This is a genomic window from Agrococcus sp. UYP33, assembly GCF_054060915.1.
Map to the genome: position 1 here is coordinate 781,118 of NZ_JBSSDR010000001.1, position 55,430 is coordinate 836,547.

Genomic DNA, 55,430 nt, shown 5'->3' on the forward strand with positions numbered 1-55,430 from the left:
GCTCGACCCACGCGTTCGGCGCATCCGCGAGCGTGCGGCGCGCCTCGGCGAGCGCCGGCACCGACGCGTCGACGCCGAGTGCCCCGTCGCAGCGGGCGGCGAGATCGGCGGTGAGCGTCGCCGTGCCGCAGCCGACCTCGACGGCGAGCCGGTAGCGCTCGTCGGGCAGCGACGCGAGCACGAGGCTGCGCTTGCGCCGCTCGTACCAGGACGAGCGCGTCGACCACGGGTCGCCCACCGACGCGTAGCGGTCGTCGAACGCGGTGCGCTCGGCGGACGGAGCGAGCACCAGCCACTCGTCGCCCGCGAAGCGCTCGAGCATCGCCGAGGTGAGCACGACGCGGTCGGCCGGGTGCGACGAGAGCGGCGCCACCTGCGATCGATGCGCGGCGATCGCGCGCACCTTCGCGTCGCGCGCGTCGACATCCAGCGGCACGCGGCGCACCGGCATCCCGTCGAACAGCCCCGGCTCGCCCCAGAGCCAAGCCCAGATCGGCGACCACGCGCACGCGCGCCCCGCCTCGCGAGCGACGGCAGCCACGGCGTCGCCCACCGCCTCGTGATCGGGGTGACCGTCGCGCGACCAGGGCGCGAGCACGAGCGCGTCGTCCGGCAGCGCCGCGACGATCGGCGCGACCGCGGCCACGAGCTCGCGTCGGTGGGCCTGCAGGGCTCCATCGGGGAGCCCCAGCCGGATCAGCCGCGCCCCCACGCCGGCGAGCGCCTCCTCCTGCTCGGCCCGACGACGCTCGGCGAGCGCCGCCGGCTCGAGCGTCGGAGAGCCGGGGTGCGAGCCCTCGCCGTCGGTCGCGACGACCACCGTGACGGGGATGCCTCGGCGAGCGGCAGCGTGCATCGAGCCGAAGGCGCCGAGCACCTCGTCGTCGGGATGCGCGGCCACGACGAGCAGCGCGCTCGGCGACCGCTCGAGCGTGGGCGCATCGCGCAGCGCGGCGCTGCGCAGCCACTCGTCGTGCGGCGTGCCGGCATCGTCGCCCTCGAAGCGCGGAGGACCGCTCGTCACCACGCGCTCCGTCCTCCGGCGGCCATCGCAGCGACCGCCTCGCCGAGCGAGGCCTGGTCGCGCTCCGCGTGGTGCTGGCGCACGTAGAGCTGCAGGTCGGCGACGCGGCGGGCGTGCTCCGCCTCCAGCGCGAGCGGGGCAGGGCCGAGTGCCCGGCCGACGCGCGCGAGCACCTCGTCCACCGCGCGGGCGACGATCCCGCGCGTGCGCAGCGCGAGCGTTCCGGGGTCGACCGACGCGTCACCTGCGTCGATGCGCCGGGCGGCGTCGGCGAGCGCCAGCCGCGACGCCGTGAGCGCCTCGTCGACCGCACCGAGGTGCGCGAGCCGCAGGGGCGCATCCGCCGTCGCACCGAGGAGGCGCCGCGCGATCGCGACCGCGCCGCCGTGCCAGCAGGCCGCGACGCCGATGCCGCCCCAGGCGAAGCCGGGCCGCCGCAGGTACCAGCCGGGCTCCCCGACGGGCTCCGCCGCGGCGCCGTCGAAGCGGACCGGACCGGACGGGATGCCGACCAGTCCTCGCGCGTGCCACGCCCCCGGCACGACCCGGACGCCGTCCTGCCGCAGGTCGACGTCGACGAGCACGCGCTCCTCGCCCTGCCACGCCGAGACGAGCGCGCGATCGAGGCGGTCGGCGAGCGAGCACCACGGCTTCTCGCCCGCGAGCCGCCCCTCGCGCAGCTCGAGCCGACTGCCGGGGCCTTCCGCCGCGAAGACACCGTACGCGCCGGGCCGAGGGGCGACACCGGCCTCGGACAGGATCGCGACCGCGTCGAGATGCGGCTCGATCGCGCGCGCGACCTCGAGGTCATGGGCGCCGAGCGTGGCGAGCACCTCGAGCCGCTCCGCGGTCCGGCCGCTCGCGGGCAGCGGCACCGCGGCGGCGATCGCCGGCGCCATCGTGAGCGCATCGGCGACAGTGGCGGGCAGCGCACCGATGCTGCGATGCAGCGCTCGGGCACCCTCGCCGCGGTCGATGTCGACGTCGAGCGAGGGGGCAGCGGGCACCGCTCCATTGTTCACGCTCGTCCCCCACGTGGCCTGTGCTGACCGAAGGCGCCGGGCGAGGACGGCCGTTGACCCGCTTGCTCGGCAGTGCCACGGTGGACGCACGTCATGAGGCAGCGCGGTGAGCGCACATCGAAGGGGATGATCACCGTGATCAGGTTCCGATCCTTGGCAGTCGTCGCGGTCGCCGGGTGCGCGGTCCTCGGCACGGCGGCACCGGCCTCCGCCGCGGTCGTGCGGAGCACGATCGTGATCCCGCTCGCGGGCGGCATCATCGACGAGGGCTGCACGGAGCCGCTCATGTACACCGGCGGCGAGGTGCGCTTCACCGAGCAGGAGGTGACGAGCGCCTCGGGCGGTGTCGTCACGCAGCTCCGCATCCGCACCGTGCACGCCACTGCCGTGGGGCTCGAGACGGGCGTCGAGTACGTCGACCGGACGATCATCCATCAGGGCGTGCACGGCAACGGGACGTTCTTCGAGACCCAGTACGCCGACGGGTCCCATGGCGTCAACATCACGGCCCGCATCCGGCTGGCATCCCCGGGCACCGACGCGCCCGAGCTCGTGATCCGCGACGACTTCCACCTCCGACGGGTCGAGGGGCTCGACGTGGAGCCGCGCATGGTCGTCGAGCGGTCGTTCACCAGCTGCGAGTGAGCTCGCACAGCGCGCCCGGCCCTCAGGCCGTCCCCCAAGGCCGCTGTGCTGTACTGAGCGGGTGAGCGATGCGCTCGAGCAGTTCTCCCCCGCGACCCGCGCGTGGTTCTCCGGCGCGTTCTCCGCCCCGACGGCCGCGCAGTCGCAGGCGTGGGCGGCGATCGCTCGCGGCGAACACACCCTCGTCGTCGCCCCGACCGGGTCGGGCAAGACCCTCGCGGCGTTCCTCTGGGCGCTCGACCGGCTGCAGCGCGAGGATGCCACACCCCACGAGGAGCGCGAGCCGGGCGTTCGGGTGCTCTACGTGTCGCCGCTCAAGGCGCTCGCCGTCGACGTCGACCGCAACCTGCGCGCACCGCTCGCCGGCATCGCGGCGCGCGGGCGCGCGGACGGCGCCGAGCCGCCGCAGATCCGCATCGGCCTCCGCACCGGCGACACGCCGCAGGAGGAGCGCCGGGCGCAGGCGAAGCATCCGCCCGACATCCTCATCACGACGCCCGAGTCGCTCTTCCTGCTGCTCACGAGCCGGGCGCGCGAGACGCTCCGCACCGTCGAGACCGTCATCGTCGACGAGGTGCACGCCGTCGTGCCGACGAAGCGCGGCTCGCACCTGGCGCTGAGCCTCGAGCGGCTCGACGCGCAGCTGCAGCGACCCGCGCAGCGCATCGGCCTCTCCGCGACCGTGAAGCCGGCGGAGGAGGTCGCCGCGTTCCTCGGCGGCCCGGCGCCCGTCACGGTCGTGGCGCCGCCGAGCGAGAAGCGCATCGAGCTGACGATCACCGTCCCGGTCGACGACATGACCGACCTGCGCGGCCCGCAGCGCGAGGAGGCGGCGCCGACGGGCAGCGCATTCGGCGCGACGAAGCCCGACCAGCCGTCGATCTGGCCGCACATCGAGCGCGAGGTGCTCGAGCTCGTCGACCGGCACCGCTCCACGATCGTCTTCGTGAACGCCCGGCGCGCGGCCGAGCGGCTCACCGCGCGACTCAACGAGCTCGACGCCGAGCGGCTCGACGAGGCAGAGGCGGCGCCGCCGGCGGATGCGGCGGCAGGCCGAGCGGGCAGCGGCGTCATCCTGCGCGACGTGAGCGAGCACATCCGGCTGCGGCTCGCTGAGCGCGCCGCAGCGCGCGACGCGGCCGGCCCCGACGCCGAGGCGCCGCCGCTCGCGCGCGCCCACCACGGCTCGGTGTCGAAGGAGCAGCGCAGCGAGATCGAGGATCAGCTGAAGTCCGGCCGGCTCCGCTGCGTGGTCGCGACCTCGAGCCTCGAGCTCGGCATCGACATGGGCGAGGTCGACCTCGTCGTGCAGGTCGAGGCCCCGCCGAGCACCGCGAGCGGCCTCCAGCGCGTCGGCCGCGCCGGGCACAACGTCGGCGACGCCTCGCGCGGCGTCATCATCCCCAAGCACCGCGCCGACCTCCTGCACGCCACGGTCGTCGCCGACCGGATGGCGCGCGGCGAGCTCGAGCCGATCCGCATGCCGCGGCATCCGCTCGACGTGCTCGCGCAGCAGACCGTCGCCGCCGCGGCGATGGACGAGCTCGTGGTCGACGACTGGTTCCAGACCGTGCGGCGGGCGGCGCCCTTCGCGCAGCTCTCGCGCGGCGCCTTCGACGCGACCCTCGACCTCGTCGCGGGCGTCTACCCGAGCGACGAGTTCGCCGAGCTGCGGCCGCGCGTCGTGTGGGACCGCGAGGCAGGCACGATCACGGGTCGCCCGAGCGCGCAGCGCATCGCCGTCTCGAGCGGCGGCACGATCCCCGACCGCGGCCTGTTCGGCGTGTTCCTCTCGGGCCAGGAGGGGAAGCCCGGCGCGCGCGTCGGCGAGCTCGACGAGGAGATGGTCTACGAGACGCGGACCGGCGACGTCTTCGCGCTCGGCGCGACGAGCTGGCGCGTGGTCGACATCACGCACGACCGCGTGCTCGTCGTGCCGGCCTTCGGCGAGGTCGGCAAGCTGCCCTTCTGGCACGGCGACAACGAGGGCAGGCCCGCCGATCTCGGCGCCTCGATCGGCCGCGCGACCGCCGCCCTCGCGGCCGGCACCGGCTTCGAGCTGACGCACTCCGACGAGCGCGCCCGCCGCAACCTCGAGGCGTATGTGCGCGACCAGCTGGCCGCGACCGGAGCGGTGCCGACCGATCGGCAGATCGTCGTCGAGCGCTCGCGTGACGAGCTCGGCGACTGGCGGCTCATCGTCCACTCCCCCTACGGCCGCCGCGTGCACGCGCCCTGGGCGCTCGCGATCGACCGGCGGCTGCGCGAGGACCGCGACCTTGGTGCAGCGGCGATGGCGTCCGACGACGGCATCGTCATCCGCATCCCCGACTCCGATGCGGAGCCGCCCGGCTTCGACCTGCTGCGCTTCGAGCCGGACGAGCTCGAGCGCATCGTCGAGACGGAGGCCGGCGGCACCGCGCTGTTCGCCAGCCGGTTCCGCGAGTGCGCGGCCCGTGCGCTGCTGCTGCCGAAGCGCGACCCCGCGCGCCGCGCCCCGCTCTGGCAGCAGCGGCAGCGCGCCGCGCAGCTGCTCGACGTCGCCAAGCGCTACCCGGACTTCCCGATCGTGCTCGAGGCGCTGCGCGAGGTGCTGCAGGACGCCTACGACCTGCCGGCGCTGCGCTCGATCGCGGAGCGGCTGCAGCACGGCGACATCCGCGTCGTCGAGGTCGAGACACCCAGCCCGTCGCCGTTCGCGCACCACCTGCTCTTCGGCTACGTCGGCGCGTTCCTCTACGAGGGCGACGCCCCGCTCGCCGAGCGCCGCGCGGCTGCGCTTACCCTCGACCCGACGCTGCTCGCCGAGGTGCTCGGCACGACGGCGCTGCGCGAGCTGCTCGACCCGCTGGTCGTGGAGCGCATCGAGCTCGAGCTGCAGCGGCTCGCGCCCGATCGGCGGGCGCGCGGCGTCGAGGGCGCGGCCGACCTGCTGCGGCTGCTCGGACCGCTCACCGTCGGCGAGCTCGCGGCGCGACTCGAGGGAGCCGGCGACGCGGCGCTCGACGAGGCCGGCGCCGCCGCCCTCGCCGCCGAGCTCGTGGATGCGCGGCGCGCGGTGCGCGTGCGGATCGGCGACGAGGAGCGCGTGGCGGCGATCGAGGACGTCGCGCGGCTCCGCGACGCGCTCGGCGTGCCGCCGCCGCCTGGCGTGCCGTCGGCGCTGCTCGAGACGGTGCTCGATCCGATCGGCGACGTCGTCGCCCGCCACGCGCGCACGCACGGACCGTTCACCGTCGAGGATGTCGGCGCCCGGCTCGGCCTCGCACCCGCCGTCGCGCGCTCGGCGCTGCGCGCGCTCGAGGCGCAGGGCCGCGTGCTGCCCGGCGCCTACCGACCGGGCGGCAGCGGCGAGGAGTGGATCGACGCGCAGGTGCTGTCGAAGCTCAAGCGCCGCAGCCTGCAGGCGCTGCGCAGCGACGTCGAGCCCGTCGACCACGCCGTCTTCGCCGACCACCTGCTCGCCCACCAGCACGTGACGCGGCCGCTCACCGGCAGCGACGGGCTGCTCGAGGCGCTCGACGGCCTCGACGGCCTGCCGCTGCCGCTGAGCGCGCTCGAGACGCTCATCCTGCCCTCGCGCGTGAAGGGCTACCGGCCCTCGATGCTCGACGAGCTGACCGCGAGCGGCCTCATCACCTGGGCCGGCGCGGGCGCGCTGACGGGCAAGGACGGCCGCGTCGTGCTGCGTGCGGCAGACGGGGTGGCGCAGCGCCGCGACGTGGGCCACGACGACCCGGAGGCCGCCGCGATCCTGGCGGCGCTCGCCGAGGGCGGTGCGCTCTTCGCCCGCCAGCTCGGCGACATGGTCGCGCTCGACCCCGCTCGGCTCGCGGAGGTGCTGTGGCCGCTCGTCTGGGCCGGCCGGGTCACGAACGACACGATCGCGCCGCTGCGCGCCCACCTGCTCGGTGCCCGCGCCCGCGCGGCGCCCGCCCCGAGCCGGCGCGCCTCGCCCGCGAGCCGCCGCCGCATCGGCCTCGCGCGCCCATCCCGGAGCGACGCGATGCCGCTGCTCGCGGGCCGCTGGCTGCTCGCGTCGAGCCCGGCAGGGGCGCCGACGGAGCTCGCGGCGCAGACCGCCGACGCGCTGCTCGCGCGCTACGGCGTCGTCACCCGCGGCAGCGTCGTCGCCGAAGACGTGCCGGGCGGCTTCCACGGCGTCTACCAGGTGCTGAAGGCGTTCGAGGAGGCCGGCCACACCCGCCGCGGCTACTTCGTCGACGGCCTCGGCGCCGCCCAGTTCGCGGATGCGCCGGTCGTCGACGCGCTCCGCGCCCGCCAGTCGAGCGGTCCGACCGACGCGATCGCGACGGTCTCGGCCGTCGACCCGGCGAATCCGTTCGGGGCAGCGCTCCCCTGGCCCGAGCCTCGCGGCGACCACCGGCCGACCCGCCGCGTCGGTGCCTTGACGACGATCGTCGGCGGCCGCCCGGTGCTGCACCTCGAGCGGGGCGGCAAGTCGCTGCTCACGTTCGTCGACGACGAGGACGTGCTCGTGCGGGCGCTCGAGAGCCTCGCCGATGCCGTCGCGCGGCTCGGCGGTCGCCGCCGGGTGCTCGAGCAGGTCGACGGCCGCTCGTCGCTCGACGCCGACCTCGCGCCGATGCTCGAGCGCGCGAACCTGCGCCGCACCCCCCGCGGCTACCGGATCGGCCCGTGACCCGCGTGATGCTCAACGTCGCCGGTGGTCGCACGAGGCGCTCTGGCCGACGCGCGACCACTGGCGACGTTGAGAAGAGGGGGCGCTGATGCCTGAGGGCGACACGATCTATCGCGCCGCGGTCAACCTCGGTGCCGCGATGGCGGGGCGGACGCTCGAGCGCAGCGACTTCCGGGTGCCGTCGCTCGCGACCGCGGACCTCTCGGGCGAGCGCATCGAGGAGGTCCGGAGCGTCGGCAAGCACCTGCTCATGCGGGGCGAGCACTGGACGATCCACTCGCACGCCGGCATGGACGGCCTCTGGCACGTGCTCGCGCCGGGCGGCCGCGCGCCGGTCGCGAGCCACACCATCCGCGTCGTGCTGTCGACCGCCGAGCACGACATCGTCGGGTCGAGCCTGCCGGTGCTCGAGCTGCTGCCGCGCGCGGGCGATCTCGCGACGCTCGACTACCTCGGCCCCGATCTGCTGGATCCCGCCTGGGACGACGCGATGGCGGCCGAGGCGGCGCGGCGGCTGCGCGCCACGGATGCGCCGGTCGGCGTCGCCTTGCTCGACCAGCACGCGGTCGCCGGGCTCGGCAACGTCTTCCGCGGCGAGCTGTGCTTCCTGCGGGGCGTGCATCCGGTCACGCCGATCGCGCAGGTGGACGTCGAGCCGCTCGTCGCGCTCGCGCGGCGGCTGATGGTCGCGAACCGCGATCGCACCGAGCGGACCTTCACCGGCGATGCGCGGCGCGGCAAGCGGACGTGGGTCTACGGCCGCGGCGGCCAGCCGTGCCTGCGCTGCGGCACGCGCATCCGCGATGCGCAGCTGGGCCTCGAGGACGGCATGCTGCGCCAGGTGCAGTGGTGCCCGCGGTGCCAGCCGGAGCCGTCCGCCGCCTGATCCATCGCCGAGCTTCCCGGAACTCGGGGATTCTGGCGGGAGAACCGGCTGTTCAGGGAAGTTCGGCGTGCACGAGCTGGCGGCGCTCGCGGGCGACCTCGTCGCGGGGGCGCGACGACGTCGTGACGATCGCCGCTGCCGCGCCGAGCGCGGCCGCGAGGCCGACGCTCCACCACGGCAGTCCGGGGATCGGCGGCATCTCGAGCAACGGGTCGTCCGCCGACGGGTTCGGGATGCGCTCTGCGGTCACGAGGATGCGGTGGCTGTTGATGCCGAGCGGCGTGCAGGTGATGAGCGTGAGCAGATCCTGCCCCGGCACGGGGAACAGCGAGTGGGTGTCGCTCGGCTCGACGACGCGCGTGGCCGACACCCGATAGGTCAGCAGCTCGCCCGCGACGTCGATCTGCACGAGGTCGCCGACGCCCACCTGATCGAGGTTCGTGAAGAGCGTCGACTCGGGCAGCCCTCGGTGGCCGGTGATGACTGCGTGCGTGTCGGCACCGCCGACCGGCAGCGCCGTGCCGAACAGGTGGCCGACGCCCCGGCGCAGCACCTCCTCGGAGGTGCCGTGGTAGATCGGCAGGTCGACGCCGATCGCCGGCACGCGCACGCGGGCCATGACCTCGTGCTCGTCGCCGGCGAGCTGGGCGCGGTAGTCCGCCGCCGCCTCACCGGTGGTGTCGGAGGCCCGCTCCAGGTCGGGCTCGACGATCGCGCCGCCCGTCAGCGTCTCGTTGTAGGCCTGCGCGGACGCCAGCGCAGCACGCTGGGCGGCGCCGTCGGTGTGCTCGACGACGGTCGCGTAGTCGCCGAGCAGCTGCGACTGCCGCAGCTCGGCGAACCACGCGGCCGTCGCCGGGTAGAGCATGATGCACGCGCCGGAGACGAGCAGCGCGACGACGCCGAGCGCGCCGCGCGTCGCGCGTCGAGTCCGTCGCATCCGCGGCACCGATCCCCTCCGGTCGTCGTGCATGAGCGCTGGGAGGCCGCGTCGCCGCGGCCTCCCAGCACCGGGTCAGTCCTGCTTGGCCGTGCGGCGTCGACCGACCTGCACGAGCAGCGCACCGAGCGCCACCGCGAGCAGCGCGCCGCCGCCGATCAGGAACGCGGTCTGGCCCGCGCCACCCGTGACGGGCAGCTCGAAGGCCGGAGCCTGCGCGTTGGCGATCTGCAGCTCGACCGCGGATGCGACCGGACCGGCGATGACGGCGAACGACCGCGGCGTGGCGTCGAGCACGTAGCCCGTCGGTGCCTCGATCTCGGTCAGCGTGTAGACCTCGCGAGCAGGCGTCGTCCGGAGGCCCGGGATCGTGTAGCTGCCGTCGACGGTGATCGTCTCGAGCACGGTGCCCGCGCTGTTGCGCAGCTCGAAGACCGCGCCGTCGAGCAGCGCCGCCTCGTCGCCGAGCGCGTGCTTGACGATCACGGCCGCACCCCAGTAGCTGATCTCGGTGTCGGACGGGAACGGCGCGGCGAAGGCCGTGTCGTTGACGTACAGGTTCGCCGAGTTCTCGATCGTGCCGTCGCCGAGGGCGGTGACCGTCGTGACGAGCGCGATCTCGAGCGTCTGGCCGCCGCTCGCGTTGAGCAGCGTCAGGCCGGCGGGCAGGAACGTGATCGTGACGAGCCCGTCGACCTCGGTGAGCGAGTAGTGCGTGCCGAGCACGAGCGTCGTGGTGCCGAGCCTGAGGGTCGTCGACTGCAGGTCGAGGCGGGTCGCGTCGAGCTGGTCGGTGACGATGAACGACGAGATGGTGTCGCCCTCGCTCTGGCGGGGCACGAGGACGTCGATCGTCCAGGTGATGTCATCGCCGAGCTCGTAGGCGTCCTCGTCGTCGAGCGACATGGTGATGTCGGTCAGCGACGCCTTGGGGTAGACGTGCACGTCGTAGAGCCACTCATCGCCCTCGATGGGCGTCGGCACCGAGACGAGGAACGGCTGCGTCGGCAGCGCGACCTCGTTGCCGCCGACCGCGGTCGGCTGCACGAGGTAGACGCCGATCTCGAGGCCCGTGAACGTCGCGACGCCGGCGCTGTCGGTGGTGTCGGGCGTGCCCGCGGCGAGCGGGTATGCGATCGAGTCGCCGATGACCTCGCTCGCGGTCAGGCCGCTCGCGGTCGTCCAGCCGGTGTTGGAGGAGAGGTCGATCGACGTGACGCGCTGCGCGTTGAACGTCACGCCGGCGAGCGGCGTCAGACCGCTCGTGCTGGGGAGCGGGCGGCCGTCGCTCGGCGTGCCGGTGGTGGCCGGCTGCTCGAACATGTGGACGGTGATCGAGCCCGTCTGGTCGGGGTCGATGTTGGGGGCGGCGGACGCCGGCGCGATGACGCCCATCGCCGCGAAGGCGCCGACGGCTGCAGCCGCGAAGCCCGCGACGAGGCGTGCGCCCCTCGGACGGGTGGTGGTGTGCATGGTTTCTCCTTGGGTGACGACCGGGCGGTCGATGTCGAGTGGATGAGAGGTAGCGGTCATGAGGTGCGTCGCCTGCGCAGCAGCAGGGCGGCGAGTCCTGCGAGCAGGCCGACGGCGAAGACGCCGGCTCCGACGAGCTGGACCTGGTCGAGGCCGACGCCGCCGGTGAACGGCAGCGCGAACGCCAACGGCTCGGCGGCGACGAAGCGATAGATCGCGGTCTGCCCGGCCGCGACCGTCACGGCGGACGGGTCGGCGGCGCGCCACAGGCTCGCGTTCGCGTGGTCGACGACCCCGCCCTCGCCGACGGTGCCGACGTAGCGCTCGAAGCGCAGCTGCAGGTGCGGCGCCTCCGAGGTCGACGCGAGGGCGTAGTTGTGGCCCGGCCGGACCTGCACGGTCGCGGCGGTCGTGGCCGTGTCGGAGCCGACGACGGTCGATGCCGACAGCCCCGGGCGCGCGGCGGGCGTCGCGGTCAGGGAGAACTGGGAGGGCACGACGGTCGCGGCGCCCTCGACGTGCTCGAGCAGCACGAGCCGGGCCGTCGCGTTCGTCACCGTGCAGGTGACCGCGTCGCCCTGGGTCGCGGTGACGTCACCGGCCGCCGAGACGGTGACGGTCGCCCCCGTCTGGTTCACGCACGCCCAGCCGCCGACCTGCACGTAGGTCGCGGGTCCGCCCGACTCGCTCAGGCGGTATGCCACGCCCGGCGTGATGCGGGCGCTCGCCGACGCGGCGCCGGAGGTGCCGGACGGGCCGGCGAGCGACCCGGTGGGCCCGGCCGCGGCGAGCGGCCACGAGCTGGGCGCCGCGTCGCCGAACGACACGGCCTTCACGAGCGTGAGCGTCGTGACGCGCACGCGGTTCACGATCGTGCAGTCGACGCTCGATCCGGGCTGCACGCCGGTCACGCTCGCGCCGCTCGCGCTCAGCAGCGCGACGGTGGAGACCGCCCCTGCCGGGGTCGTGACGGTGCACTGCCCGCTCACGAAGTCGAATCCGGCCTGCTGCGTCTCGCCGACGGCGATCGTCGCGAGCGCGGACGTGGCGCTGTGGCGCAGGCTCCAGCGCGCCGCCCCGTCAGCGAGCGTCTGCTGCGTGGTCGCGGTCGGCGTCGCGGTGACGGTGCCGGTCTGCGCGGTGGTGGCGGCGCGCACCGTCCAGCCCACGCCGGGCTGCGGATTCGCACCGTCGGCGTCCTGCACGACCTTGCGCACGACGACGCTCGTGACGAGCGGCGCGTTGGTGAACGTGCACACCACGCTCGCGCCCGGCACGGCCGGCGTCGTGAGGGCGATCGACGCGCCGGTGCCCGAGGTGTAGGCGGCGCCGTTGCTCGTGCAGGCCCACGTCGACTGGTAGTTGGTGAGGCTGCCGGATGCTGCGGTCTCGGCGATCGTCAGCGCGGCGGCGGTGGGCACGTTCACGCCGGTGACGCGAGCGGCCTGCTGGCCGATGCTCGTGCCGGTCGTCGTCGCGGTGCCCAGCACCGTGCTCGACGCGTTGCGCACCGCGAGCGTGAACTGGTCGGTGGCCGCGACGCGACCGGCGACGCTCTTGACGACCGTGATCGAGACGGGTGCTGCGCAGCTGGCGAGGTCGGTGCTGCTCGTCAGGGCGGTCGTGATGGGCGTGGTCCCGATCTGGGTCCACGTGGTCGGGTCGTAGCGCCGCACGGTCGTGGCGTTGCCGGCGTAGACGGAGCCGTCGGATTCGTAGGCGAAGCCGTTGATGTCGGCGCCGACGCTGCTCGCGACGGTCGTCGCGGTCGAGGCGAGCGTGCCGCCGGTCGCCGCCGCCAGGGTCGCCGCCGCGACGGTGTGCGTCGTGACGCCGCTCGTGCCGCTCAGGATGAGGATGAGGTTGCCGGCCGAGTCGAACAGCATGTCGCCGTTGGCGGCGATGGTCGAGCTCGTCGCGATCGTCCCGACCAGCGACCGCTGACCGGTCGCGGGATCGAACTGGTGGAGGCGGAAGCTGAAGGTCGAGCTGCCGGCCGCCTGGTGCGGGCCACCGAAGTAGTAGCGGCCGTTCGTGCGGCTCACCGCGCCGGCGACGAGCGACGAGGAGTTGCCGGTCGTGTAGGCGGAGCCCGCGACCGTCTCCCACCCGCTCGCCACCGTGTAGCGCAGCACCGAGAGCACGTCGGCCGCGGAGGTGGATCGCTCGATCGCGTACATCGTCGTGCCGCTGGAGCCGATGCCCAGCGCGTTGACGTTGGCGAGCGTGCCGGGGAACGTGCCGAAGTCGGTGATCGTGCCCGTGCCGCCGACGTTGTTCACGCGCCGGACGAGTCCGGCCGAGCTGACGGAGTAGAAGGCGCCCGTCGTGCAGGCGAGCGGGGCGCGCGCGGTAAGCGCGTAGGTGCCGAAGCTGTAGGCGCCCGCCGTCCATGTCGCGCCGGCCGGCATCTCGACGAAGGTCGACGCCGCCGTCGTGGGCGCGAGGTAGCCCGAGGGCGATGCGGTCTGCCGCAGGCGGTAGCGGTCGGTGGCCGTGATGCGGTGGGTGCCGATGTTCGTGACCTGCAGCTCGCCCGCGTCGGGGTCGAGGTCGGCGCCCGTGCACGGCGCGGCGGAGCAGTCGGCGACCGTGATGGCGGTGTTCCACGTCATGCCGGTCGCCGAGCGCGGTCCTTGCAGCTCGAACGTCGCGCCGCCGACGAGGGCACTTGTCGCCGAGTCGGTCGCTCGCCAGTGGAGGTACGGCGCGGCGACGGTCGGCTCGGGCCCCGTGACGGCGGAGGCCGAGGGCGCGGGGACGACTGGCCCCAGCAGCCCAGCGACGCCGCAGAGCAGCACCGTCGCGACCGCGACGATGCGCGCGCGCGCTCGGCGGCGGGGCAGGGCAGGGCGCATGCGGCAGCATCCTCGAGGTGACTGGGGGGAGAAGTCGTCGAGGGCTCTGACGGTGAGCTGCGCCTCGATCGGGCGTGATCAGGCTACGGTCAACTTGCGTGTACCGCAAGAGTCGCGCTCGTGCAAATACGCGTGAGAAGAACTCATGTTGTGGAGCGGCGATCACGCCGACGGATCAGCCCGCCGAGGCCCACTCCCGCACCCACTCGTGCATCACGATCGCGGCCGCAGCGGCCGCGTTGATCGACCGCGTGGAGCCGAACTGCCGGATCGCGACGTGGGCGTCCGCGGCGGCGATCGCGGCATCCGTGAGCCCTGGTCCCTCCTGCCCGAACAGCAGGATGCAGCGCTCCGGCAGCGGCGCCGCATCGACCGGCACAGAGCCCGGGGTGTTGTCGACCGCGACGATCGGCAGCGCCGCTCCCCTGGCCCAGGCGACGAGCGCCTCCACGGACTCGTGGTGCTCGATGCGCTGGTAGCGGTCGGTCACCATCGCACCACGGCGGTTCCAGCGGCGCTTGCCCACGATGTGCACTGCGGATGCGGTGAACGCGTTGGCGGTGCGCACGATCGAGCCGATGTTGAGGTCGTGCTGCCAGTTCTCGATCGCGACGTGGAACGGGTGGCGGCGGGTGTCGAGGTCGGCGACGATCGCCTCCATGCGCCAGTAGCGGTACCGGTCCACGACGTTGCGCCGGTCGCCCAGCGCGAGCAGCTCGGGGTCGAAGCGGTCGTCGTGCGGCCGCTCGCCCTGCCAGGGGCCGACGCCCACCTCGAGCTGCGGCTCGACGTCCCGCTCGGATCCGTCCGGCTCGCGCTCCCCCACCCCTCCAGGCTAGGGCGCGTCAGACGATGATCGAGGCTGGAGCCATGCTCGCCGGCTCGGCGTGCTGCCCCTCGCGCCCCACGCCGTGGCGACCCCGCACCGGCTGCAGCGGCACTCGAGGGCGGGACGTGCCGGTCACGACGATCGCGCCGAGCGCGAAGGCCCCAGCGAGGGCGACGGTCCACCACGGCTTGCCAGGGATCTCCGGCATGACGAGTGCCGGGTCGTCCGCGGGCGGGTTGTCCACGCGCTCCGCGGTGACGAAGATGCGCTGGCTGTTGATGCCGAGCGGCGTGCAGGTCACGAGGGTGACGAGGTCCCTGCCCACCACCGGCAGCAGCGGGTCGGTGTCGGCGGGATCGAAGACCTCGGAGCTGATGATCCGGTACGTCAGCGTCTCGCCCTCGACGTCGATCTGGACGAGGTCGTCGACGGCGACCTTGTCGAGGTCGGTGAAGAGCATCGACTCCGGCAGTCCCCGGTGCCCCGTGAGCACCGAGTGGGTGCCGACGCCGCCGACCGGGAGCGATGAGCCGAAGAGGTGGCCGATGCCGGCCCGCAACGTCTCCTCCATGGTGCCGTGGTAGACGGGGAGGTCGACGCCGATCGAGGGGATGCGGATGCGCGCCATGACGCCGTTCGCGTCGTTCGCGAGCAGCGAGCGGTACTGCTCGGCGATCTCCCCCGTGCCGTCGGCCGAGCTGGGGTCCTGGGGATCGCCGATCGCGCCGCCGGGAAGGGTGTCGTTGTAGGCGCGGGCGTGCACGAGCGCCTCGCGCTCGACCGCCGCGCCTTCGCTGCCGCGCTCGACCGAGTACTCCTGCGTGAGGTGCGACTGCTCGAGCTGCGAGAACCAGGAGGCCCCCGCGGGGTAGAGCATCGTCCCCGCCCCCAGGATCGTCAGCACCGCGACCGCGACCGCGCCGCGCACGGCGCGGCGGGTGGGGCGGATGGGGCGCATGGATGCTCCTGGGGCCGGGGACGGATGAGGCGGAGAGGTGAGGGGAGGTCGCGGCTGCTGCCGCGACCTCCCCTCGTGGTGGATCAGGCCTGCTGCTCGGCGCGGCGGCGGCCGGCGACGATCAGGAAGGCGCCAGCTGCGACGACGAGGAGCGAACCGCCGCCGATCATGAAGGCCATCTGGCCGTCGCCACCCGTGATGGGGAGCGCGAAGGCGGGGACCTGCGTGTTGGCGACCTTGACCTGCACGGCGTTGGCGGTGGTGCCTGCCGTGACGGTGAAGGCGATCGGGGTCGAGTTGACCTGGTAGCCGGTCGGCGCCGTGATCTCGACGAGCTCGTAGCTGCCCGCGATGAGGCCCGGGATGACGACCTCGCCGTTCTCGCCGGTCGTGAACTGCGTCTGGCGGGGCGTGCCGGTGCCGACCGGGATGGCCGTCGCCGAGCCGGGGAGGCGGACCTCGAAGACCGCGCCCTGGAGGCGGAGGTTCTCGTTGGTCGACGGGTACTTGATGATGCGGGCGGCGCCCCAGCTCGAGACGACCTGGGTCGCCTGGACCGTCGTCGTGCTGTTGATGTTCACGGTCGCGTTGTTCTCGATGCTGCCGTCGCCGAGGGCGGTGACGGTCGCGTTGACCTCGAGGATGACCTGCGAGCCGTTCGGAGCGGCGTTGACCTTCGCGAGGCCGGCCGGCGTGAGCGTGACCGTGACGAGGCCGGTGGCGGCGTCGGTCGTGAGCGTGTAGTCGGGCGTCGCGGTGCCCGGGGCGTTGAGCACCGTGGCGCCGAGGCGGACGACCGAGCTCGCGTAGGTGACCTGCGTCACGTCGAGCGTGTCCGTGATGACGTACGACGTGATCGGGTTGCCGGTCTGCTTGTTCGGGACGTTCGTGGTGACCGTGTACTTGACGGTGTCACCGAGCGCGCGCGCGGCGGTGGTGTCCTGCGCGAGCGTGATGCCCGTGAGCGCGTTCTTGGGGTAGACGTGCACGTCGTAGACCCAGGCCCCGTTCTCGGGCAGCGGGATCGAGACGAGGAACGGCTGGGCGCGGAGCGCGACGGGCTGGGCGCCGACCGCGGTCTCCTCGACGAGGTAGACGCCGACGGGGAGCGAGCCGAAGGTGGCCGTGCCGTCGGCCGCGGTGACCTGCGTGGCCGCGGTGCCGAGCGAGTAGCCGCTGCCTGCGGCGGTGACCTGCGCCGGCGTGAGGGTCGACAGCGTCTGCCACGTCGACGACTTCGTGAGGTCGAGGGCCGTGGCGTGGGTGACGCGGCGCACCGAGAAGGTGACGCCCGAGACGGGGGTCAGCGTCGAGGTCTGCGCGCTCGGCAGCGCCGAGCCGGTCGAGCGAGCGCCCTGCGTCGTCGGCTGCTGGAACTTGTGCACGACGACCGAGCCGGTCGCCGCGGGATTGATGTTCGACGAGTCCGGGGCGGCCATGGCCGGGCTGGCCACGCCGAGCGCTGCGGCCACGCCGATGCCCGCGGCGACGAGGCCAGCGACGAGGCGGCTGCCCTTCCTGCGAGTGGTGGTGTTCATGTGATTCTCCTTGATGGTGCCGATCGCGGTGATCGGGTTCGGCGTGGCGCCGGGTCTGTGGGTGAGGGGTCAGGCCGCGTGGCGCCTGCGATGGAGCAGGAGCCCGAGGCCGGTCAGGAGGGCGAGGGCCGCGAAGCCTCCGCCGAGCAGCTGGATCTGGGCCGTGCCGACGCCGCCCGTGGTGGGCAGCACGAACGGGTTGGGCGCGGTGGCGACGAACCGGTAGATCCCGGTCTGTCCCGCTGCGACCGAGACGGTCGCGGGATCGGCCGCCACCCAGAGGGCGGCGTTGGTGTGGTCGACCGAGCCGTTCGCGCCCACCGTGCCGGTGTAGCGCTCGAACCGGAGGCCGATGGAGGCCGCCGTCGAGGTCGAGGTGAGCGCGTAGCCGTGACCGGGGCGCACCTGGATGGTGCTCCCGCTCGCGACCGACTCGGAGCCCGTCACCGTCGTCGCCTCGAGGCCCGCGAGGGCCGTCGGCGTCGAGGTGAGGGAGAACTGGCTCGCCGTCAGCGAGGCCGTGCCCTCGATGCGCTCGAGGACGACGAGGTTCGCCGTGGCGTTGCGGACCGTGCACGTGACGTCGTCGCCCTGCGCCGCCGTGACGTCGCCCGCGGCGCTCACGGCGACCGTGGCGCCCGTCTGGTTCACGCACGTCCAGCTGCCGACCTGCGCGTAGGTCGCGGGACCGCCCGACTCCGAGAGGCGGTAGGCCACGGCCGGCGTGATGCGAGCGCTCGTCGTGGTGGCGGCGCCGCTCACCCCGGTCGGACCGGCGAGCGCGCCGGAGGGGGCGGTCGCGGTGAGCGTGAAGAGGCTGGTCTGGGCGGCGCCGAAGGTCACCTGCTTGACGAGCGTCAGCGTCGTCGGCCGGACCTTGTTCGTGAAGACGCAGCTCACGGTCGATCCCGGCGCGATCGTGAGGGTGCTGCCGGCCGCGCTCGTGATCGCCGTGCGCGCCGGGGTGCCGCCGAGCGGGGTGACGTCGCAGTACGCCTGCACGAAGTCGAAGCCGGCCTGCTGCTGCTCGCTGATGGCGATCCTGGCGGCGGTGCTCGCGTTGGTGTGGCGGATCGTCCAGCTCGCGGTGCCGTTCGCGGCGGTCTGCTGCGTCGACGTCGTGACGGTGCCGATCTGCGTCGCGCCGGAGGCGACCGCCGCGCCGACCGTCCAGCGCTCGCGCGGCGCGGTGTTCGCGCCGTTGGCGTCCTGCATGTCCTTGCGCACCGTGATGCTCGTGACGAGCGGGGCGTTCGTGAACGTGCACACGACGCTCGCCCCGCCGGTGGCTGGCGTGGTGAAGGTGCCCGACGTGCCGGTCCCGGAGGCGATGACCTGCGTCCCGCTCACGCAGGCCCAGCTCGCGTCGTAGTTGGCCGCGGTGCCGGAGGCCATCGACTCGGAGATCGTGACGGTCTCGGAGGTGGGGACGGTGATGTCGGTGATGCGGGCGGCCTGGACACCGGTGGCGGTACCGGTCGTGGTGGCGGTGCCGAGCACCGTGCCGCTCGTGCCCTGGCGGATGGAGAGCGCGAACTGGTCCGTCGGGGCGACGCGGGCGGGGACGGCCTTCTGCACCGTGATCGTCACCGGCGCCGCGCAGCTCGCGAGGTCGACGCTGCTCGGCAGCTGGCCGATCGTCGTCGGCGTGCCGCCCGCCGCATCCACCCGACGCAGCTGCGTCTCGGTGCCGAAGTAGACAGATCCGTCGGAGTCGAAGGCGACGCCGTTGACGTTGGCGGCGACCGACGCGACGGTCGTGCGCACCGACGCGAGCCGGGTCGTGCCGGTCCCGGCGCTGACCGCGGATGCCGCGACGTCGAAGCGCGACACCGTCGTGCTGCCGTTCAGCGGGCTGTGGAAGACCACGAGGTTGCCGGCCGCGTCGAACGCGATGTCGGCGTTCTGCTCGGCGGTGAGGCTGGTCGTGATGATGCCGACTCGCGAGACCGCGCCCGTCGCCGGGTCGAACTGGTGCAGGCGGAAGTTGTAGACGCTGCCCTCGAGGAAGCCGCCGCCGAAGTAGAAGCGACCGTTCAGGGGGCTCACCGCGCCGGCGATGAGCGAGCTGCCGGCGTTGTAGCTCGCGGGGATCGACTGCCAACCGGTGGTGCTGCTGTAGCGCAGCACGCTCTGGACGGAGGTCGTGCTGGCGCGCTGGAGCGCGTAGAGCGTGCCGTCGGCGCTCGCGCCGAGTGCGTTCACGTCGTCGACGCCGGGCCACTGGCCGAAGGTCGACAGGCTCGCCGTGCTGCCGTTGACGACGATCGCGCTCACGGTGCCGTTGGCGGCCGTCGCGTAGAGGCGGCTCGACGCGCACGAGACCTCCGGCAGCGCCGCGACCTGGAAGGCCGAGAAGCTGTAGACGCGCGACTGCCACTGCGCGTTGCTGCCCATCTCGGACCAGGCGGTCGACGGCGACTCGTAGCCGGCTGGGCTCGCCGTCTGGCGCAGGCGGTAGCGCGAGCCCGTCTCGACGCGGTGCGAGCCGATGCTCGCGACCTGGAACTCGCCGGCGTCGGGGTCGACGTCCGGTCCCGCGCACGGAGCAGCGCTGCAATCGGTGACGGTGATGGCCGTGTTCCAGCTGACGTTCCACTCCATGTTGCCCCAGACGGTGCTGGTGCGCGGTCCCTGCAGCTCGAACGTCGCGCCGCTCACGAGCGCGCCGGACGCATCCGTCACGCGCCATGCCACCGAGGTCGAGCTGATCGTCTCGGGGCCCGGGATGGCCTGTGCGGCCACCACCGATGCGAACGGCAGCAGCAGCCCGCCCATGACCGACAGCACGACCGCAGCGACGACGGCTCGCGTGGAGCGTCGTGGCGTGGACGTGCGGATGCGCATGGGGATGACTGCCTTCGAGAGGGGGGAGAGGACCGCGCAGGAGTGGTGGGCAGGGATTCGCGCACCGGGCGGTGGTTCTTCCAGAACGGTATTGAGCCAGTCTCAGCAAACTTGCCCGTGGCGCTAAAGGAATCCTCAGTTCATGACTCGGCAACCTCAGCGTTCGGCAAGGTTGGTTCGAATTCGAAGGAAGTCAGGTGTTCACGAGGCCGTCACAGAAGGCGGCGTGCGGGGCGCGTAGCCTGAGCCCATGCGCACCCGTGCTGACATCGAATGCTGGCTGACCGACATGGACGGCGTGCTCGTCCATGAGGAGCGGCCCCTCCCCGGCGCCAAGGAGCTGCTGCGGCAGTGGCAGGACGCCGGCACCGAGTTCCTCGTGCTCACGAACAACTCGATCTTCACGCCCCGCGACCTCGCGGCGCGCCTGCGCGCATCCGGCCTCACCGTGCCCGAGGAGCGCATCTGGACGAGCGCGCTCGCGACCGCCGACTTCCTCCATGACCAGATGCCCGGCGGCTCGGCGTTCGTGATCGGCGAGGCGGGCCTCATCACCGCCCTGCACGAGATCGGCTTCACCATGACGGAGTCCGACCCCGACTTCGTCGTCATCGGCGAGACCCGCTCGTACTCGTTCGAGGCCATCACGAAGGCGATCCGGCTCATCGCGGCCGGTGCGCGCTTCATCTCGACGAACCCCGACGCGACGGGCCCGAGCGCCAACGGCATCCTGCCGGCGACCGGGGCCATCAACGCCCTCATCACGAAGGCGACGGGCCGCGTGCCCTACATCGTCGGCAAGCCGAACCCGATGATGTTCCGCTCGGCGCTCAACAAGATCGGCGCGCACTCCGAGGTCACCGGCATGATCGGCGACCGCATGGACACCGACATCATCGCCGGCATGGAGGCGGGTCTGCACACGGTGCTCGTCATGACCGGCATCTCCGACCCGTCGCTCGTCGCGACCTACCCCTTCCGGCCCGACGAGACGCTGCAGGGCGTCTACGAGCTCGTCGACCCGGTCCCCGCCGAGTCCGAGCTCGACGAGCCCCACACCGACGTCTAGCCCCCTCGATCGGGATTCTCAACGGAGCGACTGGCAGCGCGAGGCGATAGTGCCCTCGCGCTGCCAGCTGCTCCGTTGAGAGATCAGGACTCGGAGAGCAGGCGGATGACGTGGGCGCCGAAGAGGCCCGCGATCACGGCCGCGGCGAGTGCAGCGGGGGCGAGCACCCGGTCGATCGGGCGGTGAGCCGCCTCGCGCGCGTCGAGCCCGTCGATGCGGATCCAGCCGTAGAGCGCGGCCTTGCCTCGCCGGACCGCGGCCCCCGCGACGGCGAGCGCGAGCATCGCCGACGCGACCGCGAGCAGCAGCCAGAGCCACGGCACCGACGCGCCCGCGGCCGCCCGGAACGGCGCGAAGGCGAGGGCGCCGAGCATGAGCGGCAGCACCCACCACGTGATGGGCGGGCCGAAGCCGCGCGCGACCACGAGGCCGAGCACGGCGGCGACCGCGAGCAGCACCACGCCCATGAGCAGGCCGCCCCAGCCCGCGACCTGGCAGACCGCGGTCGACAGCGAGCCGCATGCCTCATCGGCCGACAGCAGCATCCCGGTCGCGCTCGAGGCCGACGCGGCCCCGTAGCCGGCCGTCGCCCACGACGTCAGCAGCCCGAGCCATCCCGTGGCCGGCTGCCCGGCGACGATGAGGGGCGGCCTCCGGAAGAGGCGGTCGGACCAGCGCACGCTGCAAACGCTACGCCCGCCTGCTGGTCGGCCGAGCCCGGCCGCCCTAGGGTCGTGGGCATGATCCCCGCATCCTGGATCCCCCACCGCCGGGCCGACGGCGAGGTGGTCGGCTACCTGCGCGAGGCGGACGACGGCTTCCAGCCGATGGATCTGCTCGGCCGCCCGCTCGACGAGCCGGGCGACTGGTCCGACGCCGAGGCGCTGCTCGACGAGCACACCCTGGCGTGGCTCATGGACGCGTTCCTGCTCACGGTCGACGGCGCCGAGGAGCGCGTGCGCGTCACGGAGGTCACGCCCGAGCGGGTGCGCGTGAAGCGCGACGACCTCGGCGCGATCGGCGGCGACGCGCGCTTCTGGGAGCTGCCGGTGCCGGATGAAGGGCGCCTGCGGCCCGCGCCGCCGCTGACGGAGTGGCCTGGCTAGGCGGGCTTCAGCAGCCAGGCGACGACGAGCATCACGGGCAGCGAGGCGATCGTCGTCAGCAGCACGATGTCGCGGGTGACCGCGGTCGCGCGGTCGTAGCGGAGCGCGTACTGGTACATGTTCTGCGCCGACGGCAGCGCCGCCATCACGGTGCACGCGTAGACGAGCTGCTCGTCGAGCCCGAACGCGAACCGCGCGAGCAGGTAGGCGATCACCGGCATCGCGAGCGACTTCAGCACCACCGCGAGCGCCACCTCCTTGCGGCCAGAGCCGGGCTGCAGCGGTCGCTCCCCGCCGAGCGAGATGCCGAAGGCGAGCAGCATGAGCGGCACGGCGGCACCGCCGAGGATCTCGAGCGGCGCGAGCACCGGGTCGGGCAGCTGGATGCCGAGCGCCGACACGAGCGCGCCGAGCGCCGCGGCGATGAGCATCGGGTTGCGCAGCGGCTGCGTGATGATGCCCATGAAGGATGCGCGGCCGGCGGTGAGCACGTCGAGGGTCGTGAGCAGCAGCGGCGCGAGCACGAGCAGCTGCAGCAGCAGCATCGGCCCGATGAAGCCGGGATCGCCGATCACGTAGATCGCGACCGGCAGGCCGATGTTGTTGACGTTGCTGTAGCCGGATGCGGTGGCGCCGAGCGCGATGCGGCTGGGGTCGCGCGTGAACCAGATCCGGGCGACCACGATGTAGATGACGGCGACGGCGATGAAGCCGATGAGCGCGACGGCGAGCACGCTCGAGAAGAGCAGGCCCACGTCGGCCTCGCTCAGCACGATGAAGAGCAGCGCGGGGCTCGCGGCGAAGAACGACGTCTTGTTGAGGACCAGCCGGCCCTCCTGGTTGACGAGGTTCAGCCGCGCGAGGAGCCAGCCGACGAAGATGACGAACCCGATGACGGCGAAGCCGATGAGCACGCCGCCCATGTCACCTCCGCGCTCGCTCGTCCGCTGGTGAGGACAAGTCTGACATCACCACGGTGCCGGGCGTGCCATGCGTGGTCCCGACCCGGGCAGCCGCCGGCGCAGCCGTCCGGCTCGGCCGGCAGCGGAGGCGCGGCTCCTCGGTACCGGCGAAGCGCTACTGGGCCTCGAGGCCCAGGTCGTCGAGGCGGATCGCCGCGCGGTAGTCGACGCCCGCGGCTTCGATCACGGCCTGCGCGCCCGTGGCGCGGTCGACGATGACGGCGACGGCGACGACCTCCGCGCCCACCTTGCGGAGCGCCTCGATCGCCTTGAGCGGGCTGCCGCCGGTCGTGGAGGTGTCCTCGACCACGACGACGCGCTTGCCCTCGAGCTCCGGCCCCTCGATCTGGCGGCCGCGCCCGTGGTCCTTGGGCTCCTTGCGCACGACGAACGCGTCGACCTCGAGGCCGCGGGCGAGGCCGCGGTGCAGCACCGCGTTCGCGAGCGGGTCGGCGCCCATCGTCAGCCCGCCGACGGCCGAGACGTCGGGGATGTCGGCGATGAGGTCGAGCAGCACGTCGCCGATGAGCGGCGCGGCGCGGTGGTCGAGCGAGAGCTTGCGCAGGTCGATGTAGTAGCTGGCGCGCTTGCCGCTGGTGAGCACGAAGTCGCCGTGGAAGACGGCTTCGTCCCGGATGAGCTGGATGAGCTGGTCGCGCGCGGTCACGCCCCCAAGGCTACTTCTCAACGTCGCCTGTGGTCGCTCGTGCCGCTCAGCGGCTCGTCCGACCACCCGCGACGTTGAGAAGACAGGGGCGGTCAGCCGTCGCTGGGGCCGGGCAGGCTGTCGCCGCGCGGCTCGCGGCCGGTGCGCGTCTCGCGGCCGGTCCAGGCGGCGAAGCGCTCTGACGGCGAGGCGTCGGCCGGCGGCTCCATCGCCGCGCCGAAGATGGTGGGCTTCCGGATCGACGCCTCGTTCGCCCGCTCGCGGTACTCCTCCATCCACTCGAGCAGCTCGGCGGGGAAGTCGAGGTTGCCGGCGAGCCCGACGCGGGCCGAGCCCCAGCGGATGTCCCACGCGTGGAGCGCCATGTCGAGCGTCGCGAGCGGCAGGGCGTGGAACGCATCCTCGTCGGCGTCGTGCGCGGCCGAGCGCAGCCGCGCGGCGAGCACCTCCCACGCCTCGACGGCCTCGAAGTCGGAGCCGTGCGCCATGACAGTGCTGTGGTCGGCGGTGAGGTCGCCCTCACCCTCGGCGCGGCCCAGGAGCGCGCCGGCGCCGTACTCCGCCTGCACGCCCGTGACGTGGCGGATCACGTCGGCGATCGACCAGTCCGTGCAGGCCGAGGGCAGGCCGAGCCGGTCGGCGCCGGCTCGCGCCTCGGCCGAGAACAGGTCGAGAGCCTGGAGGTAGCGTTCGCGAGCGGTGCCCATCCATCCATAGTGCACCGTCGCACGCGCCGAGCCCCGGCGCCGTGCGCACGCGAGGCCCGGCGGATGCGCGTCGGAGCACCCGCGGAGGGGTCCCGCCCGTAGGCTCGATGCATGCGCATCGCCACCTGGAACGTGAACTCCGTGCGCGCCCGCACCGCTCGCATCGTCGACTGGCTCGAGCGCAGCGACGTCGACGTGCTGGCCATGCAGGAGATCAAGTGCAAGACGGAGCAGTTCCCCTACGCGGCGTTCGAGGCCGCCGGGTATGAGGTGCAGGCGCACGGCTTCAGCCAGTGGAACGGCGTGGCGATCGCGTCGCGGCTGCCGATGACGGAGGTCGAGCGCGACTTCCAGGGGCAGCCGGGCTACGCGAACACCGGCGACCCGGTCGTCGAGGCGCGCGCGATGGCGGCGACGGTCGAGGGCGTGCGGCTGTGGAGCCTCTACGTGCCGAACGGCCGCGACCTGGCGCACGCGCACTACGGCTACAAGCTCGAGTGGCTGCGCGTGCTCGCCGACCACCTCGGCACCTGGGGCGGGCGCCCGCTCGCCCTCATGGGCGACTTCAACATCGCGCCGCTCGACACCGACGTCTGGGACATCGGTGCGTTCGACGGCTCGACGCACGTGTCGAAGCCCGAGCGAGCCGCGTTCGACGCGCTGCTGCAGGCCGGGCTCGTCGACGTCGTGCGCGACCGCGCCCCCGGCTACACCTACTGGGACTACAAAGCGGGGCGCTGGAACAAGAACGAGGGGATGCGCATCGACTTCGTGCTCGGCACCCCCGAGCTCGCCGAGCTCGTCACGCGCGCCTCGATCGACCGCGATCAGCGCCAGGGCGACGCGCCCTCCGACCACGTGCCGGTGGTCGTCGACCTCGACCTCGAGACCGAGCTCGACGACGACCGCCCGATGATCTTCTGATGCCCCGCCCGGTGGCCCTCCTGCCCGCGCGGTCGACGCGCACGGTGCGCGCATGAGCACCGCGGGAGGCGTCGGCCCCGACGAATGGGAGGAGCTCGAGCCGCGGCGCGTGCGGACCCCGGCCGAGCGCCTGCGGCTCGCGGCGTGGGTGCTCATCTTCGCGAACCTCCTCGGGCTGCTGCTGCTCGCGCCGATCGGCGACGGCGGGCTCCTGCAGGCTGCGGACGCGTCGGGCACCGACGTCGGCCCCGCGCGGCTGACCTTCTGGATCACGCTGCTCGGCGCGACGATCGTGGGCAACGGGATCGGCGCTGCGGCGGCCGCGACTCGTCAGCGCTGGGCGATCGTGCCGCCGGTGCTCGCGGCGGTCGCGAGCTGGACCGGCTTCCTCATCGCGACGACGCTCGTCTGACGGGCGCATCCGGGCACCCGCGCACGTCCGTTGCGGCCGACAGCCGGACCGCGCGCGACGCCGGGAAGTGGCAGGAAAGCCGGGGCCGGGTGCAACAAACGTGCGCGACGGACTCCATACGCTGGATTCACGCACGGATCGTGCAGCGCGCATCGCGCACAGCGCGATCCGCCCAGATCCCCGACCGAACCATGGAGGCTCCCATGACGATGACCCAGGCCACCGCCGCCGACCTCCGCCAGCACCCCGCGTGGCTCCGCATCAAGGCCGCAGCGACGGCGCTGCAGCCGATGCAGTCGAAGAGCGGCGCCATCGAGGACGCGGCCGACCACGACGCAGCCCGCGGCCACGTCGCCGACCTCGTGCAGGGCATCCGTGAGATCGCGCCGGAGTTCCCCCACGACGCCGCGTACCTCGCGCAGGCAGCGGTCGACTTCGAGCGCTGGGCGGCCGAGGGCTTCGGCGTGCCCGACTTCTTCGACGCGCTCGTGGAGTTCCAGCCGCAGCAGCACCGCGTCGACGGCCTGCAGCACCTCGTGGTCTTCCCGATGGTGACGCAGAACGGCTCGAGCGACCGGCTCGTGGAGGCCGTGCTCGTCGAGGTCATCTGGCCCGACTTCATCGCCGACCTCGAGGCCGGCGACTACTCGAACGCGCTCTTCGTGCCGCTGCGCTTCATCGACTTCACGGCCGGCTACGACACGAACTCGGCCGTGCTCTTCCCCGAGACCGTCGCCATGCGCGAGATCCCCACGTTCACGTGGGGCGCGATCTTCCAGGACCGCGAGGCCGCGCGCTTCCGCCGCGTCGTCGAGGCCGCGTGCGAGGTGACGAAGCTCGAGCTGCCCGCCGACGCCGCCGAGATGCTCGCCGACCAGTCGCTCGCCGAGCAGACCTTCGTGATGTGGGACCTCATCCACGACCGCACCCACATGCGCGGCGACCTGCCGTTCGACCCGTTCATGATCAAGCAGCGGATGCCGTTCTTCCTCTACTCGCTCGAGGAGCTGCGCTGCGACCTCACCGCGTTCCGCGAGTCGGTCGCCATCGAGCGCCGCATCGCGGCGATGCCGGTCACCGGCGAGGGCGCGGCGACGGAGGCCGACCGCGACCTGGCGAAGCACGCGAAGCTCGTGCAGTACGCGGTGATCTTCGACCGCATCTTCCGCTTCGCGATCACCGGCACCCGCACCCGCAACTACGACGGCCTCGGCGGCCAGCTGCTCTTCGCCTGGCTGCACCAGCACCGCGTGCTGCACTGGACCGACACGCAGCTCGCCTTCGACTGGGACGAGGTGCCCGACGTCGTCAACAAGCTCGGCGAGGCGATCGAGCTGCTGTACTGGAAGTCGATCGACCGCCCGAAGATCGCGCACTGGCTCGCCGCCTACGAGCTCGTCTCCTCCGTCGTCGAGCCGCACCCCGCATCCGCGTGGAAGGCCGGCGCGCTGCCGCTCGAGGGCGCCCCGCGACAGCTGACCGACCTGGTGATGGACGACGAGTTCCCGCTGTCGATGTTCTACGAGGCCTTCGAGAAGAAGATGCGCGACGTCATCGCCTCGACGAAGGGCATCACCGCCTAGCGGTCCCCCGCTCATCAGCGAGGAGGTTCCCGGCAGGGAGCCTCCTCGCTGCATGCGGATGCGGAATGCCGCACGCCGCTCGGAGGTTCGCCTCGAGGACTGCTCGCTGAGCGTCGAAGGCTTCGAGGAAGGGTTCACCATGACCAAGATCACCGTGCTGGGCGCCACCGGGTTCGCCGGCGGCCACATCGCAGCGGAGGCCGCGAGCCGCGGCCACGAGCTCACGCTCGTCTCGCGGTCCGCGCCGCAGGACGCGCCCGCCGGCGCTCGCGTCATCCAGGGCTCGGTGCTCGACGCCGACGTGCTCGCGCAGGCGATCGACGGCGCCGACGTCGTGGTGGGCGCGCTGTCGCCGCGCGGTGACATGGAGGGCAAGGTGGCCGATGCCTACGCCGACGTCGCCGCCCGGCTCGCGCCCGGCACGCGGTTCATCATCGTCGGCGGCTTCGGCTCGCTCAAGGACGAGGCGGGCGACCGCATCGTCGAGACCGCGGCGTTCGCGCCCGAGTACAAGCCGGAGGCGCTCGAGCTCTTCTCCGCCTTCGAGCGCGTGAGCGCGATGGACGTCGACTGGACCTACGTGAGCCCGGCCGGCACCTTCGGCGGGTACGTGCCCGACCAGACGCGGCGCGGGGAGTACCGCACCGGCGGCGACGACGCCTTCTACGACGCCGACGGGCAGTCGGTCATCTCGGGTCCCGACTTCGGGCTCGCGGTCGTCGACGAGATCGAGGCCGGCGCGCACGTGCGCGAGCACATCTCGTTCGCGTACTGAGCAGGCTCGCTCGCGGCGCGGCATCCGCCCCTGTCGCGAGCGCCGCGGGTCTGCGACAGTGCTGGCATGGACGTCGAGTGGATCCCTGATTACGGCGAGCTCCTGAAGCGCGGCCTGCGCGTGCCGCTGGAGGGCAGCGAGGACGACGCGGTCGCCGCGGTGCTCGAGCAGCTGGACGCCGGCGGCGCGACACCGGGCGAGGTGGAGGTGCGCGACCTCGTGCGCGAGGCGCGCGCGGGCGCTGCGAAGCACCACGACGCACCGTGACGAACCCGGTGCTGCGAGCGCTGCGGCGCATCGCGGCACCGGTGTCGCGCACGCGGTGGTTCCGCCGCGTCGGCCCACGAGCCCTGCCGGTCGCCGAGCGGGTGCTGCGTTGCGCGACCGGCGGCCGACTCGTGGTGTCGGGCATCCTCGTGCCCTCGCTCGTGCTGCACACGACCGGCGCTCGGTCCGGGCAGCCGCGCAGCTCGGAGCTCATGTACACGCCCGACGGCCGCGGCGGCGCGATCGTCGCGGGCACGAGCTTCGCTCGTGCGGCGCATCCGGCGTGGACGGCGAACCTGGCCGCGCATCCCGACGCGGAGGTCGTCGTGCGGGGCAGGCGGTTCCGCGTGCGCGCCGAGCGCGTGCCCGACGCCGAGCGCGAGGCGACCTGGGCGCGCATCGAGCGGCAGTGGCCCGGTTACCGCCAGTACGAGCGCGACTCCGGCCGCACGGTGCGGCTGTTCCGGCTGACGACGGACGCTGTCCCGTCGCCCTTCGACGGCAGGCTCCGGGGCCGGGGGCGCGGCGCGGGACGCGGATGACGCCCGGTCGGCTCGGCTCGCCCCTACGCTGACGCCATGGCATCGCTCATCCCGCCGGTCGACACGAGTCGCCGCACCGCCGACCTGCTCGGCAGCGCCGCCGTGCTCGTCGCGGTCGCGGTGCTCGGCTACGCCGCGACCATCGTCATGGGCGTGCTGCTGTTCGCGGCGAACCCCGAGGGCGGCGCCGCCCGCACGTGGGCGATGCTGCTCACCTGGCAGCTGCCGCTGGCCGTCTGGATCGCGACGGTAGTCGCCGTCGTGGTCCTGGCGGTGCAGCGCCGCCGCGCGCTGCGGGTGAGCCTCGTCGGCGCGAGCGTCATCGCGGTGTCGGTCGCCGCCGGGCTCGTCGTCGCGGCCGGCTGACCGCGCGGGACCGCGAGAGCGGGCGCGCACGGCACACTGGAGCCATGCGCATCCTCATCGCCGGCGCCACGAGCGCGCTCGGGCACGCCACGGCATCCGCCCTGCTCGAGTCGGGGCACCACGTGATCGCGGTCGGCTCGAACGCCGACCGGCTCGGCATGGTCGACGCTGGCGAGCGCTTCGAGTGCGACCTCACCGACCCGGATGCCGTCCGGCAGCTCGGTGAGGAGGTCGGCGACCTGGACGGCCTGCTGCACCTGGTCGGCGGCTGGCGCGGCGGCGGCGGCCTCGCGGGCCAGTCCGACGAGGACTGGGCGTGGCTCGAGGCGCGCGTCGTGCGCACGCTGCGCAACACCACCCGCACCTTCGCCGACGCGATCGGGCGCTCGGAGGCGGGCGTCATCGCGATCATCTCGACGACCGGCGTCGAGCGCCCGACGGCCGGCAACGCCAACTACGTGGCGCTCAAGGCGGCCGCGGAGGCGTGGCTCGCCGCCGTCGGCCACCAGCTGCGCGCGACCCCGGCCCGCACGGTCGTGAAGCGGGTGAAGGCCCTCGTCTCCGACGCCGACCGCGCTGCGCAGCCCGACCGCGACTTCGCCGGCCACACCGACGTGACCGCCCTCGCCGCCGACCTCACCGCCGAGTTCTCTCAACGGAGCAGTCGGTAGCGCGAGGGCAGTATCCCCTCCTGCGACCAGCCGCTCCGTCGAGAGTCAGTCGGTGCGGGTGAGCAGGAAGAGCGGGATGAGGCGGTCGGTCTTCGCCTGGTAGTTCGCGTAGTCGGGCCACGCGGCGACCGCGCGCTCCCACCATGCATCGCGCTCGGCGCCGGGCTCGAGCTCGCGCGCCATGTAGTCGTGGCGCTCCGCGAGGTCCTGCAGCTCGACGAGCGGGTGCTGCTTGAGGTTGTAGTACCAGACCGGGTGCTCCGGGGCGCCGCCCTTCGAGGCGACGACGACGTACTCGCCCTCGTGCTCGACGCGCATGAGCGCGGTCTTCCGCAGCTTTCCCGACCTCGCGCCGACGCTCGTCAGCAGGATGATCGGCTTGCCGCGCAGGGTGTTGGCCTCGGCGCCGGCGGATGCTTCGAACGCCTCCGCCTGCTTGCGCGCCCACTCGGAGGTGCTGGGTGCGTACTCGCCCGTCAATGGCATGCGTGCTCCTTCGTCCATCGCGAGCGTAGCCCGGCCGCGAGACCGAACCCGAGCGTTGCCCGAGCGGGCCCGCCGACGTACGGTCCATGCAGCGGCGCACCCCGGGAGGACCCATGGCCATCGCAGTGCTCGACATGTCGATGTCGCTCGACGGCTTCATCGCCGGACCCGACGACAGCCCTCAGCTGCCGGGCGGCGCCGGCTTCTCGCTCCACGACTGGATCGGCGACCCTGACGATCCGGGCAGCGCCGACGGTCGCGACCGCGAGCTCATGGACGCCGTCCGCGACGCCGGCGCGGTGCTGTCGGGCAGGCGCACCGCCGAGCAGGCCGCGCACTGGGGCGGCGACCACCACGGGATGGGCGTGCCGATCTTCGTCGTCAGCCGGCGGGCGCCGAGCGCCGAGGCCGCCGCCTTCCCGCTCGTGCACTACGTCGCCGACCCGGTCGATGCGATCCGCCAGGCGAAGGCGGCCGCGGGCGATCGGCGCGTGCACATGATCGGCGCCGCGTGGGTGCCGGCCGCGCTCGAGGCGGGGGCGATCGACGAGATCCAGATCCATCACGTGCCGCTGCTGCTCGGCGCGGGCCGCCGCCTCTTCGACCTGCTGCCCGCCCCCATCCGGCTCGAGATCGCGGAGGTCATCAGCACCCCGCGCGCCACGCACATCCGCTACCGCGTCCTCTCCCCCTGACCCGCAGGATCCTCAACGTCGCCAGTGGTCGCGCATCGCCCTCACAGCCTCGCGCTACCACCCGCGACGTCGAGGATCAGAGGCGGCCGACGCGGGTGACGCGCACGACGGCGGTGCCGGCCTCCGCGGATGCGGCGAGGTCGATCGACGCCCAGATGCGCCAGTCGTGGTCGCCCGCCGGATCGGCGAGGATCTGCTGCGCCTCCCAGACGAGCGGCCCCTCGTCGATCTGCAGCATCCGGGCGCTGCGCGCATCCGCTCCGGTGCCGATCGACCCGTGCTCCTCGTAGTAGGCGTCGAGCGCGTCGCCCCACGCGTCGGCGCCGAAGCCGGCGGCCGCGTCGAGCTCGCCGAGCTCCTCGTGCTTGTCGAGCGCCGCGAGCTGCACGCGCCGGAACAGCTCGTTGCGCACGAGCACCCGGAACGCCCGCGGGTTCGCGACCACGGAGGGCGGTGGCGGCGGCGCGATCGGCGCCTCGCCGGGCGCGGTGGGATGCATGAGCTCCTCCCACTCGTCGAGCAGGCTCGAGTCGACCTGTCGCACGACCTCGCCGAGCCACTCGATGAGGTCGAGCAGCTCGTCGGTCTTCGCCTCGTCCGGCACCGTCTGGCGGATCGCGCGGTACGCATCCGAGAGGTAGCGCAGCACGAGCCCCTCGCTGCGGGCGAGCGCGTAGTGCTGCACGTAGTCGGCGAACGTCATCGCCCGCTCCCACATGTCGCGCACGACCGACTTCGGCGACAGCGCGAAGTCCGACACCCACGGCTGCGACGACGCGAAGACCGCGAGCGCCTCGGTGAGCAGCTCGTCGAGCGGCTTCGGGTGCGTGACCGCCTCGAGCAGCTCCATGCGCTGGTCGTACTCGATGCCGTCGGCCTTCATCGCCGCGACCGCCTCGCCGCGCGCGAGGAACTGCTGCTGCGACAGGATCGGCCGCGGGTCGTCGAGCGTCGACTCGATCACCGAGATGACGTCGAGCGGATGCGTCGGGTCGGCCGGATCGAGCATGTCGATGACCGCGAGCGCGAACGGCGAGAGCGGCTGGTTGAGCGCGAAGTTCGGCTGCAGGTCGACGGTGAGGCGGATGCGGTCGGGCCCGCCGTGCGGATCGGCGTGCTGCTCGACGACGCCGGCGGTGCGCAGCGTGCGGTAGATCGCGAGCGCCCGCCGCTCGAGCGCGAGCTGCGACCGCCACGGCTCGTGCGAGGAGGCGATGAGCTCGCGCATCTCGGCGAACGCGTCGCCGCCGCGGCCGATGACGTTGAGCAGCATCGAGTGGCTCACCTGCATGTGCGAGGTGAGCGGCTCGGGCTCGGCGGCGATGAGCTTCTCGAACGACGGCTGGCCCCACGACACGAAGCCCTCTGGCGCCTTCTTGCGCACGAGCTTGCGCCGCTTCTTGGGGTCGTCGCCCGCCTTCGCGAGCATCTTCGCGTTGTCGGCCTCGTGCTCGGGCGCCTGCGCCACCACCGTGCCGGCGGTGTCGTAGCCGGCGCGGCCCGCGCGACCCGCGATCTGGTGGAACTCGCGCGCCGACAGCTGGCGCATCCGGGTGCCGTCGAACTTCGTCAGCCCCGTGAGCAGCACCGTGCGGATGGGCACGTTGATGCCGACGCCGAGCGTGTCGGTGCCGCAGATGACGCGCAGCAGCGCCTGCTGGGCCAGCTGCTCGACGAGCCGCCGGTACTTCGGCAGCATGCCGGCGTGGTGCACGCCGATCCCCGAGCGGACGAGCCGCGAGAGCGTCTGCCCGAAGCGCGTCGTGAAGCGGAACTCGCCGATCGCGTCGGCGATCTGGTCGCGCTGCTCGCGGCTGATGATCTTCACCGAGGTGAGCGCCTGTGCGCGCTCGAGCGCCGCCGCCTGCGAGAAGTGCACGATGTAGACCGGCGCGCGCTGGGTGGACAGCAGCTCCTCGATCGTCTCGTGCACGGGCGTCATGGCGTACTCGTACGAGAGCGGCACGGGCCGCTCGACGCCGGTGACGACGGCCGTCTCGCGACCGGTGCGGCGGCTGAGGTCGTCGGCGATGCGCGTGACGTCGCCGAGGGTCGCCGACATGAGCACGAACTGCACGTGCGGCAGCGTCAGCAGCGGCACCTGCCACGCCCAGCCGCGCTGCGGGTCGCCGTAGAAGTGGAACTCGTCCATGACGACCTGGTCGACGTCGGCGGCGTCGCCGTTCCGCAGCGCGAGGTTCGCGAGGATCTCCGCGGTGCAGCAGATGATCGGCGCATCCGCGTTCACCGAGGAGTCCCCCGTCACCATGCCGACCTTCTCGGCGCCGAAGATCTCGACGAGCGCGAAGAACTTCTCGCTCACGAGCGCCTTGATCGGCGCCGTGTAGAAGGTGCGCTTGCCCTGCGCGAGCGCGGCGAAGTGCGCGCCGGCGGCCACGAGCGACTTCCCGGTGCCGGTGGGCGTCGAGAGGATGAGGTTGGCGCCGCTCACGATCTCCATGAGCGCCTCCTCCTGCGCCGGGTAGAGCGGCAGCCCGCGCTCGTCCGACCAGGCGGCGAACGCCTCGAACGCGGCGTCGGGATCCCAGGTCGCTGGCGCGTGGTCGAGGAGGCTCATCGACTCGATCCTCCCGCACCACGCGCCGCTCGGTAGAATCTCCTGTGCTCCCCCATCATTCGGACCCGTCCGGCGCGCCCGCGGACCAGTCGGCGGCGCCCGACGCGGCAATCGACGACGCAGCGGAAGCGGCCCCCGCCACGCTCGACGCCGCCGACGTCGCGACGACCCTCCGCGTGCTCGAGACGCTCCACAGCATGGACCGCGACGACCCGCACTACGTCGCGGTGCGGCAGGCGACCGCCAACATGTTCAAGGAGGTCAAGCTCGCGAGCCGCAAGGCGAAGCACGCGCGCATCCAGGCCGCCGACCGTGCCGTGGTCGCCGCGACCGCGACGGGCGCCCCCGACCGCATCGACGACGAGACGCGCGGCATCCCGCTCGCGACGCGGGCCGCAGCGCCCACCGCCGGCACGCTCATCCGCTCGCGCGGCTGCTACATCTGCAAGCAGCAGTACACGCTCGTCGACGCGTTCTACCACCAGCTGTGCCCCGCCTGCGCGGCGACGAGCCACGCGAAGCGCGACGCCCGCACCGACCTGACCGGCAAGCGCGCGCTGCTCACCGGCGGCCGCGCCAAGATCGGCATGCACATCGCGCTGCGGCTGCTCCGCGACGGCGCCCACACGACGATCACGACGCGCTTCCCGCGGGATGCGGTGCGCCGCTTCTCGTCGCTGCCCGACTCCGCGGAGTGGCTGCACCGCCTCAAGGTCGTCGGCATCGACCTGCGCGACCCCGCGCAGGTGATCGGGCTCGCCGAGGAGGTCGCCGCCGCAGGTCCGCTCGACATCCTCATCAACAACGCGGCGCAGACCGTCCGCCGCTCCGCGGGCGCCTACGCGCCGCTCGTCGAGGCCGAGCTCGAGCCGCTGCCCGCCACCGGGCCGAACGGCGGCCCGCTGCCCGAGCTCGTGACCTTCGGGCACACGAACGACGCGCATCCGCTCTCGCTCACCGCATCCGTCGCGGCGCACCCGGTGCTCGCGAGCACCGCCCGCACGGCCGACGAGCTCACCGCCGAGGCGATGGCCGCGGGCTCGAGCTCGCTCGAGCGGCTCGCGGCCGGCACCGCGATCGACGCGGGCGGGCTCGTGCCCGACGAGGAGCACGTCAACTCCTGGACGCAGCACGTCGACCAGGTCGAGCCGCTCGAGATGCTCGAGGTGCAGCTCGCCAACATGACGGCGCCCTTCCTGCTCGTCTCGCGGCTCCGGCCGTCACTCGCCGCGTCGACCGCCCGCCGGACCTATGTCGTCAACGTGTCGGCGATGGAGGGCGTCTTCGGCCGCGGCTACAAGGGCCCCGGCCACCCGCACACGAACATGGCGAAGGCGGCGCTCAACATGCTCACCCGCACGAGCGCGCGCGAGATGTTCGAGAGCGACGGCATCCTCATGACCGCCGTCGACACCGGCTGGATCACCGACGAGCGCCCGCACTTCACCAAGGTGCGGCTCGCCGAGGAGGGCTTCCACGCGCCGCTCGACCTCGTCGACGGCGCCGCCCGCGTCTACGACCCGATCGTGCGCGGCGAGGCGGGCGAGGACCTCTTCGGCGTCTTCCTCAAGGACTACGCGCCCGGCTCGTGGTGAGCGCAGGTCGTGGTGAGTGCAGGTCGTGGTGAGTGCAGGTCGTGGTGCGCGCAGGTGCTGTTGAGCGCAGACACCGGTGACGACGTGGTCGCGACGCGATGACGCCCGCCGAGCTGCGGGCGCTGCCGCCCGGCACGCGCGTCGTCGTGCGCTACCGGCTGCACGGTGACTCCCACGGGGCGACGGATGCGCTCGGCGACCTGATCGCCGTCGGCCCGACGTCGTGCACGGTCGCGACGCGTCGCGGCGAGGTCGTCATCGCGATCGCCGACATCATGGCGGCGAAGACCGTGCCGCCGGCGCCGGAGCGGCGACCGCGCTAGCCGCGCGCCGCGATCCACCGCGGGATCCCAGGCGGGCGGGGCTAGCGTGGAGCCGCAGCAGTCCGCGAGCAAGGAGAGCGTCATGTCCCAGTACGACGACCCCAACGCCGCGCGTCGCGCCGACGCCGACGGCACGCCCGATCGCGTCGACACCGAGCGACTCGACGACCGCGCGCCGCGCGATGGCGCGACCGCATCCGACGCCTCGACCGACCGCAGCGCGACCAGGCACGACACGACCACGCGGAATTCGACGACCCCGGGCGCGCCGACCGCCGTCGAGCCGAAGCGCATCACGCTCGACCCCTCGCTCGACTCGCACCAGCGGCAGGGCGTCACCGGTGGCACGTGGATCGCGCTCATCCTCGGCACGCTCATCCTCGTGCTGCTGCTCATCTTCATCCTGCAGAACAACGTGCCCGCCGACTTCGCCTACTTCGGCTTCCAGTTCAACCTTCCGCTCGGCGTCGCGATGCTCTTCGCGGCGATCGCGGGCGTGCTCATCGCCGCGCTGCTCGGCTCCGTGCGCCTCTTCAAGCTGAGCCGTCGCGTGCGGAAGCTCGAGAAGGAGCGCGAGACCATCAAGCGCGCGATCCGCTAGCGCGGGTTCTCGGCGCAGGTCCAGCAGAGTTGCAGAAGACTCGCCTGTCCAGCGGTCGCGCGCCGGAGTAGCGTTCGGCGCACACCGTCGGGGCTTCGGCGGGTCGTGAGCACGACCGGCTCCGGCGCAGAGGGAGCCGTCATGATCCTGGTCTGCGGAGCCACAGGGCTGCTGGGCAGCCGGATCGTCGAGCACCTCGTCGAGGCGGAGCAGCCGGTGCGCGCGTTCGTCCGCCCGGACACGGATGCGTCGGCGCTGCAGGCTTCCGGCGTCACGATCGCGCGCGGAGACCTCCGCGGCCCGACGAGCGTGCGCGCCGCGCTCGCGGGCGTCGACACCGTCGTCACCTCGGCGAACGCGATCAGCCGCATCCTCGACGGCGACAAGGACCTCACGATCGCCGATGTCGACCTCGCCGGCAACCTCGACCTCATCCGGGCGGCGAGCGAGGCGGGGGTGCAGCGGTTCGTGTTCGTCTCGGCGACCGGGATGGGTCGCGGGCTCGAGCGCCTCGCGCCGCTCACCGAGGCGAAGTGGCACGCCGAGCAGGCGCTCGCGGCGTCGCCGATGCGCAGCGTTGTCGTGCGGAGCGACATGCTCATGGAGATCTGGCTCGAGCCGCTCTCGGGCATCGACCCGGGCAACGGCAAGGCCGTCGTCTACGGGCGCGGGCAGGCCGCGCACCGCTACATCGCGGCCGACGACCTCGCGGCGCTGTGCGCGCACCTCGCGACCGTCGACGACCCGCCGAAGGTGGTCGAGGTGGGCGGGCCGGAGGCGCTCACCCGCAACGAGGTGGTCGCCGCCTTCGCCGCGGCGGCCGGGCGGGAGCTGCGCGTGCGGCACGTGCCCCGCGGGGTGCTTGACCTCGCGACGCGGGCGCTGTGGAACATGAAGCCGGCACTCGCGTCGATGCTCGCCATGGCGCTCTTCAGCGACACCCACCCGAGCACGGCGAACGACGCACCGCTGCGCGCGGCCGGCATCCAGCCGCGCACGGCCACCGACTACATCCGCACCTCCGTCGCCGTCCGCTGACTGCCCTCCGCCCCGCCCGCTGCGCAGGATCTCAACGGAGCAGGTAGTCGCGCGAGGGCACTATCGCCTCGCGCTACCAATCGCTCCGTTGATATCGACAGCACGCGGTCGTGCGGCGGCGCGCGGCCCGGGGCGAGCGCGGGGAGCGCTCGATACGATCGGAGCCCGTCGCCCAGGAGGTCCCTTCGTGCCCGCAGCATCCGCGTCCGACACCGCCCGCGCCCACGCCGACGACCTCGCATCGTTCGTCGACGCGTCGCCGTCGAGCTACCACGCGGCCGCCGAGGTGGCCCGCCGCCTGCAGGACACCGGCTTCACGGCGCTCGACGAGGCGGATGCGTGGCCCGAGGCCGCGGGCCGCTACCTCGTGGTGCGCGACGGCGCCGTGATCGCCTGGATCGTGCCCGCCTCCGCGAGCGCCACGACGCCCGTGCGGGTGTTCGGCGCCCACAGCGACTCCCCCGCCTTCAAGCTCAAGCCGCAGCCGACCACCGGCCGGCTCGGCTGGCTGCAAGCGGGCGTCGAGGTCTACGGCGGGCCGCTGCTCAACTCGTGGCTCGATCGCGAGCTGCGCCTCGCGGGCCGGCTCGTGCTCGACGACGGCAGCCACGTGCTCGCCGACTCGGGACCGCTGCTCCGGCTCCCGCAGCTGGCCATCCACCTCGACCGCGGCGCGAACGACGGCCTGACGCTCGACAAGCAGGCGCACACGCAGCCGGTCTGGGGGCTCGGGTCGCCCGAGTCGGCCGACCTGCTGGCCGAGGTCGCCGCGTCGAGCGGCGTCGACGCAGCCCGCATCCGCGGGTTCGACCTCGTCACGGCGGACAGCGCGCGGGGCGCGGTGTTCGGCAAGGACGACGCCTTCTTCGCCGCCGGGCGGCTCGACGACCTCGCGAGCGTGCACGCCGGCACCGTCGCGCTCGCCGCGGCCGCCGAGGGCTTCGACGCCGCGCACATCCCCGTGCTCGCGGTGTTCGACCACGAGGAGATCGGCTCCGCGACCCGCTCCGGCGCGGCCGGCCCGTTCCTCGAGGACGTGCTCGAGCGCATCGGCCTCGCCCTCGGCGCGAGCCGCGAGGAGCGGCTGCGCGCGCTCGCGGCGTCGTGGTGCGTCTCGAGCGACGTCGGCCACTCCGTGCATCCGAACTACGCCGAGAAGCACGATCCCCGCGTGCAGCCGGTGCTCGGCTCCGGCCCGATCCTGAAGATCAACGCGAACCAGCGCTACGCGACGGACGGCGCAGGGGCCGCCGCCTGGCAGTCGTGGTGCGACGGGGCCGGCGTGACCAGCCAGCCGTTCGTGTCGAACAACGCGGTGCCGTGCGGCTCGACGATCGGGCCGATCACGGCGACGCGGCTCGGCATCCGCACGGTCGACGTCGGCATCCCGATCCTGTCGATGCACTCGGCGCGCGAGCTCGCCGGCGTGAGCGACCTGCACGACCTCCGGGCGGTGGCGGGCACCTTCTTCACCGCGGCGAAGTGACCGCCGGACGCGGACCGGGAGCGAGCGGCGCATGCGGGTCGACTACATCCTCCCGCTGCGCTGGGACGCCACGACGTCCCACCGCGAGCTGCCGGAGCTGACCGCGTACCTCGCACGCGTGGGCCAGTGGGCGGATGTCGTGGTCGTCGACGGCTCGGACGCGCCGGTGTTCGCGGAGCACGATGCGGCGTGGTCGGGGCTCGTGCGCCACATCTGGCCGGAGGGGCCGCCGTGCCCGAACGGCAAGGTGGCGGGGGTGCTGACGGGCATCCGGGCGACGCTTCGCGACCGCGTCGTGATCGCCGACGACGACGTCCGCTACGACGAACGGGGCCTCGCGGAGGTCGTGCGCCGGCTAGACCGCGCCGGCATCGTCATGCCGCAGAACCACTTCCGGCCGCTGCCCTGGCACGCGCGCTGGGACACGGCGAGGTCGCTGGTCAACCGGGCGTTCGGCGCCGACTACGCGGGCACGGTCGCCGTGCGGCGCACCTTCGCTGCCGGCGGCTACCGCGGCGACGTGCTGTTCGAGAACTTCGAGCTGCTGCGCACCGTCGCCGCGCGCGGCGGGACGATCGAGCGGGCGAAGGACGTCTTCGTCGAGCGGCGCCCGCCGAGTGCGCGGCACTTCCGATCGCAGCGCGTGCGGCAGGCGTACGACTCGCAGGCGCAGCCCTGGCGGCTCGCGGCCGAGCTCGCGCTGCTGCCCGCCCTGCTGCTGCAGGCCAGGGCGCCGGGCGGCTACGTCGGGTGGGCTGCTGCCGCCGTCGCCATCGCCGAGCGCGGGCGACGCGCCGCCGGCGGTCGGCGGGTGTACGGGCCGACCGCAGCGTTCTGGGCGCCGGCGTGGGTCGCGGAGCGGGCGATCACCGCGTGGATCGCCCTCGTCTGGCGGGCGGCTGGCGGCGTGCCGTATGCCGGCGGCCGGCTGCGCCACTCGGCCTCGTCGATGCGGGCGCTGCGTCGGGCCGAGCAGCCCGGCACACCCGGAGCCGATCGGCCCATCTGCTGAGCGTGCTGCTCAGCCGACCTGCAGCGCGACCACGTCCTGCCGCCGCACGATCTCTTCGATCCAGATCGGCGCGAACGGCGACGTGCAGTTCGGCGGCGTCGGGTAGTCCTTCAGCACCTCGAGCCGCTCGCCGATCGCGATCGCCCGCGCGCGGTGCTCCGCGTGGGAGATGCCGATCGTCGCGAGGCACGTGTTCATCGCCCACTGCAGCCGATCGGGCGCCTCGCGCATCTCGGCCTCGATCGTGTCGAGCAGCCCGTCGAGGTCGAGCCCCTCGGGCCGCTTCGCGACGCGCTCGCTCGTCAGCGCCCATCCGGCGCTCGCGACCACCGGATCCGCGTCGTCGACCCACCGCAGCCGCAGCGCCTCGGCCTCCGGGTGCTTCTTCACGACGTAGTTCACGAGCCAGTCGTGCACCTTCGGCGCGCGCGCCTCGCGCAGCATGCGGTCGAGCTCGTCGCGCGCGTAGGCCTTCGGCCGGCAGATGAGCAGCGCGAGCAGCCGCGCGGCGGTCTCGTCCGTCGCCCACAGCTCGAGCGCGAGCTCGTGCTGCGTCTTCAGCCGCTTCGCGATCGCGCGCAGCTTGCCGAGGTTGACGCCATGGTCGTCGCCATGGCGCTCGTTCACCTCGCGGGCGCGCGGGTCGTCGAGCGCGGCGAGCTCCGCGAGCAGTTCCGGCACGGTCTCCGACATCACGGCCTCCTCGTGTCCCGCTCAGCCTAGGAGCGGATGCGGCGGCGCCGCTCGGGCACGCGCGGCACGGTCCGTGCCGCGTCGTCATCGACGAGCCGTCTGTGCAACAGCCTGTTGCACAATGCTGCGCCTTACCTCAGCCCGGCGAAGCCCCGCGCGGCGTCGCCACCACTGACGCCCTACCGGTTCCGCTCCGACTGCCGGCTGCGGTCGGGCCCCCCGACCTCCTCCGGCAGCTCATCGATCGGCACGAGCACGATGTCCTGCACCTTCCAGTCCAGGTCGATGCAGCCGTCGCGCGCGTCCAGGAGCTCCGTGAGCGTCGGCATCATGCCCCGGTGCGGCACGACGAACGCCTCGACGTGGAAGACGTGCCCCTGGTCGCGCACCCGGGAGCCGGCCCGCGCCACCCACGGCAGGCTCTCGAGATAGGCGTCGACCTTCGCTGCATCCGGATGCGGCCGGCCGTCGTCGAACGTGGTCGCCCGCGTGTCCATGAGGTCGGTGATGGCGGCCTTCATGTTCTTGAAGCCGTCCGAGAGGATGCTCGCGGCGATGAAGAGCGCGGCCGCCGCGTCGGTCCACCAGAGCCCGAGCCCGATGCCCGCGACGCCCACGATCGAGCCGGCCGCAGTCATCCAGTCGGCCTTGTTCATGTCGGCGTCGGCGTACAGCACCTTGTCGTGCAGCTCCTCGGCGAGCCGCATCTTCGCCCGGCCGAAGTAGATCGGCAGCGGGATCGTGAGCGCCATCGCGCCCATCATCAGCCAGCCGAGCCACACGGTCTGCCCGAACAGCACGACCGAGCCGATCGGCGGATGCTCGGCGGTGATGAGGCCCGTCGCCGAGTCGTAGATGAGGAACGCACCCATCGTGAAGAGCGCGACGCCCGCGACGAGGTGCGCGACGCCGACGGACCGGTGGTAGCCGTAGGGGTACTTCCGGTTCGGTGTCTTGTTCACGAGCCGCACCGCGAGCAGGAACGCGATCGGCGGGGCGAGCGAGAGCAGGTCCTCGATCCAGGCAGCCTTCATCGCCTGCGAGCTGCCCATCACGAGGTAGACCATCGTGATCGCGACCGCGAGGAACGCCAGCGAGTACCACTCGAGCCGGATGGCCTTGCGGAGCGCCTTCGCCTGGCGCTCGGGCAGCTCGGTGCGGCCGAAGCGCGGGTTCACGAGACGGCCTGCTCGTCGAGGAAGGTCTCGAGCGCGACGAGGAAGGCGTTCTCGCCGAGTGGCGCGAGCATCACGTGCTTGTCGGTCCCCTCGGCGGTGCCGGCCTCGACGTAGGGGCGGGTGGAGGCGCCGAACTCGGTCCAGGGCGTGTCCTCGACGAAGCCGCCGATGACGAGGTCGAGCTCGCCAGCCTCGAGCGCTTCCGCGAGCGTCGCCTCGCTGCCCGGCGTCCACTCGACCTCGGCGTCGAGCCGCTCCGCGAACTCGAGGATGAGCGCCGGCTCGGTGCCCGACGGGTCGCCGCCGTCGCTCAGCTCGACCCACGGCGCGTTCTCGGTCACGCCGACGCGCAGCACCCCGCCCTGGACGCGCTCGAGGGTGCCGTCCGGATCGGCGGGCACGGTCGCGCATCCCGTCAGCAGCACCGCCGTCACGGCCACCGCGACCCCTGCTCCCCATGCCCTCCGCATGCGGCCGACGATAGCGAAGCAGCGTCAACGCACCCTGCGCGTTCGCATCGCGAATCCTGGAGCGCCGCCGACGTCGGGCGGCGCGCGATGGAGAGGCCGGGCGGTGCGATGCAGCGGCCGCACTACCGCGAGGCGAGGCCCTCGGGCTTCATGCCGGACACCGTTTGCACACAGCGTTCGCTTGCCTCTTCTGCAGCGTCCAAGCGTTCCTCAAGCAGTGCACCCGAGCGCTGGACGAGCACCCGGCCGACCGGCGAGCGTCGAGCCAAGGAGTCCGCATCCACAGCGAAGGAGCCCCCGATGCCCCACTACGTCGTCAACCGGCGCGCCGACGAGCACGGCGACCACCAGGTCCATGACCGCGCCAGCATCTGGAGCTGCCTGCCCGACGAGGCGGACCGGCGAGAGCTCGGCCCACATGACGGGGGTGCGAGCGCTGTGCGCCTCGCGACCGCGTTCTACGGGCGCGCCAACGGCTGCGAGCGCTGCCTCATCTCGCAGCGCGTGGGCTGAGCACGACGCGCACGAGCAGCGGGGAGCCGGCCGCTAGCTCGCCGTCGAGTCCGCGGCACCGTAGTCGATCGCAGACCACTTCCGCGGACGGATCACGAACGCGACGAAGCCCTCCCGCTCCGCGTACGGCTCCCCCGTGTACTTCACCGAGAGCCGGTCGACGATCGCCATCCCCTCCTCGCCGTCGATGCGAGCGGTGACCTCGCCGCGCACCGTGGCCATCACGTAGGCGTCATCCGGTGCGGTGATCGAGACCGCGACCCGTGGATCGCGGCCGATGTTCCGGTCCTTGCGCGAGCCGGCGATCGTGAAGAAGACGAGGCCGTCGTCGCCGTGCCGGTCGATCCACAGCGGCACGACCTGCGGCGCGCCATCCGGCTCGAGCGTCGCGAGGTGCGCGACGGCGGTCGTCGAGAAGTGGTGGGCGATGTCGGTCCATGCCTGCATCGGATGCGGTCCCCTCGTCAGCGCGCGGCGCGTCCCGCCCGCGCGAGCCAGGCTAGCGAGGGCGCCTCCGCCGGGCGTGGAAGCCGTCCCGCCCTTCGCACCGGTGGGTAGGGTCGAGCCAGCACCTGCGAGGGAGGCAGCCGATGGCCTGGAGCACGCGGCAGCTCGCCGACCTCACCGGCACGACCGTCAACACGGTGCGGCACTACCACCGGCTCGGGCTGCTCAAGCTGCCGGAGCGCACCGTCAACGGCTACAAGCAGTACGGCGTGCAGCACGTGGTGCGGCTGCTGCGCATCCGGCGCCTCGTCGACCTCGGTGTCCCGCTCGCGCAGATCTCAGGCATCAGCAGCGAGGTCGAGCGCACGCCTGAGGCGCTGCTCGCGGTCGACGCCCATCTCGCCGAGCAGATCGAGCAGCTGCAGCGGGCGCGCCAGGACATCGCGGCCATCCTTCGGGGCAACGGGCCCGCTGACGGCCCGCGCGGCTTCGAGTCGGTCTCCGCGCAGCTCTCGTCCGCCGACAGCTCGATGCTGCACCTCTACGCGCAGCTCTACGACGAGGACGCCCTCGCGGATCTGCGCCGCATGGTCGAGGCCGAGGTCGGTGACAGCGCGGAGGCGGCGTTCAACGCGCTCGGGCCGGATGCGGACGACGCGACCCGCCAGCGCGTCGCCGAGGCGCTCGCGCCGGCCATGGAGCAGCACATGCGCGACTACCCCTGGGTGCTCGACCCCGTCGCTCGGTCGCGGCACAGCGCCGAGGCGACGACGGAGGCCTTCGTCAGCGCCGTGGTCGAGCTCTACAACCCGGCGCAGCTCGATGTGCTCGCCCGCAGCGACGCGATCGCGCGATCGCGGCTGCAGCGGGCCGACGCGGCGGACGGCGACCCGGAGGACGAGCCCGGCTCCTGACCGCCGCCTGCACCTCGCTCACCGCCCTGCGACAGGTGGAGCGATCGGCTGCGGGCGCACCGCCGCGGGCGCGCTTGACCCTGTGGTGGGAACACAGTGCCTACTGGGTCACGCGCCGAGATCTCGGCGCCTGATCTCACCCAAGGAGCACCGTGAACCCGATCGAAGACCTCGTCATCGGCTTCCAGGAGCTCGTGGCCGCTGTGCCCGAGCTGCTGCAGCCCTTCATCGTCATGCTCGCCGGCATGATCCCCTTCATCGAGGGTGAGGGCGGTTCGCCGATCGGCATCATCGGCGGCATCCATCCGATCGTGGCGGGCATCGCCGCCGCGACCGGCAACCTGCTCGCCGTGCTCGCCGTCGTCATGCTCACCTCCCGCACGAGGGAGACCCTGACGGCGCGGCGCGGCGCTCGATCCGGCGCCACGTCCGCCGGCGGCGAGGCCGGCGCCGTCATGACCCTCGAGGGCGACGATCCGGCCACGCCGGCGAAGCCGGAGTCCAAGGGCAAGCAGCGCCTCAAGCGCTGGCTGGTGCGCTTCGGCGTGCCGGGCGCGAGTTTGCTCGGCCCGCTCGCGATCCCCACGCACTTCACCGCCGCGACGCTCGTCGCCTCCGGCGTGCCCCGCGGCTGGGTGCTGCTGTGGCAGGCCATCGCGATCGTGCTCTGGACCACGCTCACCACCGTCGCCGCCTGGCTCGCCGTCTCGGCGCTGCTGGCCTGACGCATCCACACCGACCCCGAGAGGAACTCGTATGCACACCGCGGACGATCCGGACCAGCCCGTCGACCCGACCCTCGCCGAGGACCTGATGCTGCTGCTGTTCCAGCCAGGATCAGGAGGGCGCTCCGGCACCGGCCACATCGCCGGCGAGGGCACGCTCTTCTACGCCCTCGCGGGCGCGGTGCTGGCCGAGCTCGCGCTCGGCGAGCACGTCCGCGCAGAGGAGTCGACGCGAGCCGCACGCGTCGGCGCGGTGGCCGCCAACCCTCCGGCGGACGCCCTGCTGCGCACGGCGTGGGAGCACGTGGCGCAGCGACCGCGCGGCGTCCAGACGGTGCTCGCCGCCATCGGCCCGACCCTGCGCGCACCCGTGCTGGAGCGCCTCGTCGAGCGCGGCGACATCCAGCGCGAGCAGCGCAGGTCGCTCGGCCTGTTCACGACGGATGTGCTGCTGGGCGACGGCGGCGACCGTCGCGCCGCGCTGCTGGCCGCCGTGCGCGCTGTGCTCGTGGACGGGGCCGATCCGACGCCGCGGATCGCGGCGCTCGCCGCGCTGGTCTCGGCGAGCGGCGTGCTGCCGCAGCTCGACCGCGAGATCCCGTGGGACACCCCGGTGATCGAGCGTGCGAAGCAGCTCGAGCAGGGCGACTGGGGCGCGGACGCGGCCGCGCACGCGGTCGCGCGCACCATGACGGCGATCGTCGTGAACAACGTGGTCGTGGCCGCGGCGGTGCTGCCGCGCGCGTAGCGCGCCACCTCGACTCGACGAGGTCACCCGCGGCACGTCCGCCCGCGGGGCTGCCCTCAACGGGGCGACGTCAAGCGCGCTTGACTGTCAAGGTCACTTGTCTCTACGCTGACAGGAACAGTCAAGCGACCTTGACATCGACCACTCCTCCGGAAGGCACCCCGTGACCAGCTCCTCCTCGTCCCGCACCTCCGCGCGCTTCGGCCGCGCACGCTTCGGCGGAGGCAGCGCCGCCCTGATCCTGGTCACGGTGCTCATCGGAGCTGCGCTGGCCGCCGGACTCGGCGCCGGCTTCGCGCTGCTGGGCGAGCCAGGCGATGCGGGCCTCCGGTTCACCGTGATGGCACTCGTCACCCTGCCCGTCGCGGCCGCGCTCGCGTGGGCCGTGCTCGTCGACCGCTCGAGCCTGCCGGATGCGGTGGAGCGCCCCGAGGACTCGGTCGAGTCCGCCTGGTACGACTCCGCAGCCCGCAGCGCCTTCCTCGACGTCTTCGTCACGGTGGGCCTCGCCGCCGCGGTCTTCTCGATCACCCGCGTGCAGGTCGACACCGGCATGCTGCTGCTCGCGCTCGCGGTGCTCATCGCCCTGGACTTCGCCGTGCGCTACCTGCTCGCGAAGCGCGCGGGCGCCTGATGCGCAACGCGCTGCCGGAGCGCCGTCAGGCGCGCGGCTGGTCGCAGCAGCGACTGGCCGACGAGCTGGGCGTCTCGCGCCAGACGGTGATCTCGATCGAGAAGGGTCGCTTCGACCCTTCGCTCCCGGTGGCGTTCCGGCTGGCCGCGGTCTTCGAGTGCCGCATCGAGGATCTGTTCTCGCCCGAGTGACGTGCATCCGGTCCGCGGCGCGTTGACGCGCGCTCCCGCAGGTGCGACCGTACCGACATGGCGATGGATCACGACCACGGACAGCACCACGCGGAGCACGCCGCGGAGCACCACGCGGAGCACCACGGGGAGCACGTCGCCTCGAGCGAGGCGGGCCATGAGCACGAGCATGCCGGCGGCAGCGCGGGCGGCATCAACCGGATGGCGGCCAGCGCGACGCTCCACTGCCTGACCGGATGCGCGATCGGCGAGATCTTGGGGCTCGTGATCGGCACCGCGATCGGCCTGTCGTCACTGTGGACCGTCGTGCTCGCGGTGGGCCTGGCGTTCCTCTTCGGCTACGCGCTCTCGACCCTGCCGCTCCTCAAGGCCGGCCTCTCGCTCGGCACCGCCCTGGGCGTCGTGCTCGCTGCGGACACCCTCTCGATCGCGACCATGGAGCTCGTCGACAACGGCGTGATGGCGCTGATCCCAGGTGCGATGGACGCGGGGCTCGTCAACCCCGTCTTCTGGATCGGGATGATGATCGCGCTCACCGTCGCGTTCTTCGCCGCCTACCCCGTCAATCGCGTGCTGCTGCAGCGCGGGAAGGGGCACGCGCTGACCCATCAGTACCACCACGGCGCCCAGCCCGCGGTGGGCGCCCGTCGCTTCATCCCGGACCTGTCGTCCGGCTTCCTCGTCGGCGTCATTGTCAGCTTCATGCTCGGCGGCCTGCTCGTGGCGGCTGCCGCGACGCTCGGCGGCGGGATGGGCGCGCACGGGTAGGGCGACGCCGGAACGAGAAGAAGGGGGAAGGGCATCCGCCCCTCCCCCTTCTCGACCGGTCAGTCCGGTCAGCCGGTCAGCCGGTCAGCCGATCGGTGTCGGCTCCGGCTCCGGCTCGATCACGCCCTCGGCCCGCGCGCGGCGCAGGTTCTTCCGCACGATCGGCCAGAAGATGGCGAGCGCTCCGACGGCGATGAAGCTCGTCAGCACCTGCGCGCGGCCCGACTCCGTGCCGAGCATGATGAACACGATGCCGATCGCCGCCGCGATGAGCAGCACGTTGAGCACCGGGAACATCCACACCTTGAGCGTGAGCGCGCCGCGCTGCTCCGGCGTCATCGCGAGGCGCAGGCGCCACTGCGTCACCGCGATGAAGACGAAGACGAAGAGCGCCACGAGACCCGTGGAGTTCATGATGAAGTCGTAGATGCCCGAGCTCGGCGCGATGAAGTTGACGAGCGTCGCGACCAGGCCGCCGGCGGTCGACGCGAGCACCGCGAAGACGGGCACGCCCCGCTTCGAGCGCTTCGACATGATCGCCGGGGCGAGCCGCTGCTCCGACAGCGCGGCGAACATCCGCGAGGCGGAGTAGGTGCCGGAGTTCAGCACCGAGATGACCGCGGTGAAGATGACGAGCGTCATGATCGCCTCGGCGCCGGGGATGCCGAGCAGGCTGAAGACGTAGGCGAACGGCGCGATCTCGTCGGGCGAGGGCAGCTCGTTCCAGGGGACGACCGTCACGATGATGAGCACCGCGCCGACGTAGAAGAGCATCACGCGCCAGATGACGGTGTTGGCCGCCTGGCGGATGCCCTTGGCCGGGTCCTCCGACTCGGCCGCCGCCATGACGGCGATCTCCGCGCCGAAGTAGGCGAAGAGCACGAGCGCGATCGACGAGATGACGACGCCGAAGCCGTTGGGCATGAAGCCACCGTGCTCCCAGAGGTTCGGGATCGAGATCGAGGATCCGGGCCACAGCCCGAAGGCGAAGAGCAGGCCGGCGGCGAGGAAGACGACGATCGCGACGACCTTGATGCTCGCGAGCCAGAACTCGGTCTCGCCGAAGGAGCGGAGCGACACGAGGTTGGTCGTGACGAAGATCGCGAGCAGCACGAGCGAGCCGACCCATGCGGGCACGGCGGGGAACCACTCGGCGATCATGCCGCCGCCGACGACGGCCTCGTAGGCGATGACGCCGACCCAGAAGTACCAGTAGAGCCAGCCGACGATGTAGGCCGCCCAGTCGCCGAGACCGACGCGGGCGTACTCCATGAAGGAGCCGACGGCCGGGCGTGCAGCGGCCATCTCGCCGAGCATCCGCATGGCGAGGAAGACGATCATGCCGCCGGCGAGGTACGAGAGCGTCGCCGCGGGGCCGGCCGCGATGATGATGTTGGCCGAGCCGACGAAGAGGCTCGCGCCGATGATGCCGCCGAGGGCGATCATCGTGACGTGCCGCGACTTGAGCTTCTTGGTGACGATGACGCCGGCGGAGGTCTCCGGCGAGACGGGGCTGTCGTACGGCGAGCTCGCGCTCGGGCCGGTGATGGGATCGCGTGCCACGTGAGCGCTCCTTCTGCTGCGGGTGAGCCGCGAGCAGCAGGAGCCGCGGCGACACCTGATCGTACGCATCCGATCGAGCGCGATCGGAGATACGTCACGAGGCTGAAACATCACGAATGGTGACGATTCCTCCTATTGCGCCAGGTAGCCGCCGTCGACCGGGATGGACGTGCCGGTGATGTAGGCAGCACCCGGGCTCGCCAGGAACGCGACCGTCGCGGCCACATCCTGTGGCGTCGCGATGCGCTGGAGCGGGATCGCCGCCGCCACGCGCTGCTCGGTGGCGGCCGGATCGTCCTGCGACGCGACCCACGATTCGTAGAGCGGCGTGCGCGTCATCCCGGGCGCCACGGCGTTCACGCGGATGTCGTGCGGCGCGAGCTCGACGGCGGCGGCGGTCGTGAGCGCGAGCATCGCGCCCTTGCTCGCGCTGTAGACGCTCATCGTCGGCACGCCGATGCTCGCGAGGCGCGACGTGATGTTGATGATCGAGCCGCCGCGGCCGGCGTCGCGCATCGCCCTGCCTGCCGCCTGCAGGCAGGCGATGGCCGCGAAGACGTTCGTCTCGAAGGTCACGCGGATCTCGTCGTCGGGGGTGTCGAGCAGCCAACCGGTGTGGTCGATCGCGGCGTTGTTGACGAGCACGTCGAGCCGGCCCTCGGCGGCGACGGTGGCGGCGACCAGCTCGTCGGCGGCGCCCGGCGCCGTCAGGTCGGCGGCGATGAAGCGAGCGCCGATGTCAGCCGCGACCGCCTCGCCCCGCTCGCGCGAGCGCCCGCTGATGACGACTCGCAGCCCGTCCTCGACGAGCCGGCGGGAGATCTCGACGCCGATGCCCGAGGTCGCGCCGGTGACGAGCGCGACGCGCGACTGCTCTGCTGACACGCCGCCAGCCTACGTCGGGGCTGCGTCAGCCCTCGGCGCCCAGCTGCCCGGTCAGCCGTTCACGCATGCCGGAGCTCGCGGCGTTGAGCCCGCGCAGCTCGACCGCTTTGCCGAGCCGCGCGTACTTCGTCTCGATCGCGTCGAGCGCGGCGACGGTGGAGGCGTCCCAGATGTGCGAGCGGGAGAGGTCGATCACGACGTGCGCCGGGTCATCCGTGTAGGAGAACTGCGTCGTGAGGTCGTTCGACGAGGCCCAGAACAGCTCGCCCTCGACGGCGTAGTGCGCCGCCGCATCCGTCACCGTGCGGGTCACCGTCTGGAAGTGCGCGACCCGGCGGGCGAAGAGCACCATCGCGGTGATGACGCCGACGATGACGCCGATCGCCAGGTTGTGCGTGATGACGACGACCACGACGGTGACCACCATCACGAGCGTCTCGGAGACGGGCATCCGCTTGAGCGTCGAGGGCCGGATGCTGTGCCAGTCGAAGGTGCTGACGACGACCATGATCATGACCGCGACGAGCGCCGCCATCGGGATGAGCGCGACGACGTCGCCGAGCGCCACGACGAGCACGAGCACGAAGACGCCGGCGAGGAAGGTGGAGACGCGCGAGCGGGCGCCGGAGACCTTCACGTTGATCATCGTCTGGCCGATGACGGCGCAGCCGCCCATGCCGCCGAAGACGCCCGAGAGCAGGTTGGCGACGCCCTGGCCCCACGACTCGCGCGTCTTGTTCGAGCGGGTGTCGGTGATGTCGTCGACGAGCTTGGCGGTGAGGAGCGATTCCATGAGGCCGACGAGCGCCATCGCGAACGCGGTCGGCGCGATGATGCCGAGCGTCTCGAGCGTGAGCGGCACCTGCGGCACGAAGAGCTCGGGCAGGCTGCGCGGCAGCTCCCCCTGGTCGCCGACGTTGGGCACCGACCAGCCGAAGACGAGCACCGCGGAGGTGAGCAGCGCGACCGCGATGAGCGGCGACGGCACGACCTTCTGCAGGCGCGGGATCAGGACGATCACCGCGACGCCGACGACGACGAGCGGGTAGACGAGCCACGGCACGCCGAAGAGGTGGGGCAGCTGCGCGATGAGCACGAGGATCGCGAGCGCGTTGACGAAGCCCACCATCACGCTGCGCGGGATGAAGCGCATGAGCCGAGCGACGCCGAGCAGCGCGAGCACGATCTGCATCACGCCGGCGAGCAGCACGGTGGCGATGAAGTAGTCGAAGCCATGGTCGCGCATGATCGGCGCGATCACGAGGGCGACGGCGCCGGTGGCGGCGCTGATCATGGCGGGCCGCCCGCCGACGAAGGCGATCGTCACGGCCATCACGAAGCTCGAGAAGAGCCCGACGCGCGGGTCGACGCCCGCGATGATCGAGAACGAGATGGCCTCGGGGATGAGCGCGAGCGCGACGACGAGCCCGGCGAGCGCCTCGCGCGTCAGCAGCCGCGGGCTCTTGAGCACCGTCAGCACGGACGGGTCGTCGCGGTAGCGCTCGCGCATCGGGGTGGTGGTGGCCATGGAGGCTCCTCGGGAGGGCTCGCGGGCATGCCGCGGCGAGGGGAAGAGTGGGACGCGGCTTCGCGCGGGCGCGTCCATCGCAGGAGCGAGGGGACGGCGTCGGTCGAGATCTCGACCGCGGACGACTCTACCCTAACGTCACGGTAGGGTTAGTGGCGATCGGAGGGCGGACGACATGATGCACATCGGCGAGCTGGCGGAGCGCGTCGGGCTGTCGCTGCGCTCCCTCCGCCACTGGGACGACGTCGGGCTCGTGCACGCGTCCGGCCGCACGGACGGAGGCTTCCGCCTCTACACGGAGGCCGATGAGGAGCGCGTGCGGCTGATCATGCGCATGAAGCCATTCGGCTTCTCGCTCGAGGAGCTCGCGGAGCTGGCCGATGCGATCGAGGGCTCCCCGGCCGACCCGCTCGCGGCACTGCCCGCGGAGCGCGCCGAGTGGTTCCGCACCGAGATGCACGAGCGGCGCGAGAAGCTCGCCCGGCAGCTCTCCGACGCGGACGACCTGCTGCAGCGCATCCGACCCACGGCCGGTCGTTAGCCGACTCGCGCCAGACTGGGCGCATGCTCGACGTGCGGGATCTGGAGTGCCTCGTGGTGCTGGCCGAGGAGCTGCACTTCAACCGGGCCGCGCTGCGCTTGAGCATCGCGCAGCCGGCGCTCACGAAGCGCATCCAGAAGATCGAGGCCGAGCTGGGCGTCGACCTCTTCACCCGCGGCCCCGGCGGGGTCGCGCTCACAAGTGCCGGCCACGAGCTGCTCGGGCACGCGCGGCGCATGCTCGGGGGCTGGCGCGCGATGCAGCGCGACGCCGAGCAGCTGCGCGCCGGTGCGCAGGGCGTCGTGCGCATCGGAGCGGTCGGCTCGGCGTTCTACGAGGCGCTCCCCCGCCTGCTCGCACCCGTCCGGGCAGCGCTCCCCGACATCGTGCTGCAGGTCGACGAGCTCGAGACGCCGGAGCTCGTCGACGCGCTCCGCGTGGGCGAGGTGCAGCTGGGATTCGTCCGGCCGCCGATCGCCGACGGCCTGCGGGTCGAGACGGTGTGGGTCGAGGAGTTCGTCGCGGCGGTGCCCGACACGAGCAGGCTGTGCGCGCTGCCCGCCGTCTCGGCTGCCGACCTCAGCGAGCATCCCGTCGTGCTCTTCCCGCGCACCTCCGGCACCGGCTACTGGGATCGCGTCGCCAGGTTCTTCCAGCAGGCCGGCATCGAGTTCGCTCCGATCGAGAGCGCAGAGCACGTCACGACGATCCTGGGCCAGGTGGCGCTCGGCATCGGCGTGAGCGTCGTGCCCGCATCCGCGGAGCGCGTCGCCATCCCCGGCGTCACCTACGTGCCGCTCGACCGACCGGCGCCCGTGCCGCTCGCCGTGGCGAGCAACCCAGGCATGACTCCGCTTGCCGCGCGGCGGGTGCTCGAGCACCTGCCATCCACACCTATCCAGCGCGAACATTCCCGATAGGCATCGAATCGGCTGGTTTCGATATTGGACGGTGATCGACCGCGCTGGGTAGCGTGCGACCACCTTCCCATCGACGAAAGGTCCACCCGTGAGCACCACGACCGAGCGCTCTGCGCCGACCTCACTCCGCCGCGTCGTGCTGTCCACGTTCGCGGGCACCAGCATCGAGTGGTACGACTTCTTCCTCTTCGGCTCGGCGGCGGCGCTCGTCTTCCCCCAGGTGTTCTTCCCCCAGTCGGAGCCCGGCATCGCCCTGCTGCTCTCCTTCATGACCTACGGCGTCGCCTTCGTGGTCCGGCCGCTGGGCGGCATCGTCTTCGGCGCACTGGGCGACGTGATCGGCCGCAAGAACGTGCTCATCGCGACGCTGCTCGTCATGGGCATCGGCACCTTCCTCATCGGATGCGTGCCCGGCTTCGACACCATCGGCTACTGGGCGCCGGCACTCCTCGTGCTGCTGCGCATCGTCCAGGGCCTCGGCCTCGGCGGCGAGTGGGGCGGCGCGGCCACGCTGTCGGCCGAGCACGCCGACGGCGCCGGGCGCGCGCACGGCCGCGGCCTCATCGCCTCCTGGATGCAGCTCGGGGTGCCTGCCGGCAACCTGCTGGCCGTCGGCGCGCTGTTCGTCATGCAGGCGACACTGTCGGAGGACGCGTTCATCGCCTGGGGCTGGCGCGTTCCGTTCCTCGCGAGCGCCGTGCTCGTGCTCCTGAGCTTCTGGATCCGCGCCACGGTCGCGGAGTCGCCGCTCTTCAACGTCGAGGAGCGCGAGAAGACGCCGCTGCGCACCATGCTCCGCGGCCACTGGCGGCAGGTGCTGCTGACGGTCGGCCTGCGCATCGCGAGCGACGTCTCGTACTACGTCTTCGCCGTCTTCGCCCTCTCGTACACCACCGGCACCCTCGACATGCCCGCGAGCGTCGGCCTCACGGGGGTCATCGTCGGATGCCTCCTGCAGTTCTTCATCATCCCCGTGAGCGCCCACATCTCCGACCGCGTCGGCCGCCGCCCCGTCTACGTCGCGGGTGCGATCGCGGTGGGCGTGTGGGCCTTCGTCGCATGGCCGCTCATCGACACCGGCAGCCAGGCGCTCGCCGTCGTCGCGATCGCCGCCGGCATCGCCGCGCAGGGCATCATGTACGGCCCGATGGCCGCGTTCATCACCGAGATGTTCCCGACCAAGGTGCGCTCGACCGGCTCGAGCTTCGGCTACCAGATCGCCGGCATCGCGGGCGGCGCGCTCGCCCCGTTCCTCGCCACGCTGCTGACGCAGTCGTTCGGCACCACGTTCTCGGTGAGCGTCTACGTCGCCATCACCGCCGTCATCGCCGTCGTCGCGTCGCTGCTCGCACGCGAGACGACGCGGAAGGAGCTCGCATGAGCACGACCATCACCGACGCATCCACCGACAGCGCGATCGCGCAGATCCGGGCGCGCCTCAAGGCCCGCGGCCTCGCGGGCTACGTCGCCTTCACGCCGTCGAACCTGCTCTACACGACCGGGTTCCGCAGCTACTTCGTCTCGGAGTGGTGGCGGCTGCACGGCACGGTGCTCGCCTTCGTCCCCGCCGACGAGGCGCTGCCCGTCACGCTCATGCTCGGTGACTTCGAGGAGAAGACGGCGCGAGCGGCCGCTCCGGGCGTCGAGCTCATGACCTACCGCCTGTGGGTCGACCTCTCGACTGCCGAGCAGATGTCGCATCCGTCGGCCCCGGTCGCGCAGCGGCCCGAGCAGTGGGACGCGCTCGAGCTCGACCGGCTCGCGGGCGAGGCCCTGCGCTCGCTCGGCATGGCGAGCGGCCGCGTAGCGACCGACCTGCCGCACATGACGCTCGACACGTGGCAGCGGCTGCAGCGGGTCGCGCCCGAGGTGCAGTGGGAGGACTTCACCGACGACGTCTACGAGGTGCGGCTCATCAAGCAGGAGTGGGAGGTCGAGCGCCTGCGCACGGCCGTCGAGCTCTCGGAGCGCGGCATGGTCGGCGCGATGGAGCTCGCGCGCGAGGGCATGACCGCCTCCGACATCCGCGCGGCGTACCAGATCTCGGTCGCGACGGCCGCGATGGGCGAGCCCCGGTTCGCGGGCTACACCGACAGCTGGGTGCTCCCCACCGTCGGCGGCACGACCTCGGCCGGCTACGGCAGCACCGCGGGCGGTCTCGCGGCCGGCGACCTCGTGAAGTTCGACTGCGGCACGACTGTGCACGGCTACCGCAGCGACGGCGGCCGCACGTTCGCCTTCGGGCAGCCGAGCGCCGAGCAGCAGCGGCTCTACGACGTGCTCGCCGATGCGCAGCGCATCGCGCGCGAGTCGCTCGTGCCGGGCGCGCGCATCGGCGACGCGTTCGTCAACGCGATCGGCCACGTGCACAGCCACGGCTATCCGACCTTCAACCGCGGCCACGTCGGCCACTCGATCGGCATCGACACCTTCCACGAGGAGCCGCCCTTCATCGGCCCCGGGTGCGATGTGCTCGTCGAGCCCGGCATGGTCTTCGCCGTCGAGGTGCCCACGTACACCCCGGATGTCGGCGCCATCATGATCGAGGACCTGGTCGTGATCCGCGACGACGGCGCCGAGCTGCTGCACACGCTCCCGCACGACCTCACGGTCGTCGAGCCGCGCGGCTGACCGCACCCGACCGCGCCCGTGGGGCGCCCGCGAACCGAGAGGAGCGAGGCATGCGCTTCGTCAGCGTCACGAACATGCGCGCGTGGATCCGCGCGACCGGTCCCGAGCGGATCATCACCGACCTCGTCGACGAGCTCGAGGTCGACTTCCGCCGCTGGGAGCGGTTCGAGCGCGAGCCTCGCATCGCGAGCCACTCGCCGCTCGGGGTGATCGAACTCATGCCGACGAGCGACGGCACGGCCTACGGCTTCAAGTACGTGAACGGCCACCCGTCGAACCCATCGCGCGGCTTCCAGACCGTGACGGCGTTCGGCGTGCTCGCCGACGTCATGACCGGCTACCCGACCTTCCTGTCCGAGATGACGATCCTCACGGCGCTCCGCACCGCGGCCGTCTCCGGGCTCGCCGCCCGGCACCTGTCACGCGAGGACAGCAGTGTGATGGGGATGATCGGCGCCGGCTCGCAGGCGGTGTTCCAGGCGCTCGCCGTGCGCTCCCAGCGGCCGGGCGTGACGCGACTGCGGCTCTTCGAC

The 55,430-nt window shown here is 72.7% G+C and carries 54 protein-coding genes (2 of these 54 running past the window's edge); 32 read left to right on the plus strand and 22 right to left on the minus strand.

Annotation, left to right across the window (positions count from 1 at the left end; translation table 11 throughout):
- Both ACVWW9_RS03790 and ACVWW9_RS03795 read right to left on the minus strand, forming a co-directional pair.
- Positions 1-1,024, minus strand: the 5' portion of a protein-coding gene (locus tag ACVWW9_RS03790; RefSeq protein WP_354258250.1) for a PIG-L family deacetylase. It extends 278 nt beyond the left edge of the window; 1,024 of the gene's 1,302 nt are visible here — the first part of the coding sequence; it begins with the start codon at positions 1,022-1,024; its stop codon lies beyond the left edge, outside the window.
- Entirely contained in the window at positions 1,021-2,031 is a 1,011-nt protein-coding gene (locus ACVWW9_RS03795; RefSeq protein ID WP_354258247.1) for an acyl-CoA dehydrogenase, read from the minus strand. Before ACVWW9_RS03795 ends, ACVWW9_RS03790 begins: the two co-directional genes overlap by 4 nt.
- Positions 2,032-2,199: 168 nt before the next feature.
- On the opposite strand from ACVWW9_RS03795, the gene ACVWW9_RS03800 reads away from it, so the two are divergent.
- The 3 genes from ACVWW9_RS03800 to ACVWW9_RS03810 all read left to right on the plus strand — a co-directional run bounded on the left by ACVWW9_RS03800 (position 2,200) and on the right by ACVWW9_RS03810 (position 8,240).
- Complete coding sequence (locus ACVWW9_RS03800) at positions 2,200-2,691, plus strand: hypothetical protein (protein ID WP_456514435.1); 492 nt, start codon at positions 2,200-2,202, stop codon at positions 2,689-2,691.
- Between the two features lie 61 nt (positions 2,692-2,752).
- Positions 2,753-7,354 (plus strand): ATP-dependent helicase, encoded by a 4,602-nt coding sequence (locus ACVWW9_RS03805; RefSeq protein ID WP_354258243.1) that lies wholly within the window; start codon positions 2,753-2,755, stop codon positions 7,352-7,354.
- An 88-nt stretch (positions 7,355-7,442) separates the two neighbouring features.
- The gene (locus ACVWW9_RS03810; RefSeq protein WP_456514436.1) at positions 7,443-8,240 is read left to right on the plus strand and encodes a DNA-formamidopyrimidine glycosylase family protein; all 798 of its coding nucleotides are present in this window, start codon (positions 7,443-7,445) and stop codon (positions 8,238-8,240) included.
- Positions 8,241-8,292: 52 nt separating this feature from the next.
- Here the strand turns inward: ACVWW9_RS03810 and ACVWW9_RS03815 are convergent, their stop codons facing one another.
- From ACVWW9_RS03815 to ACVWW9_RS03845, 7 genes are all read right to left on the minus strand, one after another.
- Complete coding sequence (locus tag ACVWW9_RS03815; RefSeq protein ID WP_456514437.1) at positions 8,293-9,180, minus strand: class C sortase; 888 nt, start codon at positions 9,178-9,180, stop codon at positions 8,293-8,295.
- Between the two features lie 75 nt (positions 9,181-9,255).
- Positions 9,256-10,653: a SpaH/EbpB family LPXTG-anchored major pilin gene (locus tag ACVWW9_RS03820; protein WP_456514438.1), complete on the minus strand. Its 1,398-nt coding sequence runs from the start codon at positions 10,651-10,653 to the stop codon at positions 9,256-9,258.
- A 56-nt stretch (positions 10,654-10,709) separates the two neighbouring features.
- On the minus strand, positions 10,710-13,511 hold the full coding sequence (locus ACVWW9_RS03825; protein WP_456514439.1) for a hypothetical protein: 2,802 nt from the start codon (positions 13,509-13,511) through the stop codon (positions 10,710-10,712).
- A 175-nt stretch (positions 13,512-13,686) separates the two neighbouring features.
- Positions 13,687-14,337 carry a TrmH family RNA methyltransferase gene (locus tag ACVWW9_RS03830; protein WP_456514440.1) on the minus strand — a complete coding sequence of 217 codons (651 nt, stop codon included), beginning with the start codon at positions 14,335-14,337 and terminating at the stop codon, positions 13,687-13,689.
- A gap of 19 nt (positions 14,338-14,356) precedes the next feature.
- On the minus strand, positions 14,357-15,298 hold the full coding sequence (locus ACVWW9_RS03835) for a class C sortase (RefSeq protein WP_456514441.1): 942 nt from the start codon (positions 15,296-15,298) through the stop codon (positions 14,357-14,359).
- 83 nt (positions 15,299-15,381) lie between these two features.
- A complete protein-coding gene (locus ACVWW9_RS03840) occupies positions 15,382-16,836 on the minus strand; it encodes a SpaH/EbpB family LPXTG-anchored major pilin (RefSeq protein ID WP_456514442.1) in 1,455 nt (484 codons plus the stop codon).
- A 69-nt stretch (positions 16,837-16,905) separates the two neighbouring features.
- Complete coding sequence (locus tag ACVWW9_RS03845) at positions 16,906-19,683, minus strand: hypothetical protein (RefSeq protein WP_456514443.1); 2,778 nt, start codon at positions 19,681-19,683, stop codon at positions 16,906-16,908.
- Positions 19,684-19,933: 250 nt separating this feature from the next.
- Between ACVWW9_RS03845 and ACVWW9_RS03850 the strand changes: the two genes are divergently transcribed.
- Positions 19,934-20,752: an HAD-IIA family hydrolase gene (locus ACVWW9_RS03850; RefSeq protein ID WP_456514444.1), complete on the plus strand. Its 819-nt coding sequence runs from the start codon at positions 19,934-19,936 to the stop codon at positions 20,750-20,752.
- A gap of 83 nt (positions 20,753-20,835) precedes the next feature.
- Here ACVWW9_RS03850 and ACVWW9_RS03855 read toward each other — a convergent pair whose 3' ends face one another.
- Positions 20,836-21,432, minus strand: a complete 597-nt coding sequence (locus ACVWW9_RS03855; RefSeq protein WP_354258217.1) for a hypothetical protein — start codon at positions 21,430-21,432, stop codon at positions 20,836-20,838.
- Between the two features lie 60 nt (positions 21,433-21,492).
- Here ACVWW9_RS03855 and ACVWW9_RS03860 point away from each other — a divergent pair, with 60 nt between their 5' ends.
- The gene (locus ACVWW9_RS03860; RefSeq protein ID WP_456514445.1) at positions 21,493-21,858 is read left to right on the plus strand and encodes a hypothetical protein; all 366 of its coding nucleotides are present in this window, start codon (positions 21,493-21,495) and stop codon (positions 21,856-21,858) included.
- On the opposite strand, the gene ACVWW9_RS03865 is transcribed toward ACVWW9_RS03860, so the two are convergent.
- The 3 genes from ACVWW9_RS03865 to ACVWW9_RS03875 all read right to left on the minus strand — a co-directional run bounded on the left by ACVWW9_RS03865 (position 21,855) and on the right by ACVWW9_RS03875 (position 24,194).
- Positions 21,855-22,781, minus strand: a complete 927-nt coding sequence (locus tag ACVWW9_RS03865; RefSeq protein ID WP_456514446.1) for an AEC family transporter — start codon at positions 22,779-22,781, stop codon at positions 21,855-21,857. The two genes, ACVWW9_RS03860 and ACVWW9_RS03865, sit on opposite strands and share 4 nt — an antisense overlap.
- Positions 22,782-22,935: 154 nt before the next feature.
- On the minus strand, positions 22,936-23,487 hold the full coding sequence (gene pyrE / locus ACVWW9_RS03870; RefSeq protein ID WP_456514447.1) for an orotate phosphoribosyltransferase: 552 nt from the start codon (positions 23,485-23,487) through the stop codon (positions 22,936-22,938).
- A 92-nt stretch (positions 23,488-23,579) separates the two neighbouring features.
- A complete protein-coding gene (locus ACVWW9_RS03875; protein WP_456514448.1) occupies positions 23,580-24,194 on the minus strand; it encodes a hypothetical protein in 615 nt (204 codons plus the stop codon).
- Positions 24,195-24,305: 111 nt separating this feature from the next.
- Between ACVWW9_RS03875 and ACVWW9_RS03880 the strand changes: the two genes are divergently transcribed.
- From ACVWW9_RS03880 to ACVWW9_RS03915, 8 genes are all read left to right on the plus strand, one after another.
- On the plus strand, positions 24,306-25,118 hold the full coding sequence (locus tag ACVWW9_RS03880) for an exodeoxyribonuclease III (RefSeq protein ID WP_456514449.1): 813 nt from the start codon (positions 24,306-24,308) through the stop codon (positions 25,116-25,118).
- Positions 25,119-25,170: 52 nt separating this feature from the next.
- Positions 25,171-25,530 carry a hypothetical protein gene (locus ACVWW9_RS03885; RefSeq protein ID WP_456514450.1) on the plus strand — a complete coding sequence of 120 codons (360 nt, stop codon included), beginning with the start codon at positions 25,171-25,173 and terminating at the stop codon, positions 25,528-25,530.
- A gap of 203 nt (positions 25,531-25,733) precedes the next feature.
- A complete protein-coding gene (locus ACVWW9_RS03890) occupies positions 25,734-27,113 on the plus strand; it encodes a DUF6421 family protein (RefSeq protein ID WP_456514451.1) in 1,380 nt (459 codons plus the stop codon).
- Positions 27,114-27,252: 139 nt separating this feature from the next.
- On the plus strand, positions 27,253-27,888 hold the full coding sequence (locus ACVWW9_RS03895) for an NAD(P)-dependent oxidoreductase (protein ID WP_456514452.1): 636 nt from the start codon (positions 27,253-27,255) through the stop codon (positions 27,886-27,888).
- A 66-nt stretch (positions 27,889-27,954) separates the two neighbouring features.
- Complete coding sequence (locus tag ACVWW9_RS03900; RefSeq protein WP_354258193.1) at positions 27,955-28,155, plus strand: hypothetical protein; 201 nt, start codon at positions 27,955-27,957, stop codon at positions 28,153-28,155.
- Entirely contained in the window at positions 28,152-28,697 is a 546-nt protein-coding gene (locus ACVWW9_RS03905) for a nitroreductase family deazaflavin-dependent oxidoreductase (RefSeq protein ID WP_456514453.1), read from the plus strand. The genes ACVWW9_RS03900 and ACVWW9_RS03905 overlap by 4 nt, the downstream gene beginning before the upstream one ends.
- A 36-nt stretch (positions 28,698-28,733) precedes the next feature.
- Positions 28,734-29,063: a hypothetical protein gene (locus ACVWW9_RS03910; protein WP_456514454.1), complete on the plus strand. Its 330-nt coding sequence runs from the start codon at positions 28,734-28,736 to the stop codon at positions 29,061-29,063.
- A gap of 44 nt (positions 29,064-29,107) precedes the next feature.
- Positions 29,108-29,734 (plus strand): SDR family NAD(P)-dependent oxidoreductase, encoded by a 627-nt coding sequence (locus ACVWW9_RS03915; protein ID WP_456514455.1) that lies wholly within the window; start codon positions 29,108-29,110, stop codon positions 29,732-29,734.
- A 45-nt stretch (positions 29,735-29,779) separates the two neighbouring features.
- Here ACVWW9_RS03915 and ACVWW9_RS03920 read toward each other — a convergent pair whose 3' ends face one another.
- Positions 29,780-30,220, minus strand: coding sequence for a nitroreductase family deazaflavin-dependent oxidoreductase (locus ACVWW9_RS03920; protein WP_456514456.1), 441 nt, complete (start codon positions 30,218-30,220; stop codon positions 29,780-29,782).
- A gap of 113 nt (positions 30,221-30,333) precedes the next feature.
- On the opposite strand from ACVWW9_RS03920, the gene ACVWW9_RS03925 reads away from it, so the two are divergent.
- Positions 30,334-30,915 carry a dihydrofolate reductase family protein gene (locus tag ACVWW9_RS03925; protein ID WP_456514457.1) on the plus strand — a complete coding sequence of 194 codons (582 nt, stop codon included), beginning with the start codon at positions 30,334-30,336 and terminating at the stop codon, positions 30,913-30,915.
- 76 nt (positions 30,916-30,991) lie between these two features.
- On the opposite strand, the gene ACVWW9_RS03930 is transcribed toward ACVWW9_RS03925, so the two are convergent.
- Positions 30,992-33,493: a DEAD/DEAH box helicase gene (locus ACVWW9_RS03930; RefSeq protein ID WP_456514458.1), complete on the minus strand. Its 2,502-nt coding sequence runs from the start codon at positions 33,491-33,493 to the stop codon at positions 30,992-30,994.
- A 110-nt stretch (positions 33,494-33,603) separates the two neighbouring features.
- Between ACVWW9_RS03930 and ACVWW9_RS03935 the strand changes: the two genes are divergently transcribed.
- The 6 genes from ACVWW9_RS03935 to ACVWW9_RS03960 all read left to right on the plus strand — a co-directional run bounded on the left by ACVWW9_RS03935 (position 33,604) and on the right by ACVWW9_RS03960 (position 39,548).
- Positions 33,604-35,088 carry an SDR family NAD(P)-dependent oxidoreductase gene (locus tag ACVWW9_RS03935; RefSeq protein ID WP_456515402.1) on the plus strand — a complete coding sequence of 495 codons (1,485 nt, stop codon included), beginning with the start codon at positions 33,604-33,606 and terminating at the stop codon, positions 35,086-35,088.
- 98 nt (positions 35,089-35,186) lie between these two features.
- Entirely contained in the window at positions 35,187-35,411 is a 225-nt protein-coding gene (locus ACVWW9_RS03940) for a putative acetyltransferase (RefSeq protein ID WP_456514459.1), read from the plus strand.
- An 82-nt stretch (positions 35,412-35,493) separates the two neighbouring features.
- Positions 35,494-36,012: a LapA family protein gene (locus ACVWW9_RS03945; RefSeq protein WP_456514460.1), complete on the plus strand. Its 519-nt coding sequence runs from the start codon at positions 35,494-35,496 to the stop codon at positions 36,010-36,012.
- A 105-nt stretch (positions 36,013-36,117) separates the two neighbouring features.
- Entirely contained in the window at positions 36,118-37,050 is a 933-nt protein-coding gene (locus ACVWW9_RS03950) for an SDR family oxidoreductase (RefSeq protein WP_456514461.1), read from the plus strand.
- A 187-nt stretch (positions 37,051-37,237) separates the two neighbouring features.
- Positions 37,238-38,536, plus strand: coding sequence for a M18 family aminopeptidase (locus ACVWW9_RS03955; protein WP_456514462.1), 1,299 nt, complete (start codon positions 37,238-37,240; stop codon positions 38,534-38,536).
- A gap of 31 nt (positions 38,537-38,567) precedes the next feature.
- On the plus strand, positions 38,568-39,548 hold the full coding sequence (locus ACVWW9_RS03960) for a glycosyltransferase (protein WP_456514463.1): 981 nt from the start codon (positions 38,568-38,570) through the stop codon (positions 39,546-39,548).
- A gap of 9 nt (positions 39,549-39,557) precedes the next feature.
- Here the strand turns inward: ACVWW9_RS03960 and ACVWW9_RS03965 are convergent, their stop codons facing one another.
- From ACVWW9_RS03965 to ACVWW9_RS03975, 3 genes are all read right to left on the minus strand, one after another.
- Positions 39,558-40,241, minus strand: coding sequence for a DNA alkylation repair protein (locus ACVWW9_RS03965; protein WP_456514464.1), 684 nt, complete (start codon positions 40,239-40,241; stop codon positions 39,558-39,560).
- 179 nt (positions 40,242-40,420) lie between these two features.
- Positions 40,421-41,419, minus strand: coding sequence for a cation transporter (locus tag ACVWW9_RS03970; protein WP_456514465.1), 999 nt, complete (start codon positions 41,417-41,419; stop codon positions 40,421-40,423).
- Positions 41,416-41,889 (minus strand): transporter substrate-binding domain-containing protein, encoded by a 474-nt coding sequence (locus ACVWW9_RS03975; RefSeq protein WP_456514466.1) that lies wholly within the window; start codon positions 41,887-41,889, stop codon positions 41,416-41,418. The genes ACVWW9_RS03970 and ACVWW9_RS03975 overlap by 4 nt, the downstream gene beginning before the upstream one ends.
- Positions 41,890-42,189: 300 nt before the next feature.
- Here ACVWW9_RS03975 and ACVWW9_RS03980 point away from each other — a divergent pair, with 300 nt between their 5' ends.
- Entirely contained in the window at positions 42,190-42,402 is a 213-nt protein-coding gene (locus tag ACVWW9_RS03980) for a hypothetical protein (protein ID WP_456514467.1), read from the plus strand.
- A 33-nt stretch (positions 42,403-42,435) separates the two neighbouring features.
- Here ACVWW9_RS03980 and ACVWW9_RS03985 read toward each other — a convergent pair whose 3' ends face one another.
- Entirely contained in the window at positions 42,436-42,849 is a 414-nt protein-coding gene (locus ACVWW9_RS03985) for a TIGR03618 family F420-dependent PPOX class oxidoreductase (protein ID WP_456514468.1), read from the minus strand.
- 143 nt (positions 42,850-42,992) lie between these two features.
- Between ACVWW9_RS03985 and ACVWW9_RS03990 the strand changes: the two genes are divergently transcribed.
- From ACVWW9_RS03990 to ACVWW9_RS04015, 6 genes are all read left to right on the plus strand, one after another.
- Positions 42,993-43,763: a MerR family transcriptional regulator gene (locus ACVWW9_RS03990; RefSeq protein WP_456514469.1), complete on the plus strand. Its 771-nt coding sequence runs from the start codon at positions 42,993-42,995 to the stop codon at positions 43,761-43,763.
- Between the two features lie 152 nt (positions 43,764-43,915).
- Entirely contained in the window at positions 43,916-44,488 is a 573-nt protein-coding gene (locus ACVWW9_RS03995; RefSeq protein WP_456514470.1) for a small multidrug efflux protein, read from the plus strand.
- A 31-nt stretch (positions 44,489-44,519) separates the two neighbouring features.
- On the plus strand, positions 44,520-45,236 hold the full coding sequence (locus ACVWW9_RS04000) for a GOLPH3/VPS74 family protein (RefSeq protein ID WP_456514471.1): 717 nt from the start codon (positions 44,520-44,522) through the stop codon (positions 45,234-45,236).
- A 163-nt stretch (positions 45,237-45,399) separates the two neighbouring features.
- Positions 45,400-45,870: a hypothetical protein gene (locus tag ACVWW9_RS04005; RefSeq protein ID WP_456514472.1), complete on the plus strand. Its 471-nt coding sequence runs from the start codon at positions 45,400-45,402 to the stop codon at positions 45,868-45,870.
- Positions 45,870-46,061 carry a helix-turn-helix transcriptional regulator gene (locus tag ACVWW9_RS04010; protein WP_123696423.1) on the plus strand — a complete coding sequence of 64 codons (192 nt, stop codon included), beginning with the start codon at positions 45,870-45,872 and terminating at the stop codon, positions 46,059-46,061. The genes ACVWW9_RS04005 and ACVWW9_RS04010 overlap by 1 nt, the downstream gene beginning before the upstream one ends.
- A gap of 57 nt (positions 46,062-46,118) precedes the next feature.
- A complete protein-coding gene (locus ACVWW9_RS04015; RefSeq protein ID WP_456514473.1) occupies positions 46,119-46,829 on the plus strand; it encodes a DUF4396 domain-containing protein in 711 nt (236 codons plus the stop codon).
- A gap of 84 nt (positions 46,830-46,913) precedes the next feature.
- Here the strand turns inward: ACVWW9_RS04015 and ACVWW9_RS04020 are convergent, their stop codons facing one another.
- The 3 genes from ACVWW9_RS04020 to ACVWW9_RS04030 all read right to left on the minus strand — a co-directional run bounded on the left by ACVWW9_RS04020 (position 46,914) and on the right by ACVWW9_RS04030 (position 50,805).
- Complete coding sequence (locus tag ACVWW9_RS04020; RefSeq protein ID WP_456514474.1) at positions 46,914-48,392, minus strand: amino acid permease; 1,479 nt, start codon at positions 48,390-48,392, stop codon at positions 46,914-46,916.
- 132 nt (positions 48,393-48,524) lie between these two features.
- Entirely contained in the window at positions 48,525-49,277 is a 753-nt protein-coding gene (locus ACVWW9_RS04025) for an SDR family NAD(P)-dependent oxidoreductase (RefSeq protein ID WP_456514475.1), read from the minus strand.
- Positions 49,278-49,302: 25 nt separating this feature from the next.
- A complete protein-coding gene (locus tag ACVWW9_RS04030) occupies positions 49,303-50,805 on the minus strand; it encodes a SulP family inorganic anion transporter (protein ID WP_456514476.1) in 1,503 nt (500 codons plus the stop codon).
- A gap of 175 nt (positions 50,806-50,980) precedes the next feature.
- Between ACVWW9_RS04030 and ACVWW9_RS04035 the strand changes: the two genes are divergently transcribed.
- The 5 genes from ACVWW9_RS04035 to ACVWW9_RS04055 all read left to right on the plus strand — a co-directional run.
- Entirely contained in the window at positions 50,981-51,346 is a 366-nt protein-coding gene (locus tag ACVWW9_RS04035) for a MerR family transcriptional regulator (protein WP_456514477.1), read from the plus strand.
- Between the two features lie 23 nt (positions 51,347-51,369).
- A complete protein-coding gene (locus ACVWW9_RS04040) occupies positions 51,370-52,266 on the plus strand; it encodes a LysR family transcriptional regulator (protein ID WP_456514478.1) in 897 nt (298 codons plus the stop codon).
- An 88-nt stretch (positions 52,267-52,354) separates the two neighbouring features.
- Entirely contained in the window at positions 52,355-53,647 is a 1,293-nt protein-coding gene (locus ACVWW9_RS04045) for an MFS transporter (RefSeq protein ID WP_456514479.1), read from the plus strand.
- Positions 53,644-54,897 (plus strand): M24 family metallopeptidase, encoded by a 1,254-nt coding sequence (locus ACVWW9_RS04050; protein ID WP_456514480.1) that lies wholly within the window; start codon positions 53,644-53,646, stop codon positions 54,895-54,897. The genes ACVWW9_RS04045 and ACVWW9_RS04050 overlap by 4 nt, the downstream gene beginning before the upstream one ends.
- Positions 54,898-54,947: 50 nt before the next feature.
- On the plus strand, positions 54,948-55,430 hold the 5' end (the start) of the coding sequence (locus tag ACVWW9_RS04055; RefSeq protein ID WP_456514481.1) for an ornithine cyclodeaminase. 543 nt of this gene lie beyond the right edge of the window; the window shows 483 of its 1,026 coding nt (coding positions 1-483); the start codon lies at positions 54,948-54,950; its stop codon lies beyond the right edge, outside the window.

What these genes read in the sequence shown, in the direction of transcription:
- ACVWW9_RS04050 (WP_456514480.1), top strand. Translation starts at nt 53,644, where the DNA reads ATGAGCACGACCATCACCGACGCATCCACCGACAGCGCGATCGCGCAG.
- ACVWW9_RS04015 (WP_456514473.1), top strand. Translation starts at nt 46,119, where the DNA reads ATGGCGATGGATCACGACCACGGACAGCACCACGCGGAGCACGCCGCG.
- ACVWW9_RS03835 (WP_456514441.1), bottom strand. Translation starts at nt 15,298, where the DNA reads ATGCGCCCCATCCGCCCCACCCGCCGCGCCGTGCGCGGCGCGGTCGCG.
- ACVWW9_RS03865 (WP_456514446.1), bottom strand. Translation starts at nt 22,781, where the DNA reads ATGGGCGGCGTGCTCATCGGCTTCGCCGTCATCGGGTTCGTCATCTTC.
- ACVWW9_RS03990 (WP_456514469.1), top strand. Translation starts at nt 42,993, where the DNA reads ATGGCCTGGAGCACGCGGCAGCTCGCCGACCTCACCGGCACGACCGTC.
- ACVWW9_RS04010 (WP_123696423.1), top strand. Translation starts at nt 45,870, where the DNA reads ATGCGCAACGCGCTGCCGGAGCGCCGTCAGGCGCGCGGCTGGTCGCAG.
- ACVWW9_RS03875 (WP_456514448.1), bottom strand. Translation starts at nt 24,194, where the DNA reads ATGGGCACCGCTCGCGAACGCTACCTCCAGGCTCTCGACCTGTTCTCG.
- ACVWW9_RS03820 (WP_456514438.1), bottom strand. Translation starts at nt 10,653, where the DNA reads ATGCACACCACCACCCGTCCGAGGGGCGCACGCCTCGTCGCGGGCTTC.
- ACVWW9_RS03850 (WP_456514444.1), top strand. Translation starts at nt 19,934, where the DNA reads ATGCGCACCCGTGCTGACATCGAATGCTGGCTGACCGACATGGACGGC.
- ACVWW9_RS03815 (WP_456514437.1), bottom strand. Translation starts at nt 9,180, where the DNA reads ATGCGACGGACTCGACGCGCGACGCGCGGCGCGCTCGGCGTCGTCGCG.
- ACVWW9_RS04000 (WP_456514471.1), top strand. Translation starts at nt 44,520, where the DNA reads ATGCACACCGCGGACGATCCGGACCAGCCCGTCGACCCGACCCTCGCC.
- ACVWW9_RS03915 (WP_456514455.1), top strand. Translation starts at nt 29,108, where the DNA reads ATGCGCATCCTCATCGCCGGCGCCACGAGCGCGCTCGGGCACGCCACG.
- ACVWW9_RS03890 (WP_456514451.1), top strand. Translation starts at nt 25,734, where the DNA reads ATGACGATGACCCAGGCCACCGCCGCCGACCTCCGCCAGCACCCCGCG.
- ACVWW9_RS03965 (WP_456514464.1), bottom strand. Translation starts at nt 40,241, where the DNA reads ATGTCGGAGACCGTGCCGGAACTGCTCGCGGAGCTCGCCGCGCTCGAC.
- ACVWW9_RS03895 (WP_456514452.1), top strand. Translation starts at nt 27,253, where the DNA reads ATGACCAAGATCACCGTGCTGGGCGCCACCGGGTTCGCCGGCGGCCAC.
- ACVWW9_RS03900 (WP_354258193.1), top strand. Translation starts at nt 27,955, where the DNA reads ATGGACGTCGAGTGGATCCCTGATTACGGCGAGCTCCTGAAGCGCGGC.
- ACVWW9_RS03825 (WP_456514439.1), bottom strand. Translation starts at nt 13,511, where the DNA reads ATGCGCCCTGCCCTGCCCCGCCGCCGAGCGCGCGCGCGCATCGTCGCG.
- ACVWW9_RS03960 (WP_456514463.1), top strand. Translation starts at nt 38,568, where the DNA reads ATGCGGGTCGACTACATCCTCCCGCTGCGCTGGGACGCCACGACGTCC.
- ACVWW9_RS03860 (WP_456514445.1), top strand. Translation starts at nt 21,493, where the DNA reads ATGATCCCCGCATCCTGGATCCCCCACCGCCGGGCCGACGGCGAGGTG.
- ACVWW9_RS03885 (WP_456514450.1), top strand. Translation starts at nt 25,171, where the DNA reads ATGAGCACCGCGGGAGGCGTCGGCCCCGACGAATGGGAGGAGCTCGAG.
- ACVWW9_RS03925 (WP_456514457.1), top strand. Translation starts at nt 30,334, where the DNA reads ATGGCCATCGCAGTGCTCGACATGTCGATGTCGCTCGACGGCTTCATC.
- ACVWW9_RS03810 (WP_456514436.1), top strand. Translation starts at nt 7,443, where the DNA reads ATGCCTGAGGGCGACACGATCTATCGCGCCGCGGTCAACCTCGGTGCC.
- ACVWW9_RS03945 (WP_456514460.1), top strand. Translation starts at nt 35,494, where the DNA reads ATGTCCCAGTACGACGACCCCAACGCCGCGCGTCGCGCCGACGCCGAC.
- ACVWW9_RS03920 (WP_456514456.1), bottom strand. Translation starts at nt 30,220, where the DNA reads ATGCCATTGACGGGCGAGTACGCACCCAGCACCTCCGAGTGGGCGCGC.
- ACVWW9_RS04040 (WP_456514478.1), top strand. Translation starts at nt 51,370, where the DNA reads ATGCTCGACGTGCGGGATCTGGAGTGCCTCGTGGTGCTGGCCGAGGAG.
- ACVWW9_RS03940 (WP_456514459.1), top strand. Translation starts at nt 35,187, where the DNA reads ATGACGCCCGCCGAGCTGCGGGCGCTGCCGCCCGGCACGCGCGTCGTC.
- ACVWW9_RS03910 (WP_456514454.1), top strand. Translation starts at nt 28,734, where the DNA reads ATGGCATCGCTCATCCCGCCGGTCGACACGAGTCGCCGCACCGCCGAC.
- ACVWW9_RS03845 (WP_456514443.1), bottom strand. Translation starts at nt 19,683, where the DNA reads ATGCGCATCCGCACGTCCACGCCACGACGCTCCACGCGAGCCGTCGTC.
- ACVWW9_RS03840 (WP_456514442.1), bottom strand. Translation starts at nt 16,836, where the DNA reads ATGAACACCACCACTCGCAGGAAGGGCAGCCGCCTCGTCGCTGGCCTC.
- ACVWW9_RS04030 (WP_456514476.1), bottom strand. Translation starts at nt 50,805, where the DNA reads ATGGCCACCACCACCCCGATGCGCGAGCGCTACCGCGACGACCCGTCC.
- ACVWW9_RS03975 (WP_456514466.1), bottom strand. Translation starts at nt 41,889, where the DNA reads ATGCGGAGGGCATGGGGAGCAGGGGTCGCGGTGGCCGTGACGGCGGTG.
- ACVWW9_RS03980 (WP_456514467.1), top strand. Translation starts at nt 42,190, where the DNA reads ATGCCCCACTACGTCGTCAACCGGCGCGCCGACGAGCACGGCGACCAC.
- ACVWW9_RS03985 (WP_456514468.1), bottom strand. Translation starts at nt 42,849, where the DNA reads ATGCAGGCATGGACCGACATCGCCCACCACTTCTCGACGACCGCCGTC.
- ACVWW9_RS03880 (WP_456514449.1), top strand. Translation starts at nt 24,306, where the DNA reads ATGCGCATCGCCACCTGGAACGTGAACTCCGTGCGCGCCCGCACCGCT.
- ACVWW9_RS03930 (WP_456514458.1), bottom strand. Translation starts at nt 33,493, where the DNA reads ATGAGCCTCCTCGACCACGCGCCAGCGACCTGGGATCCCGACGCCGCG.
- ACVWW9_RS04035 (WP_456514477.1), top strand. Translation starts at nt 50,981, where the DNA reads ATGATGCACATCGGCGAGCTGGCGGAGCGCGTCGGGCTGTCGCTGCGC.